Source organism: Mesorhizobium sp. WSM1293 (genome assembly GCF_000513875.1).
Lineage (GTDB): Bacteria > Pseudomonadota > Alphaproteobacteria > Rhizobiales > Rhizobiaceae > Mesorhizobium > Mesorhizobium ciceri.
This window is the reverse complement of the sequence record NZ_AZUV01000001.1, coordinates 110462-165490: the sequence shown is the minus strand read 5'-3', so window position 1 is coordinate 165490 and position 55029 is coordinate 110462. Positions and strand designations below refer to the sequence as shown.

At 63.0% G+C, this 55029-nt stretch carries 55 protein-coding genes and 3 tRNA genes (2 of these 58 only partly in view); 27 read left to right on the top strand and 31 right to left on the bottom strand.

The window, feature by feature from the left end:
• From M729_RS0100875 to M729_RS1000000136770, 10 genes are all read right to left on the bottom strand, one after another.
• On the bottom strand, positions 1-417 hold the 5' portion of the coding sequence (locus M729_RS0100875) for a lipid A biosynthesis lauroyl acyltransferase (RefSeq protein ID WP_027160475.1). The gene continues 573 nt to the left of window position 1, outside the view; only the first 417 of its 990 coding nucleotides appear in the window; the start codon lies at positions 415-417; its stop codon lies beyond the left edge, outside the window.
• 4 nt (positions 418-421) lie between these two features.
• Complete coding sequence (locus M729_RS0100870) at positions 422-1450, bottom strand: zinc-binding dehydrogenase (RefSeq protein WP_027160474.1); 1029 nt, start codon at positions 1448-1450, stop codon at positions 422-424.
• Between the two features lie 36 nt (positions 1451-1486).
• The gene (locus M729_RS0100865) at positions 1487-2764 is read right to left on the bottom strand and encodes a beta-ketoacyl-ACP synthase (RefSeq protein ID WP_027160473.1); all 1278 of its coding nucleotides are present in this window, start codon (positions 2762-2764) and stop codon (positions 1487-1489) included.
• A gap of 43 nt (positions 2765-2807) precedes the next feature.
• Positions 2808-3998, bottom strand: coding sequence for a beta-ketoacyl-ACP synthase (locus M729_RS0100860; RefSeq protein ID WP_027160472.1), 1191 nt, complete (start codon positions 3996-3998; stop codon positions 2808-2810).
• Positions 3999-4054: 56 nt separating this feature from the next.
• Positions 4055-4336, bottom strand: a complete 282-nt coding sequence (locus M729_RS0100855; RefSeq protein ID WP_010909964.1) for an acyl carrier protein — start codon at positions 4334-4336, stop codon at positions 4055-4057.
• Positions 4337-4566: 230 nt separating this feature from the next.
• Complete coding sequence (locus M729_RS0100850) at positions 4567-5709, bottom strand: slipin family protein (protein ID WP_027160471.1); 1143 nt, start codon at positions 5707-5709, stop codon at positions 4567-4569.
• 352 nt (positions 5710-6061) lie between these two features.
• Positions 6062-6131: transfer RNA gene (locus tag M729_RS0100845), tRNA-Asn, on the bottom strand.
• 2 nt (positions 6132-6133) lie between these two features.
• Positions 6134-6207: transfer RNA gene (locus tag M729_RS0100840), tRNA-Tyr, on the bottom strand.
• Between the two features lie 227 nt (positions 6208-6434).
• Positions 6435-6983, bottom strand: a complete 549-nt coding sequence (locus M729_RS0100835) for a histidine phosphatase family protein (RefSeq protein WP_013531226.1) — start codon at positions 6981-6983, stop codon at positions 6435-6437.
• A gap of 126 nt (positions 6984-7109) precedes the next feature.
• A complete protein-coding gene (locus M729_RS1000000136770; RefSeq protein WP_245267526.1) occupies positions 7110-7283 on the bottom strand; it encodes a hypothetical protein in 174 nt (57 codons plus the stop codon).
• Between the two features lie 20 nt (positions 7284-7303).
• Between M729_RS1000000136770 and M729_RS1000000138720 the strand changes: the two genes are divergently transcribed.
• From M729_RS1000000138720 to M729_RS0100810, 4 genes are all read left to right on the top strand, one after another.
• On the top strand, positions 7304-7537 hold the full coding sequence (locus M729_RS1000000138720; protein WP_032898557.1) for a hypothetical protein: 234 nt from the start codon (positions 7304-7306) through the stop codon (positions 7535-7537).
• A 70-nt stretch (positions 7538-7607) separates the two neighbouring features.
• Positions 7608-8558 carry an AEC family transporter gene (locus tag M729_RS0100820; protein ID WP_027160470.1) on the top strand — a complete coding sequence of 317 codons (951 nt, stop codon included), beginning with the start codon at positions 7608-7610 and terminating at the stop codon, positions 8556-8558.
• A 190-nt stretch (positions 8559-8748) separates the two neighbouring features.
• On the top strand, positions 8749-10206 hold the full coding sequence (locus M729_RS0100815; RefSeq protein WP_013531228.1) for an NAD-dependent succinate-semialdehyde dehydrogenase: 1458 nt from the start codon (positions 8749-8751) through the stop codon (positions 10204-10206).
• 91 nt (positions 10207-10297) lie between these two features.
• Positions 10298-11320 (top strand): aldose epimerase family protein, encoded by a 1023-nt coding sequence (locus M729_RS0100810; RefSeq protein WP_027160469.1) that lies wholly within the window; start codon positions 10298-10300, stop codon positions 11318-11320.
• An 11-nt stretch (positions 11321-11331) separates the two neighbouring features.
• Here the strand turns inward: M729_RS0100810 and M729_RS0100805 are convergent, their stop codons facing one another.
• A complete protein-coding gene (locus tag M729_RS0100805; protein WP_027160468.1) occupies positions 11332-12252 on the bottom strand; it encodes a sugar kinase in 921 nt (306 codons plus the stop codon).
• Between the two features lie 152 nt (positions 12253-12404).
• Between M729_RS0100805 and M729_RS0100800 the strand changes: the two genes are divergently transcribed.
• Positions 12405-12854: a FixH family protein gene (locus M729_RS0100800; protein WP_027160467.1), complete on the top strand. Its 450-nt coding sequence runs from the start codon at positions 12405-12407 to the stop codon at positions 12852-12854.
• Between the two features lie 7 nt (positions 12855-12861).
• Positions 12862-14061: a cytochrome c peroxidase gene (locus M729_RS0100795; RefSeq protein ID WP_027160466.1), complete on the top strand. Its 1200-nt coding sequence runs from the start codon at positions 12862-12864 to the stop codon at positions 14059-14061.
• A 1-nt stretch (position 14062) separates the two neighbouring features.
• On the opposite strand, the gene M729_RS0100790 is transcribed toward M729_RS0100795, so the two are convergent.
• Positions 14063-14515, bottom strand: coding sequence for an Lrp/AsnC ligand binding domain-containing protein (locus M729_RS0100790; RefSeq protein WP_027160465.1), 453 nt, complete (start codon positions 14513-14515; stop codon positions 14063-14065).
• Positions 14516-14678: 163 nt separating this feature from the next.
• Between M729_RS0100790 and putA the strand changes: the two genes are divergently transcribed.
• Complete coding sequence (putA, locus tag M729_RS0100785) at positions 14679-18293, top strand: bifunctional proline dehydrogenase/L-glutamate gamma-semialdehyde dehydrogenase PutA (protein ID WP_027160464.1); 3615 nt, start codon at positions 14679-14681, stop codon at positions 18291-18293.
• A 114-nt stretch (positions 18294-18407) separates the two neighbouring features.
• Here putA and M729_RS0100780 read toward each other — a convergent pair whose 3' ends face one another.
• The 4 genes from M729_RS0100780 to M729_RS0100765 form a co-directional block, all read right to left on the bottom strand.
• Positions 18408-18722 carry an antibiotic biosynthesis monooxygenase gene (locus M729_RS0100780; RefSeq protein WP_027039045.1) on the bottom strand — a complete coding sequence of 105 codons (315 nt, stop codon included), beginning with the start codon at positions 18720-18722 and terminating at the stop codon, positions 18408-18410.
• Positions 18723-18784: 62 nt separating this feature from the next.
• Positions 18785-19618, bottom strand: coding sequence for a TonB family protein (locus M729_RS0100775; RefSeq protein ID WP_245267525.1), 834 nt, complete (start codon positions 19616-19618; stop codon positions 18785-18787).
• A gap of 274 nt (positions 19619-19892) precedes the next feature.
• Positions 19893-20336 (bottom strand): hypothetical protein, encoded by a 444-nt coding sequence (locus M729_RS0100770; RefSeq protein WP_027160462.1) that lies wholly within the window; start codon positions 20334-20336, stop codon positions 19893-19895.
• Between the two features lie 5 nt (positions 20337-20341).
• A complete protein-coding gene (locus tag M729_RS0100765; RefSeq protein ID WP_027160461.1) occupies positions 20342-22540 on the bottom strand; it encodes a TonB-dependent hemoglobin/transferrin/lactoferrin family receptor in 2199 nt (732 codons plus the stop codon).
• Positions 22541-22738: 198 nt separating this feature from the next.
• Here M729_RS0100765 and hemP point away from each other — a divergent pair, with 198 nt between their 5' ends.
• Genes hemP through M729_RS0100740 form a run of 5 tightly spaced genes read left to right on the top strand, consistent with a single transcriptional unit; the run spans position 22739 to position 26857 of the window.
• Positions 22739-22945, top strand: coding sequence for a hemin uptake protein HemP (hemP, locus tag M729_RS0100760; RefSeq protein ID WP_027160460.1), 207 nt, complete (start codon positions 22739-22741; stop codon positions 22943-22945).
• A 23-nt stretch (positions 22946-22968) separates the two neighbouring features.
• Positions 22969-24030: a hemin-degrading factor gene (locus M729_RS0100755; RefSeq protein ID WP_027160459.1), complete on the top strand. Its 1062-nt coding sequence runs from the start codon at positions 22969-22971 to the stop codon at positions 24028-24030.
• 11 nt (positions 24031-24041) lie between these two features.
• Positions 24042-24950, top strand: coding sequence for a hemin ABC transporter substrate-binding protein (locus tag M729_RS0100750; protein WP_027160458.1), 909 nt, complete (start codon positions 24042-24044; stop codon positions 24948-24950).
• Between the two features lie 11 nt (positions 24951-24961).
• A complete protein-coding gene (locus M729_RS0100745) occupies positions 24962-26059 on the top strand; it encodes an iron ABC transporter permease (RefSeq protein WP_027160457.1) in 1098 nt (365 codons plus the stop codon).
• Between the two features lie 6 nt (positions 26060-26065).
• The gene (locus M729_RS0100740) at positions 26066-26857 is read left to right on the top strand and encodes a heme ABC transporter ATP-binding protein (RefSeq protein ID WP_027160456.1); all 792 of its coding nucleotides are present in this window, start codon (positions 26066-26068) and stop codon (positions 26855-26857) included.
• A 123-nt stretch (positions 26858-26980) separates the two neighbouring features.
• Here M729_RS0100740 and rirA read toward each other — a convergent pair whose 3' ends face one another.
• The gene (gene rirA, locus M729_RS0100735; RefSeq protein ID WP_013531245.1) at positions 26981-27445 is read right to left on the bottom strand and encodes an iron-responsive transcriptional regulator RirA; all 465 of its coding nucleotides are present in this window, start codon (positions 27443-27445) and stop codon (positions 26981-26983) included.
• A gap of 276 nt (positions 27446-27721) precedes the next feature.
• Between rirA and M729_RS0100730 the strand changes: the two genes are divergently transcribed.
• The 3 genes from M729_RS0100730 to M729_RS0100720 all read left to right on the top strand — a co-directional run bounded on the left by M729_RS0100730 (position 27722) and on the right by M729_RS0100720 (position 30245).
• Entirely contained in the window at positions 27722-29017 is a 1296-nt protein-coding gene (locus tag M729_RS0100730; protein WP_027160455.1) for a DUF445 domain-containing protein, read from the top strand.
• Between the two features lie 111 nt (positions 29018-29128).
• A complete protein-coding gene (locus M729_RS0100725) occupies positions 29129-29557 on the top strand; it encodes a phasin family protein (RefSeq protein WP_024503818.1) in 429 nt (142 codons plus the stop codon).
• Between the two features lie 190 nt (positions 29558-29747).
• Positions 29748-30245, top strand: a complete 498-nt coding sequence (locus tag M729_RS0100720) for a MaoC family dehydratase (RefSeq protein ID WP_013531248.1) — start codon at positions 29748-29750, stop codon at positions 30243-30245.
• A 37-nt stretch (positions 30246-30282) separates the two neighbouring features.
• On the opposite strand, the gene M729_RS0100715 is transcribed toward M729_RS0100720, so the two are convergent.
• The gene (locus M729_RS0100715) at positions 30283-31737 is read right to left on the bottom strand and encodes an MFS transporter (RefSeq protein ID WP_013531249.1); all 1455 of its coding nucleotides are present in this window, start codon (positions 31735-31737) and stop codon (positions 30283-30285) included.
• Positions 31738-31865: 128 nt separating this feature from the next.
• Between M729_RS0100715 and M729_RS0100710 the strand changes: the two genes are divergently transcribed.
• Positions 31866-32759, top strand: coding sequence for a LysR family transcriptional regulator (locus M729_RS0100710; RefSeq protein WP_013531250.1), 894 nt, complete (start codon positions 31866-31868; stop codon positions 32757-32759).
• A gap of 49 nt (positions 32760-32808) precedes the next feature.
• On the opposite strand, the gene cml is transcribed toward M729_RS0100710, so the two are convergent.
• Together cml and M729_RS0100695 are read right to left on the bottom strand one after the other, a co-directional pair.
• Complete coding sequence (gene cml, locus M729_RS0100705; protein ID WP_027160454.1) at positions 32809-34005, bottom strand: CmlA/FloR family chloramphenicol efflux MFS transporter; 1197 nt, start codon at positions 34003-34005, stop codon at positions 32809-32811.
• Positions 34006-34239: 234 nt separating this feature from the next.
• Positions 34240-35643: a PLP-dependent aminotransferase family protein gene (locus M729_RS0100695; protein WP_027160453.1), complete on the bottom strand. Its 1404-nt coding sequence runs from the start codon at positions 35641-35643 to the stop codon at positions 34240-34242.
• Positions 35644-35747: 104 nt separating this feature from the next.
• Here M729_RS0100695 and M729_RS0100690 point away from each other — a divergent pair, with 104 nt between their 5' ends.
• A complete protein-coding gene (locus M729_RS0100690) occupies positions 35748-36638 on the top strand; it encodes a DMT family transporter (protein WP_027160452.1) in 891 nt (296 codons plus the stop codon).
• Between the two features lie 18 nt (positions 36639-36656).
• Here the strand turns inward: M729_RS0100690 and M729_RS0100685 are convergent, their stop codons facing one another.
• The 4 genes from M729_RS0100685 to M729_RS0100670 all read right to left on the bottom strand — a co-directional run bounded on the left by M729_RS0100685 (position 36657) and on the right by M729_RS0100670 (position 39609).
• A complete protein-coding gene (locus tag M729_RS0100685) occupies positions 36657-37697 on the bottom strand; it encodes a zinc-dependent alcohol dehydrogenase family protein (protein ID WP_027160451.1) in 1041 nt (346 codons plus the stop codon).
• Positions 37698-37789: 92 nt separating this feature from the next.
• Positions 37790-38269 (bottom strand): DUF4262 domain-containing protein, encoded by a 480-nt coding sequence (locus M729_RS0100680; RefSeq protein WP_027160450.1) that lies wholly within the window; start codon positions 38267-38269, stop codon positions 37790-37792.
• The gene (gene maiA, locus M729_RS0100675; RefSeq protein WP_027160449.1) at positions 38259-38909 is read right to left on the bottom strand and encodes a maleylacetoacetate isomerase; all 651 of its coding nucleotides are present in this window, start codon (positions 38907-38909) and stop codon (positions 38259-38261) included. Before maiA ends, M729_RS0100680 begins: the two co-directional genes overlap by 11 nt.
• A gap of 4 nt (positions 38910-38913) precedes the next feature.
• Positions 38914-39609, bottom strand: a complete 696-nt coding sequence (locus M729_RS0100670; RefSeq protein ID WP_027160448.1) for a fumarylacetoacetate hydrolase family protein — start codon at positions 39607-39609, stop codon at positions 38914-38916.
• A gap of 174 nt (positions 39610-39783) precedes the next feature.
• On the opposite strand from M729_RS0100670, the gene M729_RS0100665 reads away from it, so the two are divergent.
• On the top strand, positions 39784-40467 hold the full coding sequence (locus tag M729_RS0100665) for a response regulator transcription factor (RefSeq protein ID WP_024503826.1): 684 nt from the start codon (positions 39784-39786) through the stop codon (positions 40465-40467).
• 35 nt (positions 40468-40502) lie between these two features.
• On the opposite strand, the gene M729_RS0100660 is transcribed toward M729_RS0100665, so the two are convergent.
• Together M729_RS0100660 and M729_RS0100655 are read right to left on the bottom strand one after the other, a co-directional pair.
• A complete protein-coding gene (locus tag M729_RS0100660; protein ID WP_013531263.1) occupies positions 40503-41843 on the bottom strand; it encodes a hybrid sensor histidine kinase/response regulator in 1341 nt (446 codons plus the stop codon).
• Positions 41844-41857: 14 nt separating this feature from the next.
• Positions 41858-43042: an FIST signal transduction protein gene (locus tag M729_RS0100655; protein WP_050580471.1), complete on the bottom strand. Its 1185-nt coding sequence runs from the start codon at positions 43040-43042 to the stop codon at positions 41858-41860.
• 262 nt (positions 43043-43304) lie between these two features.
• Between M729_RS0100655 and M729_RS0100650 the strand changes: the two genes are divergently transcribed.
• The 5 genes from M729_RS0100650 to M729_RS0100630 all read left to right on the top strand — a co-directional run bounded on the left by M729_RS0100650 (position 43305) and on the right by M729_RS0100630 (position 50231).
• Positions 43305-43802, top strand: coding sequence for a (2Fe-2S)-binding protein (locus M729_RS0100650; protein WP_013531265.1), 498 nt, complete (start codon positions 43305-43307; stop codon positions 43800-43802).
• Positions 43803-43915: 113 nt separating this feature from the next.
• The gene (locus tag M729_RS0100645; RefSeq protein WP_027160446.1) at positions 43916-46264 is read left to right on the top strand and encodes a xanthine dehydrogenase family protein molybdopterin-binding subunit; all 2349 of its coding nucleotides are present in this window, start codon (positions 43916-43918) and stop codon (positions 46262-46264) included.
• Between the two features lie 113 nt (positions 46265-46377).
• Positions 46378-47175, top strand: a complete 798-nt coding sequence (locus tag M729_RS0100640; protein ID WP_027160445.1) for a xanthine dehydrogenase family protein subunit M — start codon at positions 46378-46380, stop codon at positions 47173-47175.
• 406 nt (positions 47176-47581) lie between these two features.
• Positions 47582-48604 carry an acyltransferase gene (locus M729_RS0100635; protein WP_027160444.1) on the top strand — a complete coding sequence of 341 codons (1023 nt, stop codon included), beginning with the start codon at positions 47582-47584 and terminating at the stop codon, positions 48602-48604.
• Between the two features lie 247 nt (positions 48605-48851).
• A complete protein-coding gene (locus M729_RS0100630) occupies positions 48852-50231 on the top strand; it encodes an OFA family MFS transporter (RefSeq protein WP_013531269.1) in 1380 nt (459 codons plus the stop codon).
• A gap of 260 nt (positions 50232-50491) precedes the next feature.
• Here M729_RS0100630 and M729_RS0100620 read toward each other — a convergent pair whose 3' ends face one another.
• From M729_RS0100620 to M729_RS0100610, 3 genes are all read right to left on the bottom strand, one after another.
• Entirely contained in the window at positions 50492-50989 is a 498-nt protein-coding gene (locus tag M729_RS0100620) for a GNAT family N-acetyltransferase (RefSeq protein ID WP_027160443.1), read from the bottom strand.
• The gene (locus tag M729_RS0100615; protein WP_027160442.1) at positions 50986-51756 is read right to left on the bottom strand and encodes a copper homeostasis protein CutC; all 771 of its coding nucleotides are present in this window, start codon (positions 51754-51756) and stop codon (positions 50986-50988) included. Before M729_RS0100615 ends, M729_RS0100620 begins: the two co-directional genes overlap by 4 nt.
• Before the next feature lie 85 nt (positions 51757-51841).
• Positions 51842-52273: a cupin domain-containing protein gene (locus tag M729_RS0100610; protein ID WP_024503833.1), complete on the bottom strand. Its 432-nt coding sequence runs from the start codon at positions 52271-52273 to the stop codon at positions 51842-51844.
• Here M729_RS0100610 and M729_RS1000000138715 point away from each other — a divergent pair.
• From M729_RS1000000138715 to M729_RS0100590, 4 genes are all read left to right on the top strand, one after another.
• The gene (locus M729_RS1000000138715) at positions 52272-52469 is read left to right on the top strand and encodes a hypothetical protein (RefSeq protein WP_027160441.1); all 198 of its coding nucleotides are present in this window, start codon (positions 52272-52274) and stop codon (positions 52467-52469) included. The two genes, M729_RS0100610 and M729_RS1000000138715, sit on opposite strands and share 2 nt — an antisense overlap.
• 28 nt (positions 52470-52497) lie before the next feature.
• Positions 52498-52986: an Hsp20 family protein gene (locus tag M729_RS0100600; RefSeq protein ID WP_013531273.1), complete on the top strand. Its 489-nt coding sequence runs from the start codon at positions 52498-52500 to the stop codon at positions 52984-52986.
• A gap of 62 nt (positions 52987-53048) precedes the next feature.
• A complete protein-coding gene (locus M729_RS0100595) occupies positions 53049-53510 on the top strand; it encodes a hypothetical protein (RefSeq protein ID WP_245267524.1) in 462 nt (153 codons plus the stop codon).
• On the top strand, positions 53410-53853 hold the full coding sequence (locus M729_RS0100590) for a DUF982 domain-containing protein (RefSeq protein WP_348626638.1): 444 nt from the start codon (positions 53410-53412) through the stop codon (positions 53851-53853). Before M729_RS0100595 ends, M729_RS0100590 begins: the two co-directional genes overlap by 101 nt.
• Positions 53854-54356: 503 nt before the next feature.
• Here M729_RS0100590 and M729_RS01000000134560 read toward each other — a convergent pair.
• Together M729_RS01000000134560 and M729_RS0100580 are read right to left on the bottom strand one after the other, a co-directional pair.
• Positions 54357-54605, bottom strand: a complete 249-nt coding sequence (locus M729_RS01000000134560) for a hypothetical protein (RefSeq protein ID WP_032807945.1) — start codon at positions 54603-54605, stop codon at positions 54357-54359.
• Positions 54606-55018: 413 nt separating this feature from the next.
• Positions 55019-55029, bottom strand: a tRNA-Asn gene (locus tag M729_RS0100580) (it continues 64 nt past the right edge of the window).

The window sequence follows — 55029 nt, the reverse complement described above, 5'->3', positions numbered from 1 at the left end:
ATGCGGCTTCTCTTCGCTGGCTATTTCGACGAAGTGGTCAGCTCCCTTGACCTCGACGCGGCCGGGCTCGCTGGCCGCGGGGTCGTAGTCGAAGAGGGCGTCGAGAAAAATGTATTCCGCGGCCAAGCGGGCCATGTTGCCCCACATGTCGGAGGCGATCGCTTGGATCTCGGCTTCGCTCTTTTCCGGATAGGCCTTGCGCAGATTGTCGACGGCGACCTGATGGCGTCCCACCCGGGGGCCGACCAGGCGTGCGACGCGGTCGGCGAAATTCAGCGCACTGTCGGCCGGCAGCAGGCGCAGGACTGAGATGATCATCATCGCTGCCCGCGCCACCAGCCAGTAATTGAGCTGGCGCAGTTGCCTGCCGTAACGAAATTTGAGGTCCCGGCGGAACTTCTTGAATACAGAGGTCAAGGCTCTAGCCGACGCGCAGGATGATCTTGCCGAAAACGTCGCGGCCTTCCATGCGCTTCAGCGCGGCGTCGATACCGTCGAAGCCGACTTCGGTGTCGATGACGGGTGCGACCTGTCCCGCCGCCATTTTCTGCATGGCGTTGGCCATGTTTTCCATGCGGCAGCCAAAGGAGCCAAGCAGTTTCAATTGCTGCTGGAACAGCTGCATCAAATTGATCTGCGTCGACACGCCGGAGGTCGAACCGCAGGTCACCAGGCGGCCGCCACGCTTCAGGCACAGCATCGAGGCGGCGAATGTGTCGGCGCCGACATGTTCAAAGACGACGTCGACGCCCTTCTTCTTGGTCAGCTTGCGCACGACGCCCTCGAAACGGTCGTCGCGGTAGTTGATGACATGGTCGGCGCCGAGCGCCTTGGCCTTGTCGATCTTGTCGTTGGAGCCGACCGTAGTGATGATCGTGCAGCCCATCCGCTTGGCCAACTGGATGGCCGCCGAGCCGATGCCGGATCCGCCGGCATGGATAAGGATGGTTTCGCCGGGTTGAAGCCTGGCGTTGTCGAACAGCATGTGCTCGACGGTGGCGAAGGTGACGGGCGCCACCGCCGCCCCGATGTCGGTCACGCCGGGCGGGGCAGGGACCAGCAGGCGGGCCGGCAGATTGATCTTCTCCTGCGCGAAACCGTCGAGATGGAAACCGTGCACGCCCGAAACATGTTCGCAGAGGTTGTCGCGGCCTTCGCGGCAGGCTCGGCAGAGGCCGCAGGTGCGCGCGCCATAGATCGACACCAATTGTCCGGGCAGCAGGCTGGAAACGCCGGGGCCAACCGCCTCGACCTCGCCGGATGCCTCCGCGCCGACGACCAGCGGCAGCTTGCGCTTGGCGAAGGCCATGCCGCGCCAGCCCCAGACGTCGATATGGTTCAGCGCTACTGCCTTGATGCGCAGCGTGACTTCGCCGAGTGCCGGCGGTGGAGGAGGCGGCAGGTCCACCGTCTCAAGACGGCGGTCCTCTATAAGTTGCAATGCGCGCATGGGGCCTGTCGGTTCAGTCTGGCTGAAAAAGGTCGCTTAGACCGGTTCCCGCGCCATGACAAGGCAAGTGTTCTGGCCGCCGAAGCCGAAGGAGCTCGACAGAACGGTGCGGACCTCGGCGTTGCGCTTCTTGTTCGGCACCACGTCGAGCACGATCGCGGGGTCGGGATTGTCATAGTTGATGGTCGGCGGAATGACGCTTTCGCGCATCGTCATCAGCGAGAAAGCCGCCTCGACAGCGCCCGCCGCCGACAGCGTGTGACCGATCATCGATTTGTTCGACGAGACCGGCATAGAGCCGATCCGCTCGCCGAACACCGTCGACAGCGCCAGATGCTCCATCTTGTCGTTTTCGGGCGTCGAGGTGCCGTGGGCATTGACGTAGTCGATCTCGTCTTCACCCAGTCCGGCATCGACGAGGGCGGCGCGGACCGCGGCGATGGCCGGTGAAGCGTCCGGTTTGGAGCGGGTGCGGTGGAAGTCGTCGGCCTTCTCGCCGCAACCGCCCAGGACGCCGAGAATAGTCGCGCCGCGAGCCAATGCCGTCTCAAGCGATTCCAACACCAGCGCCCCGGATCCCTCGGCCAACACGAAGCCGTCGCGATCCCTGGAGAAGGGTTTCGACGCCTTTTCGGGGATGTCGTTGTGCGTGGAGAGCGCCGAAAGCAATGAGAAACGGATCAATGCCTCGGCGGTCGCGGAACCGTCCGCGCCGATCGACAGCGCACGGTCGCATTCGCCGCGTCGGATCGCCTCGACACCGAGCTGAATCGCGGTGGCGCCTGAAGCGCAAGCCGTCGACAGCGTGATCGGCAGACCACGCGTGCCAAGGCGATCGGCAAGGCGGCCGGCGATCGAACCGAACTGGGTGGTCTCGAAAATATCCAGCTCTTTCAAGCTACGCGCGACCCGAAGCAGTCTTTCGGCGGCGGTTTCATCCTTGTCCTTGTCAGAATTGTAGAGCGAGAAGCGCTCGGCCCAGTCGAGTTCGACTGGCGGCGATGCGAGGAAGAGCGGTCCGCCGAAATCGCTGGAATCAAGACCGGCTTCGCTCACCGCTTCTAAGCCCGCAAGCTCGGCTAGCTCATAGGTGAGTGGGCTGGCGCCTTTCGAACTCGACGGCAGGAAATCGACCATGCCGGAGATGCGGGTGTTCAATTGATCGATGGGAAAGCGGGTGATCGGGTGAATGCCCGACTTGCCGGAGGTCAGTGCCGCCCAATTGTCTGATTTGCCGACGCCAAGCGAGGTCACCACGCCGATGCCGGTGACGGCGACGATCGGCCTGCCCATGTGATCTCTGAGATTGGCCATCCGGGAGCCCTCTTATCGTTGCAGCATGGATCGTGGAGCCGCGTTACGCGGCATTGACCAGCGCCATGCCCTCGAATTGGTGATAGCCGATCGCCGTTGCAAGGACGGATTGGGGAACGCCTTCGAACGGCGTCTCGGCTGCGGCATCAAAAACAGGATAGGCGGCCTTGCGGTCGACAGCGAGTGCCGCCAGTGCCACAGCGAAAGGAAACTGTGCTTCCTTCATGTGCCCGGTCAGCGTCGAGAAGCCACGCGCGGCGATCGCCGGATTGGCATCGAGCGCTGCCTTCTCGGCTGTTGTCGCCGCATGCGCCCCCGATGCGCCCGACAGGGTCAGCAATTTGCCGTTCGGCAATGCAGCCTGCTTGAGCAGTGCGGCGATCTCGGCGTCGAGTTCTCCCCGTGGCCGCCGGGCGCGGCCGGAGACGACCGGTCCAAGTTCTGCATAGATCTTGCGGCCGCGGCTCATCGCGTGTTCGCGCTGCTCCAGCACCAGGAAGGCGCCGCCGGAGCCGGTCACGACGCCACCGCCCTCAGTGCCCTGTCTTTGCCAAACCGGCTTCCATGGGCCGCGATGCAGATAGCTGGCGAGTTCATAGCCGAGCAGCATATCGGAATGTTCGGTCTGGAAGGCACCGCCGACCAGGATATGCGTCGACTGACCCGAGCGGATGCGTGCGGCGGCCGTTTCAACCGCGGCGACACCGGCACCTTCCTCGCCCATGAAGGTTCTGGACGAACCGGTGACCTTGTGGACGATGGAGATGTTGCCGGCGAGCAGGTTGGACAATTGGGCCAGAAACAGTGTCGGGCGCAATTCGGTGGTCAATTTCTCGTTGAGCAGTACATCGCGGTCATTGCGGCTTTCCGAAGCGGCGAGAATGGCGGCATCGACCGCCTCGTCGCGCTCGCCACCGCCCGCCGCCACAACCATGTCCATGGTCGCGCAGAGTTCGTCATTGCCCTTGATGCCGGCGTCGTCCAGTGCAAGGCCGGCAGCATAGGTGCCGAGCCTCTGCCAGGTTTCCATCTGGCGCTGATCGCCACGCTTGGCGATCTGCAGGTTCCAGTCGATCTCAGGCAGCGGATGGACAGTATAGGGTGCAAAGCGCGTCGCTTCGAGCACCGGCTGCGGGCCCGGTTGCGCGAGCTTCTGCCAGTGGGCGTCAGGACCTTCCCCCAGCGAGGAGACAAGGCCGATACCTGATATGACGACGTCGCGGGGGCTGCTCATGTGCGGCTTTGTGGGTCAGGCGGCAGAGCGCGTCAAGATCGTGCGCTCAACTGACGTCAGGCGGTCTTGGCGGCGACCAGCGCGTCGATCTTGGCGCACAGGTTCTTCATGACGAAGTAATCGTCGGTCGAAGCCTTGCCGTCATTGACCTCCTGGGTCCACTTTTCCAGCGGCACCTTGATGCCGAATTCCTTGTCGATGGCAAAGACGATGTCGAGAAAATCGAGGCTGTCTATGCCGAGATCGTCAATCGTGTGGCTCTCGGGCGTGATGGTGTCGATATCGATCTCGCTGGTGTCGGCAATGATCTTGGCGACTTTGTCGAACGTGGTGGACAAGGGCTTTTCCTTCGGTTGCGGGCGGAATCTGTCCGCATCTTGTTTGGGCGCTGTCTAATCGGTTTTTTCCGGCAGGAAAAGGCCTGATACGCCGGGCGCAGATGGGTAGGTTTTCTTCGAAACGCAAGAAGGGCCGCCGGTTTACCCGGCGGCCCTTCTGTTGACGCAACGTCAGCCTTATTTCGATGCGTGTCGTTTTTCCAAAAGCGGAACACTTTTGGCGACATGCATCAGCTGTCGCGAAGCTTGACCAGATCGTTCAGCAGCCCGCCCGTTCCGTTGTGGACGGTCAGCCGCTCGACCTTGCCGGCGATGGTTTCCAGCGCCTCGAGCTCCTTCAGCCGCAGCATCACCGGGTTTTCCGCCATCACCCTGGCCGTGTTGAGGAGGGAACGGGTCGCGTTCGTCTCCTCGCGGCGACGGATGATGTTGGCCTCGGCCTGCTTTTCGGCCGACACCACCTGGTTGAGGATCTCGCGCATCTCGCCCGGCAGGATGACATCCTTGAGCGCGATATCGCTGACCTCCACGCCGATTTCGGCCATGTCGGCGCGGACCTTGGCTGCCGCTTCCTCATCGATCGTCACCTTCTTTTCGAGGATCTGATCGAGTGTCAGCGCGCCAAGCGTCTTGCGGAAGGCATATTGCAGGGCGCGGTAGAGGGCTTCGGAGAAGTCCTTCACCATGCTGACCGCCTTGACCGGATCGACGACCCGGTATTCGGCTGCGATGTTGACGCGGATCGTCACGCGATCCTTGGTCAGCACTTCCTGCCCGGCAACGTCGAGCGACTGGCGCTTGAGGTCGACGACCTTGATCTGCACCATGCGTCCGACGTTCCAGAAGCCATGCACGCCCGCCGTCAGCGTCCTGACCAGGACACCGTCGATGAACAGCAGTCCGGCCTGACCATCGACGACCGGATGGACGGACATCAATTCCGCCTTCCGGGCCTGGCCGAGCCGGCGCATGATCGCCGCATCGATGGCGAGATCGACTGACGTGTCGATCAGCGTCACCTTCCACGGGCCGGCATCCGTCCACAGCACGAGCTTGCGGTCCGGTGCCAGCACGGCGTGCAGATTGCCGTCACGCTCGATGACGGCGACATCCGTGCGCCCGGTGCGAACGACGGTGAAATGACGCGCGGCCACATCCGGAAGCTTGTCGAACAACGCCTTCTCGTATGCCGAAACGAATTCCGGGTTCTTCAGATCGTGCCGAGACACTTCGAGGCTGCCGCGCCGGTTGGCGAGCCAGTGCTCGCCCGGCAGCAGAACAGCCTTGATCTCCCCCTTGTGGAGGGCGAGGGCACGTTCGTTTTCCCTTACGAGGACGCGCTCGCGCCCAAGAACCTTGTCGAGAATGGTCATTGTCTTACTCCTGTCGGGCATGGCCCCATGCGAGGCGTCACGTCATGCGTCGATCTTCCCTTCGTTTCTCGTTTCACGTCGTCTCTTGCGTCGTAGCCCGGGCACGAATGATCCGGGGACTGGTGGCATCGAGCCGTGGCGGGCCTTCGGGAGCGGATCGCGGGGCAGCGAAGCGGGCGCAGGAGGCCTTAGCCTCCCTTGCCGGCGACACCGCGCCTTGATCGTCACCGCGGGCCTGGCCGCGAGCCGATGGCGAAAGACGCTTGGGATGATCCGCGCCCGAAGGCTTGGGTCACCCGTCCAGTCTTTCGCATTCCAGTCCCCGGACCGTTTTTCGGATGGCTTTTCAAGGCCAATGGAGAAGGAATCGAACCTTCGACAGTCAGATTAACAATCTGATGCTCTAACCAAACCGAGCTATCCGTGGTGCAGATGAAGGGACTCGAACCCACAACCTCCGGATTATGTCCGGCGCTCTCCCAGTTGAGCTACATCCGCGATCCCAATCCCCAAAGCGGCGCCGTATACAGGGCGGCAATGCCGCCTGCACGGGCGGAGACGAAAGCTCCAACCGTTGTGCTCGCTTCGGTTCTCGTGACCGGGAGCGCGCCTATAGCCCCTGCGACGGGTTGTCGCAAGCGGCATTGTCACGGCGAATTTGCGGCTTCTTTCAACGGTGGCATTTCAGCAACACCGCTTTCGGCGTCAGCGATCGCGCAGCACGCTCAGAAGGTGACGCGGCCGAGCACGCGCAGGCCATCGCCTTGCGGCTCGACGACGACGGCCTCACCTTCGCGCGGTGAGATGCCGGTCAGTGCCACGATGTCTTCCAGATGGGTGACCATGACCAGATTGTCGGAGCCGGAATAGGCGCGGATTTCCTTCAGGATCGCAGCGGTCTGCGCGGCCTTCTGCGTCTCGTCGCCTTTCAGGAGATCGAGCGGTGCAAAGAGTTCCGGGTCGGCCTCGAAGGCGATGCGGGCGGTGTCGAGGCAGCGGCAATAGCGGCTGGACAGCACGCGCTCGATCGGTGCCGCCCGAGCGGCAAACAGAGCGCCGATCTTGCTCGCCTGCTGCTTGCCGCGCGCCGACAGGTTCATCTGGGTGGCGCAGCTGTCGATGTCGAAATTGGCCGGATCGGTGGTGCCGGTGACCATGGCATGGCGCAGCAGCACGACGTGTCCGCCATCGCGCAGCAGCGCCCAGCCTGCGTCCGTGGCGTGGGCCACGCCGGGAACAACAAGCAGGAACAACGCCAAGGCAAATCGAATCATCCGCTATCCTTCTGCGGTTCCCGGCAAGGGGTTCCGGTGGCAGGACATATAGGGACGGTAAAGCCGGCCGAAAGACAAGGCGCGGTCGGCGGGAAGCGTAGACCTACTTCTTCGCCATCTGCTTCTTCACCAGATCGACCTTCTGGTCGGTGAGAGGGATGGGCATGGTGTAGCCGGCTTCGGTAAACCCTGCTTGGCGTTCTCGAAGAATCCGATCGCCTTTTGATATTCGGCCTTGCCGCCGCCATAGCTGGCCCGATTCCAGCTGACATCCCCGAGATTGTTCTGCGCGAAGGCCATTGCATCGGAAGGCTTCCCTGGTGAATACCTTCAGCGTCGCCGTGAATGCGGCCTCGATCGGTGACGCTGCGCGCGTCGCTTTTCGTCTCGGCAACTGCAAGCGCGGTCGCGGCAAGACAAAGCAGTGCGGCGACGAAAGCCGTCAGCCATGCCCGCTGCAAAAGACTGAGGTTCGAGAGTCGGACAAAGGCCATTTGTCGTTCGTGTCCGCCCTGATGATCCAAGCCCTCTATAACGCTGCCAGCCGACGATGATCAAATTCAGGCGCGATTGCGTCGCGGTCCTGGCTCGCCTATCACGGGAAACCCGCCCCTCACGGTAAAAATGTCTCCGCTCACCGAAACCGTTCTTTTCGTCTTCAGCCTTGTCGCGCTCGGCTACCTCGCCGGGCTCACCGGCTATCTGAAGCCGGCGAGCGGCGAGGGGATTTCGGAATTTGCCATCAACGTGGCGATGCCGCTGCTGCTGTTCCAGACGATGGTGAAGTCCGACTTCCACGGCGTGGCGCCTTGGCCGCTGTGGGGCGCTTACTTCACGGCGGTTGCAATGACATGGGCTGCCGGCCATCTGGTGACGACGCGGATTTTCGGGCGGGACGCACGCGCAGGCATCGTCGGTGGAGTGTCGTCGTCCTTCTCGAACGTGGTGCTGCTGGGCATTCCCTTCATTCTCGGCGTATTCGGGTCCAGGGGATTCGAAGTGCTGTCGCTGCTCGTTTCCGTGCATCTGCCGACCATGATGATGGCTTCGATCATCATGTTCGAGATATTTGGCCGCGGTGGCAGTGAGCCCGTACACCCGCTGCGCATCGTCCAGAGCTTTCTGAGAAGACTGTTCACCAATCCCCTGATCATCGGTATCCTGGCCGGGCTGGCCTGGCGCCTAACCGGCGCGCCGCTGCCGAACCTTGCCACGCGGCTGGTCGATACGCTGGCTGACACTGCCGGGCCAGTGGCGCTGTTCGCCATGGGGCTCAGCCTGCGCCGTTTCGGCATATCGGGCAATGTCCGGCCGGCGTTGGCGCTTTCGGTGCTGAAGCTGTTCCTGATGCCGGCGCTGGTGCTGGTCTTCGTCTGGTTGCTCGGCATGCCGCCCTTGACGGCCAAGGTGGCGGTGATGGTGGCCGCGATGCCATCCGGCGTCAATTCCTATCTGATCGCGGTGCAGTTCAACACCGGCCAGGCGTTGGCGTCGAACCAGATGACCCTCGCCACGGCCTGCGCCGCCGTCACCACCGCGTTCTGGCTGACTGTTGTCTTGTACGTTTTCGGGTAAGGCATCGGTGTAAGCACGTCAGCCTGCTCTCGTCTCGCTCTGGCCCAAGCCCTATATGCCATCTTGCGATTGCTTGCGTGCCTTGCCCTCGGTAAAGAGCAGTGGCTCCGGCGTGCCGGCCTCAGTCCATGGCGCACGCGCACCGAAGATTTCACAGACCCGCCCGTCAGGGCGCCGAACGGAGGATAGCATGCTTCAGAAAACCAGCCATTTCATGCGGCAGGCCAATCTCATCAATGGCGAATGGGTGCAGGCCGACAGCGGCCAGACGGTCGACGTCAACAACCCTGCCACCGGTCTCAAGATCGGCACCGTGCCGAAGTCGGGCAAGGCCGAGACCCGCCGCGCCATCGAAGCCGCCGCGGAAGCTTTCAAGACCTGGCGCAAGACGACCGCGCTCGAGCGCTCGAAGCTGCTGCGCAAGCTGCACGACGCGATGATGGACAATCAGGACGTGCTGGCCGAACTGCTGACCATCGAGCAGGGCAAGTCGCTGTTCGAATCGAAGGGGGAGATCGGCTCGGCCGCGTCCTACATATTGTGGTTCGCCGAGGAAGGTCGCCGCACCTATGGCGACGTCGTGCCGTCGCCATGGGCGGACCGCCGCATCCTGGTGACCAAGGAGCCGGTTGGCGTCATCGCCGCCATCACGCCGTGGAATTTTCCGTCCTCGATGCTGGCCCGCAAGCTCGGCCCGGCGCTCGCCGCCGGCTGCACCGCCGTGGTCAAGCCTGCGTCGCAGACGCCGTATTCGGGTCTCGCCTGGGGCGCGCTCGCAGAGGAAGTCGGGTTCCCCAAGGGCGTCGTCAACATCCTGACCGGTTCGGCCAGCGAGATCGGCGACGAGATCTGCGCCAATCCGCTGGTGTCGAAGATCACTTTCACCGGCTCGACCGAGGTCGGCAAGCTTCTCATCCAGAAGTCGTCGGTCACCGTCAAGAAGGTGTCGATGGAACTCGGCGGCAACGCGCCGTTCATCGTTTTCGACGACGCCGACCTCGAGCGTGCCGTCGCCGGCGCCATCACCGCCAAGTACCGCAATTCCGGCCAGACCTGCGTTTGCACCAACCGCTTCCTTGTCCAGGCAGGTGTCTATGACAAGTTCGTCGAGAAGCTCGCTGCCGCCAGCAACGCGCTGAAGGTCGGCTCCGGCCTCGAGGACGGCGTGCAGCAGGGGCCGCTGATCGACGAGAAGGCGGTCGAGAAGGTCGAGGAACTGATCGCCGACGCCACATCAAAGGGCGGCAAGATCGTTGCCGGCGGCAAGCGCCATGCGCTCGGCGGTTCGTTCTTCCAGCCGACGGTCATCGCCAACGCGACACCCAAGATGCGCTTCATGAAGGAAGAGATCTTTGGCCCGGTCGCACCGGTGTTCAAGTTCGAGACCGAAGAGGAAGCCGTCGCCCTCGCCAACGACACCGAATTCGGCCTTGCCTGCTACTTCTACACCGGTGACCTCGGCCGCGCCTTCCGAGTGATGGAAGGGCTGAAATACGGCATGGTCGGGGTCAATGAAGGCCTCATCACCACGCCGGAAGCGCCGTTCGGCGGCGTCAAGGAATCCGGCCTCGGCAAGGAAGGCGGGCATCAGGGCATCGAGGATTATCTCGACACCAAATATGTCTGCATCGGCGGCCTCGGCCTCTGATAGGCTATCCCTGGGATGGGAGGCCGATGGCCTGCCCATCTCTCATGGAAAAACCAGCCGAAGTCTTCTGGATCAACTGGCATTTACGGGCATGGCGATGAAGGACGGCGAGGTTTTCGGCACGACGCAGGCTGGCGAGCAGGTGCGTCGCTTCACGATCAGGGGCGGCGGCATCACAGCCAACATCATCGGTCTGGGCGCGATCATCCAGGATTTGCGCCTGACCGGGCACGATGCTCCGCTGGTGCTCGGCTATGACAGTCTGGAAGGCTACGAGACGGATACGGCCTTCTTCGGTGCGGTCGTCGGCCGCTATGCCAACCGCATCCGCGACGGCCGCTTCACCATTGGCGGCAGCCGCTACCAGACCGAGCAAAACTTCCTCGACAAGCATACGCTGCATGGCGGCTCGCAAGGTTACTCCCACCGGGCGTGGACGGTTTCCTTGCATGGCAGGGATTTCGTCACGCTGACGCTGCACGATCCCGACGGCACGATGGGTTTTCCCGGCGCGCTCGACGTCACCTGCACCTACCGGCTGAAGATCCCCGGCACGCTCAGCGTCGAGCTGACCGCCACCTGCGAGGAGCCGACGCTGTGCAATCTCACCCAGCATTCCTATTTCAACCTGGATGATGGCGGCGCAGGCGACATTCTCGACCACAGGATGATGCTGAATGCCGGCGCCTACCTGCCGGTCGATGGCGACATGATCCCCACAGGCGTGGTCAAGCCGGTTGACGGCACGCCATTCGATTTCCGCCAGGCGCGGCCGCTGCGCATGGAAACCGAGGGTGATCAACTGCCCTACGACCAGAATTTCTGCCTTGCTTCGGCACGCGGGCCGCTCAAGCAGGCGGCATGGACGCAAGGCGCCAGTTCCGGTGTCGAGATGGAGGTCTGGACCACCGAGCCCGGCGTCCAGCTCTATACCGGCCAGTATGTGACGCCGCGCACCGGGCTGGAAGGGCGGAACTACAAGGCCTTTTGCGGCTTCTGCCTGGAGCCGCAGATTTGGCCGGACGCGCCGAACCGGCCTTATTTCCCGCAAGCAACGCTGTGGCCGGGCGCGATCTACCACCACGTCACGGAATACAGGTTCCGCCTGCCCTAGTTTTTCCGACCTTAGCCTTCGAAAGCCGCCCGCAGCATCTCGAACGGCGCCAGCGCGCCGCGCACTTGCACCACGGCGGCGGCGACACGATGCGCACGGCGCGCGGCTTCCTGCGGGTCGTGGCCGGCAAGACGAGCCGCAAGATAGCCGCCGTTGAACGAATCGCCGGCGCCGGTCGTATCGGCGGGGGCGGCGACATGGATCGCCGGGACTTCGCGTAGTGTTTCTCCTTGGGCAATCAGGGCGGGCTGCTCGCCGTTCTTGACGACGACCTCGCTAACCAGTTGCCTGAGTCGCTCTGCGGTCGCTTGCGGTGTTGCATCGCCAAACAGCATCTGCTCGTCGGGGAAAGTCGGCAATGCGATGTCGGTGGCGGCAAGGGCTTCGACGATCGCTGCCTGTGCATTCTCGCGATTGGGCCAAAGCCGCGGCCGGTAGTTGGGATCGAAGGCGACAAGTGAACCGGCCGAGCGCGCCTTGGCGACGGCCGCCAGCAATACGGCGCGCGCGGCCTCATCCAGAATTGCCAAAGTGATTCCGGAAAAATAGACAAGCGCCTGATTTACCAGGTTTTCCGACAATGCAGCTGGGTCTGAGGCGAGCTGCCGCGCGGCGGCGTCGCCGCGCCAGTAGGTGAAGGAACGCTCGGCCCCGGTCAGCGTAATGGCATAGAGGCCAGGCCGTGCGCCCGCTATGATCGGGCTGGAGCCGATGCCGATGCCGTTCTGGCCTAAGAAATCGATCTGGGCTTGCGAGAACGGATCGTCGCCGAAGGCCGAGACATAGGTTGCCGGCCGCTCAGTGCTCAGCGCGTACAGCGCCCACAGCGTGTTGAACGTGTCGCCGGCAAAGCCCATGCGCCAGTTCGGTCCGGTCTGGCCCGACAGTTCGAGCATGCATTCGCCGATCGAGGCGACGCCGGTTCCCGCCATCTACAATCCTCCAGTGCTTCCCGGTGCTGTAGCTTTTTGCCATCGGCAGCGCCATGCTTGGCAAGCAGGGTTTTTTCCGCCACAGCGTTTTCCCACAGGCTGGCGGGATGCGATCCGTTCGGCAGAGCGTTATCTGCAGAAGAGGAACCGGTTTGGCATCGATATGGCGTTATCTTCTGGCGGGTCTTGGTCTGGCTGCCTTGCTGGTCGGCATTCTCGCGGTCGTCTTCCTGACGGCGCCGCGTTCGTCGCTGCCAGCCGGCCCGGATGTCGCGCTGACGAAGAAAACCGACAACGGGCTGTACGTGGCGAGTTTCGTGCCGGAACGGGGCGTGGTGCGGCAGGGCGAACTGGAATCCTGGCTGCTGACCCTGAAAACAAAGACAGGGGCTTCGGTGGAGCGCGCCGCGATCGCCATCTCCGGCGGCATGCCGCAACACAATCACGGCCTGCCGACCAGCCCGCAGGTCACCGATTACCTGGGCGAAGGCCGTTACCGCATCGAGGGGCTGAAATTCACCATGAGCGGCTGGTGGCAACTTCGTTTCGCCATCTCATCCGGCGCCGGCTCCGATACAGTACTGTTCAACGTGGTGCTGTGAGCGATCGATGAAGCGCCTTTTCCGCTTTCTGGCGCTGATGGTCGCCGTCGTCCTCATGGGCTGCGGCAAGCCTGATTTTTCCGACGCAGAAAAGAAGACTATCGCTTCGCTGGCGCTGTCGTCGCTGCCGGCGCTCAAGCCCGACACCACCAATCGTTTTGCCGACGTGCCGGCGGCCGCCGCACTCGGCTCGACGCTGTTCTTCGATCAGGGCATGAGCGGTGACGGGTCGGTATCCTGTTCGACCTGCCACAAAATCGACCGCCAGTTCCAGGACGACCTGCCGCAGGCGGTCGGCGTCGGCCACGCCAACCGGCGCACCATGCCGCTGGCCGGCGTGGCGCGCGATCCCTGGTTCTTCTGGGATGGCCGTCGCGACAGCCTGTGGGCGCAAGCGTTGACGCCGCTCGAAAATCCGCTGGAGCAGGCGGGAAACCGCGCTGCCTACGCGCATTACATCAAGGCGCGCTTCGGCGAGCGCTATGAGCGCATTTTTGGGCCGCTGCCCGATTTTTCCGGCATGCCGTTGAATGCCAGCCCACTTGGAAACGATGCCGAGAAAGCAGCCTGGAATGCCATGAGCAGCGCGCAGCGCGACGCCATCAACGGTGTCTTCGTCAATATCGGCAAGGCGATTGCCGCCTTCGAACGCTCGATAGCGCCAGCGCCAGCGCGCTTCGACCGCTTTGCGCTGGACCTCGCCACCGGTGCCGAGCCGAAGGGCGACGCAGTCTTTTCCAAACAAGAAGTCCTTGGGCTTAAACTGTTCATCGGCAAGGCCAATTGCGTGACCTGTCACAACGGCCCGCGCTTCACCGACAACAGCTTTCACAACACCGGCGTGCCGCCTGTTGCGGGCCTGCCGCCGGATCGCGGCCGCATCGATGCCGTGCACCAAGTCGAGGCCGACCCGTTCAACTGCCTTGGCGCCTATCGGGACGGCGACGTTGCCGCCTGCGGCGAACTGCGCTTCATGGTCAAGAATGCGCCACAACTCATCCGCGCCTACAAGACGCCGTCTCTGCGCGGTGCGGCAACGCGACCGCCCTATATGCATGCCGGGCAGTTTTCGTCGCTCGACGAGGTCGTGGCGCATTATGCGAAGGCCGCGCCCAGCGTCGAAGGGGTATCAGAGGTTCACCCGTTGGAGCTTTCAGACCGAGAACGCGCTGCTCTGGTGGCGTTCTTGAAGACGCTTTCGGAGTGATCTACCGATCCTTCACGGTCTCCATCGCCACAAAGGTCGAGGTCTGGGCGACATGGGGCAGGGCCGAGATGCGCTCGCCGAGGACGCGGCGGTAGGTGGCGATGTCCCTGGTGCGGACTTTCAGCAGATAATCGAAGCTCGACGCCATCATGTGGCACTGTTCGATCTCCGGCACAGCCTGTACGGACCGGTTGAAGGCGTCGAGCGCGGCGGATCTGGTGTCGGACAATTTCACCTGGACGAATGCGACATGGCCTTCGCCCATGCGCTCGCGGTCGACGATCGCCTGGTAGCCTCTGATATAGCCGTCCTTCTCAAGCCGCTTCACCCGCGCCTGCACCGGCGTCTTCGACAGGCCGACCTTTGCGGCCAGTTCTGACATGGAAAGCCGGCCATCGCTTGCAAGTGCGGCTAGGATATTCCGATCTATGCGGTCCAATTGGTCTTCTGTCATCGAAACGGCAGTCCAAATGTCAATTATATGCCGCTCTGATAGATCGAATGACCTGCAATGTCGATTTCTTTGGACCGACCGAAATTTTGCACTTGTGCTAGCTTGCGCCATTCGGTCCGGTGACCGCCGGCCCGATCCCCTTTGCTCGATCCACGGGACCGCCATGCCAGCGCTCGATGCCATCCGCCAGCAGATCCGCGCCAACTACCTGCCCGACGAAGACGAGGCCGTGAAGCGGCTTGCCGAGGCGACGGGGCTCTCCGGGAAAGACCGCAAGGCGATCTCGGCTCGCGCCGCCGATCTGGTGCGCGCGGTGCGCGGTTCGTCGGATCCAAGGCTGATGGAAGTCTTCCTCTCCGCTTACGGTCTCTCCACCAAGGAAGGCGTGGCGCTGATGTGCCTGGCCGAGGCACTGCTGCGCGTGCCCGATACCGAGACGATGGACGACCTCATCGCCGACAAGATCGCGCCGCACGACTGGTCGGCGCATTCGGGCGGTTCGAGCTCCATCTTCGTCAACGCCTCGACCTGGGCGCTGATGCTGACCGGCCGCGTCCTCGACGAAGGCGAGGGCGGCATCGAGGGCACGCTGCGTTCTATGGTGCGGCGGCTGGGCGAGCCGGTCATCCGCAAGGCGGTGGCCGCCGCCATGCGCGAGATGGGCGAGCAGTTCGTGCTCGGCCGCACCATCACTGAAGCCGTCAAGCGCGGCCGGCCGATGACCCAGAAGGGTTATCTCTATTCCTTCGACATGCTGGGCGAGGCGGCCCGCACCGAGGCCGACGCCTTGCGCTATCACAAGGCCTATGCCGACGCGATTTCGTCGCTCGATTCCGGCTCCAACGGTCCTGATATCAGGCAGAACCACGGCATCTCGGTCAAGCTTTCGGCACTGCATCCGCGCTACGAGGTGGCGCAGAAGGAAGAGATGCTGCCTGTGATGGCCGAGCGGCTTTTGTCGCTGGCGCTGGCCGCGCGCCACTCGCGCATGGGTCTCAACATCGATGCCGAGGAGGCCGACCGCCTCGATCTATCGCTCGACGTCATCGAGCGGGTGCTGGCCGAGCCGGAACTTGCCGGCTGGAACGGGTTTGGCGTGGTGGTGCAGGCGTATGGGCCACGCGCGGCCTTCGCCATCGACTGGCTCTATGCGCTGGCCAAAAAATACGACCGCAACATCATGGTTCGGCTGGTCAAGGGCGCCTATTGGGACACCGAGATCAAGCGGGGGCAGACGTTGGGACTCACCGGTTATCCCGTCTTCACCCGCAAGGCCAACACCGACGTCTCCTACATGGCTTGCGCGAAGAAGCTGCTTGGCATGACCGACCGCATCTATCCGCAGTTCGCCACCCACAACGCCCATACCGTCGCCGCCATTCTGTCGATGGCTGATAATAACCGCGATGCCTTCGAGTTCCAGCGCCTGCACGGCATGGGTGAGGCGCTGCACGAGACGGTGCGACGGTCCGAAGGCACGCGCTGCCGTATCTATGCGCCGGTCGGAGCGCATTCCGATCTGCTGGCCTATCTGGTCCGCCGGCTGCTGGAGAACGGCGCCAACTCCTCCTTCGTGCACCAGCTGACCGATGAGGATGTCGAGCCGGAGGACATTGCGCGCGATCCGCTCGAAACGGTCGAAAGCCAGGGTCCGGCAGCCAATCCGGCGATTGCCCGGCCTTCCCAGATTTTTGGAGCCGGGCGTCGCAATTCGAAAGGATTCGACATCACCGACACGGTGACGCTGGCGGCGATCGACAAGGCCAGGGCGGCCTTCGCCGGGCCGGATCGCTGGCATGCCAAGCCGATTACGCGGGCCGCCGGCTATGGCAAGCAGCGTCCGATCGTCAACCCGGCAAAGCCTTCCGAAGTGGTCGGCACGGTCAGCGAAGCAGCTGCCAAGCAAGTCGCGACCGCCGTGCGCTTTGCGGTGGAAGCGCAACCGGCCTGGGCGAAGCGTCCCGTCGCCGAGCGCGCCGCCATCCTCAACCGTGCCGCCGATCTCTATGAGGCGAATGCCGTCGAGTTCTTTGCACTCGCCACCCGCGAGGCCGGCAAATCGCTGGCCGACGGCGTCGCCGAGGTGCGTGAAGCCGTCGACTTCCTGCGCTACTACGCCACCGAGGCGGGCAATGCGGAGACGGGCACGCAAGCGCGCGGCGCCATCGTCTGCATTTCGCCGTGGAATTTCCCGCTCGCCATCTTCACCGGCCAGATCGCGGCAGCGCTCGTTACCGGCAATTCGGTGATCGCCAAGCCGGCCGAGCAGACGCCGCTGATCGCCTTCCGCGCCGTCGAACTGCTGCGCGAGGCCGGCGTGCCGGAAGACGTCATCCAGTTGCTCCCTGGCGACGGCCCATCGGTCGGCGGGCCGCTCACCGCCGATCCACGCATCGCTGGCGTCTGCTTCACAGGTTCGACCGAGGTTGCCAAGCTGATCGAGAAGCAGCTGGCCGAGACGGCCGCGCCCGACGCCATGCTGATCGCCGAGACTGGCGGCCTCAACGCCATGATCGTCGATTCCACCGCGCTGCCCGAACAGGCGGTGCGCGATATCCTCGCCTCCGCCTTCCAGAGTGCCGGCCAGCGCTGCTCGGCGCTGCGCGTACTCTACGTGCAGAAGGACGTCGAGAAGAAGATGCTGGAGATGCTGAAGGGCGCCATGGAGGCGCTCAACGTCGGCGATCCCTGGCGGATTTCGACCGATGTCGGCCCGGTTATCGACGACGAGGCGCAAAGCTCGATCCGCGAGTATTGCACGAAGATGGGCCTGCAGGGCAGGCTGATCGCCAAGCTCGAGGCGCCCAGGGAAGGTCGCTTCGTCGCGCCGCATGTCTTCCGGGTCAAGGGTATCGAGGACATGGAGCGCGAGGTGTTCGGGCCGGTGCTGCATGTCGCCAGTTTCGACGCCGACCAGATCGACGCCGTCATCGCCGCCATCAACCGCAAGGGTTATGGCCTGACCTTCGGCCTGCACACCCGCATCGAGGGCCGCGTGCAGCATTTCGTCGATGGCATCCATGCCGGCAACATCTATGTCAACCGCAACCAGATCGGCGCCGTCGTCGGTTCGCAGCCGTTTGGCGGCGAGGGGCTTTCCGGCACCGGGCCGAAGGCCGGCGGTCCGCACTATCTCCGCCGCTTCCGCAAGGGGCCGGAGGCCGGCACCCATGTGCAGGATGGCCACAAGGTCACGGCGACCGAGCTTGCCGACAATCTGCCTGATCCCACACTTGGCGGCTGGTCGACGCGTCCGGACCGGATCGCCATTCTGAGGAAGCATCTGCGCGGCAAGGGTGCTGCGGCCATTGGTGCGGCCGCCGGCATCGATTTCGGCCAGGTCGACCTGCCCGGGCCGACCGGCGAAGCCAACACGCTCTCGCTGTCGCCACGTGGACGGGTGCTGTGCCTCGGTCCCGATGGTGATACGCTGCTGGCGCAGACGATCCAGGCGCTCGCCGCCGGCAACGCCGTGCTGGCCGTTGCGCCGGGTGCACCGGCAGCCCTTTCCGCTCTGACCGGCAAGGGCCTCCCGCTGGCCGCCATCGACGGGCGGCCTGATCCGGTCGAGGCACGCTCGCTGCGCGTCGATATCGTTGCTTTTTCCGGCACACCAGAGGCCGCGCGCATCGTGCGCAGGGTTATCGCTGATCGCTCAGGCCCGATCGTGCCACTGGTCAGCGAAGTGTTGAACCCGGCGGCTTATGCACATGAGCGGGCCGTCTGCGTCGACACCACCGCCGCGGGCGGCAATGCAAGCTTGCTGGCCGGAGCCTGACTCCGGCCGGTCGTTAGAGCCATTCACCGTTTCGTGGAAACGGTGAATGGCTCTATCTCTTTCGGTTTATGCATGTCGTTGTCCCAAAACGGGACCACTTTTGGGCGACATGCATTACGCGCCTTCGACGACCGAAAAACCCTCGAACTGGGGGTGGCCGAGATAGTGGACCTTCGTCGTGCCGACATTCCTGTGGGCAGCGCGGAAATTCTCGGACTTGGTCCAGGCGATGAAATCATCGTGGCTCGCCCACACCGTGTGCGATGCAAACAGCGTGTAGCCTTCGGTCTCGTTGACCGGGCCTCGCAGCAGGTGGAATTCGCGGAACCCCTTCATCTCCGCAAGGCTGGAATCGCGGTTCTTCCACACGGCCTCGAAATCGTTCTCCGAGCCGGTCTGCACCTTGAAGCGGTTCATGGCGATGTACATGGTGGTTTCCTCTCACAGGGATGTTGATGATTTGCGGCCGCAGCGTTTTGTTCTGCGCACATTCAAAATGGGCCGATTTCGGTTTCGAACTCCAAACTTGCGCTTGCTGCCTGTGGTGGAATCGAAGGGAAGGGGGCCGCTTTGCGGATAATGCCAAGCGCCGCCTGATCGAAAGCCGCCGACCCTGAGGTCTCCAGGATGCGCAACTTATTTATGTTGCCCTTCCTGCCTATGACGAATTTAACAACCGCATTGTTGCGTGCCGCCAGTTGTAGGGACGGCGGCAGAGTGCGATTGACGCTGCCGAGCTTTCTAAAGACATCGCCGCGGTAGTTATCTTCCGCGGCAGTGCCTGCCTCGTTTTGCCTTTTGCCCTTGCTGGCCGCTTGCGCCGACAGGTCCTGGCCATCCGCCGTGCCGCGCTTTTCATCCGCCGTCTTTGAAGGGGCAGCTGCCGGACTGGGCCTCGCGCTGGGGATCGGCGGCTGTTCTGGAACGGCGACAGGCGTCTCGGTGCTCCTGGGCTGAACGGTCGGCTGTGCCGGCGCTTCGGTCTTGGGAGCCACGCTCTGATCATCGGGGCGAGGGGCGCCGGCCACCAGTATGTCCGGGGTGACCGCCTGCGGTTTGACAGCTTCCGGCAAAGACTTGAGCGGCGGCTTTGCCGCTTCCGCGGCAGGTTGGGAGGCCTCCGTTGGCTGCGACGGCTTGGGCGGTGTTGCCGGCTGTGGTTTGGCCGGTTGCGGGCTGGGCACCAGTGCAACGTTTATTGCCGTCGGGTCCTTGTCCAGCGCGCTGCCGACCACGTTGGTGCCCGACTGATCACTGCCTTCCGGCTGCTCGGCATTCTGGGAACTCGAAATCCCCGAAGGCGAGATCAGAAAAGCCGCCGCCACGGCGGCATGGAGCGCGCAGGAGACGACGATCGCCGCCGTCCATTTGCGGTTCCAGGTCGACGGCCGCGGCAGCGCGAGCGGCTCGGTTGGCTCTATCGCCAGCTCGGCGCCGGCTTCGGGGAGGGGGCTGATATCCTGCATGTCTCGCCGCGAGACCTGCAGCGACAAGAGCAGAATTGTCAAATCAAGATCGTTCGCTCGCAGCGGCAGTCGGCAGTGGCCGGCAGCTGGCCACGCCGCTTTGTTTTGCAGGAATGCGGGATGCAGTCCCACCTCAGACGCCGAAGGCGATACCGGTCTTGGTGTCTGTCTTCAGCTTTCGCATGCAGGCGTTCGGTTCGACGCCGGTACCGGTGCATTCGGTCGCGCTGTTGATCAGCACGCGGCTGACTTTCGAGCACTCGGTGCCGGCCAGATCGAAACGCGTCACCTTGGTTTTGCCCGCCGGCAGTTCCTTGAAGTCGAGCACGGTCAGCCGGTCGACAACGCCGGCCTCGTTGAACAAGGCGATCTCGAACGCAGCCTTGGACAGGTCGGCGCCGAGATTGTTGTTGACCACGAACGTCAGGCGGCAACCCTTGTCGGAAGGTTGCGCACCATTGAGTTCCAGGGTGAGCGCGGGGGCCGGCGCGGACTCTTGTGCCCACGCCGGAACCATCGCAAGCGACATCGCCAGCATCGAGGTCAGCAGACGAAGGGGTGTCGTCAAGCTCGTCATGGCAATCAGCCTCCAAACCGCATCGTTGCCGCCAGCTTCAGCGTTATGCCGGGCTCGTAGGCCGCGAAAACCGGCTGCGGCGGCTGGCCGGCCGTGGTCAGGTTAAGCGGGTTGGCGTATTTGACATCGAACAGATTGTCGGCGCGGAAATCAATCTTCAAATTGTCCGTCGCCTGGTAGCTGGCAAAGGCATTGACCAGCGTGTAGTCCTCGGCGATCGGATTGCCCTTGGGCTTGCCATTATATTGCACTTCGCCGCCGACGGTCAGCTTGTCCTCGAGGAAGCGCAAGCCGAGCTGCGCAGTGACCTGGGATGATGGGATCGTGGCGAGATCCGCTTCCACACCCTTGTAGGAAATGGTGTGACCATTGGTGATTGAAGCCGAGAGCCCGGCATAGCCCCATCCGGCATCATAGACGCCCTCCAGTTCGAAGCCGTCGATCTTGGCCTTGGCAAAATTCTGGTACTGGAAGCATATCGGGATACCGGGTCCGCTCGGGCAACCGGCTGTCGGGTCAAACCGCGACAGGGTAACGCCATCGATGTAATCTTCGACATCATTGTTGAAATACGCTGCCTTGATGCGCAGCGCATCGCCGGCTTCGAAGATGTCGTTCTGCTTGTAGTTGACGCCGAATTCGACGGTCTTTCCAGTCTCCGGCCGCAGATTGGGATTGGGCAGGAACGGAAAGCTGACGCCTGCCGGATGATTGCCGCTGATCAGCGTCTCGGTGATCGATGGCGAGCGATAGCCCTCGGCATAGGTGCCATAAAACTGAAGGCCGGCAAGGCCTGCGGATTCGAACGGGGAGACGCCGACGGTGATGCGCGGCGATACCCTGTCGCCGGAAATGTCGTGGGTGTCATCTTTGAGACTGTAGTTGTCGTAACGCAGCCCGGCGATGACTTCGAGCCACTCCCAGGTGAGCTTGTCCTGGACATAGGCGCCCGAAACGTTGCGCTTGCCCGAAGGCGTGTAGAAACTGTCGCCACCAGCCGCGCCGCCGGTCTCGACGTTATCGCCGACCCAGTCGCCGCCATAGGTCAGCTCGTGCGCGATCCCACTCGTCTCGAACCGGGACGTGTTCCAGATGTCGATGCCGGTGGTGCCGACGTCGAATGTCGACTGCGATCCCGCCGGCAAGACAACGGGAAGGCCGGTGACCGGATCAAAGCGGTTTTGCGGGACAAGGCTGGTCAGATCGAGGTTGGTCTTGTTGTAGGAGGTGTTGATGTGGAGATCGAGCCAGCTCTTGTCCTCATCCGTGATGTTGTAGCGCGCCGTGAAGGTGTTCGACTTCAGGTCGACGTCATTGACCGGCGCACCGCCGCTGATCTCGTTCCAGCCATCGCTTGAGCCGACCCAGCCGAGCTTCAGTTCGCTGTTGTCGGTCGGGCGTATGCTGGTCTTGAGCAGTCCGCTGAGCACGTCGAAGCCGGTGCCCTTGACGGTGTCGCCGCCGCCATCCTTATAGTCGTCATAGTCGCGGTAGACGATGTTGCCCAGCACGTCCCAATTCTCGTTAATGCGGTAGGCGCCGGATGCACTTGTGGTCCAGCCCTTGCCGTTGCTCTCATAGCGTCCCGTGACGGAACCGGCCCATGTCTCGTCAGGCTTGAGGAAATCCTCGGCATCCTTGGTGTCGAAGAAGACGACGCCGCCGATGGCGCCCGAGCCGTAGGTGTTGGCTACAGGACCACGGATAACATCCACGGATTTGACGAGTTCGGGGTCGATGTAGAAGGTCGACTGCGTGCCGTGGTCGGAGCGCTGGAAATTCTGTCGTGCGCCGTCGACGATGACTGCGACGCGACCGAAATCCTGCAGGCCGCGGATGTTGATGCTGGTGCTGACGCGCCTGGCGTCGGCCTGCGCCGCGACACCGGGCACGCCGAGCAGCATCTCATTGGGCGTCGTCGCCATGCGGCGGTCGAGCTGTTCCTGGCCGACATGGCTGGCCGATGCCAGCGATTCGATCGCCGTCTCGCCGGTGCGGCTGATGACGAGGATCTTGTCGAGCAGCGTTGCTCCCGCTGGTGCTGCCTTTTCCTCTTCAGCCTTCTTCGTTTGATCTGTCGGCTGCGCCGCCTGCTGGGCGTTGGCCAGTTGCGCCGATAAGGCAATCGCCGCCACACTTGCCAGCAATGCCGCCGCGCCGTTCGCCGCCGACCGGCCGCGCCATTCCCAAGTCACAAACCCCATGCCCCAACTCCAAAGTCCAGGTTTCATGCTGGCTGGCCCGGGGCTGGCTGGCATTTTTGATCGTCGCCGACGTCTTAAATGTTGACTCATTTAATCCGGTATTGCACTGACTAGTAAACATGATTATCCAAGTCAAGAAATGAATCGGATTACGCAACGCCTAGCCAGACGCCCGGCACAGGAAAGGGATCCATCCAGATGAACACCCACAATCCCAACGATTTTCCCTATCGCGTCCGCCGTCCCGACGATGCCTCCCCCCATTTCGACCGGGTTCCGCTGGCGGTACGAACCCTTTCCAGCAACACCCTGTTCCAGGGCGAGCACGAGATAGGCATCGAGCATCACGGTGCACTCTACCGGCTGAAGATCACCCGACAGGGCAAGCTCATTCTCAACAAGTAAGACAAGGCAACAGGGACCGAGACATGGATCAGCGCGTAAAACCCGCCCCGCATGAAATCCGGCGGGCACGGACAGACAATCCGAAGACGCGCGAGCGTGATCTGGCTGCCCATCTGGGCATTTCGGAAGCCGAACTGGTCGCGGCGCATTGCGGCGACGGCGTCGTCCGCATCGAGCCGCGCGTCAACGATCTTCTGACCGGCCTCGAGGCCGTCGGCGAGGTCATGGCGCTGACCCGCAATGAAAGCGCGGTGCACGAGAAGATCGGCGTCTATGACAAGGTCGTCACCGGCACCCACAATGCCATGGTGCTTGGCGAAAACATCGACTTGCGCATCTTCCCGAAGGTCTGGGCACACGGCTTTGCCGTCGAGAAGCGCGACGGCGACGAAATCCGCCGCAGCCTCCAGTTCTTCGATGCGGCAGGCGAGGCCGTGCACAAGGTGCATCTACGGCCGGCCTCCAGCCTCTATGCCTATCAGAAGCTGGTCGCCGCGCTCGAATCGTCCAACCAGGAACCGACGGTCGACATCTCGGGGCCACTCCCCGATGACGAGATCCGTGGCGACGAAGCGGCCGCCAATCTCGACGATCTGCGTGACCGCTGGAGCCGGCTGACCGACGTGCACCAGTTCTTTGGTATGCTGAAGACGCTGAAACTAAGCCGCCGGCAGGCGGTGCGCCTGGTTGGGCAGGACTATGCCTGGCAGCTCGACAATGAGGCGGTCCGGGCCATGTTTCATCATGCCGCGGAGGGCGAGATGCCGATCATGTGCTTTGTGGGAAACCGCGGCTGCATCCAGATCCATTCCGGTCCGATCAAGTCGATCAAGCCGATGGGACCATGGATCAACGTGCTGGACGAAACCTTCCACCTGCATCTGCGCACCGACCACATCCACGAGGTCTGGGCCGTGCGGAAGCCGACCAAGGACGGTCATGTCACCTCGCTCGAGGTCTATGACGCCGACGGCAAGATGATCATCCAGTTCTTCGGCAAGCGTCATGAAGGCGAAAGCGAGCGAGACGACTGGCGCTTCCTGGCGGAAAACCTGCCGCGCATCCCAAGCCCGACCGCAGCCTGAGAAAAAATGCTATGAGTGTTTTCCCAAAATTGTCGGCTGTGCGCGGATCTATTTTGGGGCCGGTGATCGGTCTCTCCATGGCTGTTATCGCACTGCAACCCGCCAGCGCCGCGGAAGGCACGGCGGTGTTTGCCGATCCTTCAAAGATCGTGGCCATTGGCGGCTCGATCACCGAGATCGTCTATGCTCTCGGCCAGGAAAAGCATCTGGTGGCACGCGATTCCACCAGCCGGTTCCCAAAGGCGGCGCTTGAGCTGCCCGATGTCGGCTATATGCGCGCGCTGTCGCCGGAGGGTGTGCTGTCGGTCGACCCGACCGGCATCCTGGCGCTGCATGGCAGCGGCCCCAAGGAAGCGGTCGATGTCTTGAAGAAGACGAGCGTGCCGTTCATCGAGGTGCCCGAGCACTACAGCCACGAAGGCATTCTCGAGAAGGTCCGCATCGTCGGCAAGGCGCTCGGCGTCGACGCCAAGGCCGAGGTGCTGGCCAAGGAGCTCGATGCCAAGCTCACGGCCGCCGAGAAGCAGACGGCTTCGATCAAGGAGCGCAAGCGCATCCTGTTCGTGCTGTCGATACAGGGTGGCAAGATTCTGGCGGCCGGCAGCGAGACCGCCGCCGACGGCATGGTCAAGCTGGCCGGCGGCGTCAACGCGGTCGAGGGCTTTTCCGGCTACAAGCAGATGTCCGACGAGGCGATCATAACCGCCAGGCCGGACGTGATCCTGATGATGAGCAATGCCGGGCCTCCGGTTTCGGACGACGAACTGTTCGGCAATCCGTCGATCGCCTCCACGCCGGCCGGAACGGCGCACAAGCTGATCCGCATCGACGGCGCCTATCTGCTCGGCTTCGGGCCGCGCACGGCTGATGCCATCCACGACCTCGCTGTCTCGCTTTATGGCGGGCAGGTCACGGACTGAGCAGGCAGATCATGGTCGATCAATCGATCGCCGGCCCGGTGATGGCAAGCGTATCCGAAGGCGACCGGTCGGGCCGCGCCCGCATCGTCATCCTTCTGCTGTGCCTGGGGCTCGCGGCTGCCGTTTTTCTGTCGCTGACATCGGGGGCTTCGGACGCATCGGTCGCCAACGTCATCGGGGGCCAGCTGTTCGGCGCAGTGCCTGACGACGCCGCGTTGAGCGCCCGCGACAGCCTGATCGTCTATGACATCCGCCTGCCGCGCGTCATCCTCGGCATGCTGGTCGGCGCGGCGCTCGCCGTCTCCGGCGCGGTCATGCAGGGGCTGTTCCGCAATCCGCTGGCGGACCCCGGCCTGATCGGCGTCTCGGCCGGCTCCAGCCTCGGCGCGGTTGCCGTCATCGTGCTCGGCGCGACGATATTGGCTCCGGTGACAGTCTTGCTCGGCACGCTTGCCCTGCCGCTGGCGGCCTTCTGTGGCGGGCTCGCCACCACGCTGATGCTCTATCAGGTCGCGACGCGGCGGGGGCAAACCTCGGTTGCCACAATGCTGCTCGCCGGCATCGCGCTGGCGGCGCTCGCCATGGCGCTGACCGGCATCCTTATCTTCATGGCCGACGATCGCCAGTTGCGCGACCTGACCTTCTGGCAACTCGGATCGCTCGGTGGTGCGACCTGGGCGAAGATCGCGTCGGTAGGGCCGATCATCGTCCTGGCGCTGGCGGCGATGCCGTTCCTGGCACGCGGCCTCAACGCGCTGGCGCTTGGCGAGGCGACCGCCGGTCATCTCGGCATTCCGGTGCAGCGGCTGAAATACACGGCCATCGTCGGCGTCTCCGCCGCGGTCGGCGCATCCGTCGCCGTCAGCGGCGGCATCGGCTTCGTCGGCATCGTGGTGCCGCATCTGCTGCGCCTGCTGATTGGTCCGGACAATCGCTATCTGCTGCCGGCGTCGGCGCTGCTCGGCGCCTCGCTGCTGCTTCTGGCCGATGCGGTCGCACGCACCATCGTTGCGCCGGCCGAACTGCCGATAGGCATCGTCACCGCGGTAGCGGGCGCGCCGTTCTTCCTTTGGATCCTGCTGCGCAAGCGCGGCGTGGTTGATTTGTGAGGCTTGATGATCGAGGCAAAGGATGTTTCGGTTGATATCGCCGGCAAGCCTATCGTCAGTGGTGTCGATTTCTACGCGCGGCCCGGCGAGATCGCCGCCATCGTCGGCCCCAATGGTTCGGGCAAGACGACCTTCCTCAAAGCGCTCTCCGGCGAGCTCGCCTATACCGGCCGCGTTGCCCTCAACGGCCGAGATCTCTCGACGATGAAGCCGGCCGAGGCAGCCGTCCATCGCGCGGTGCTGCCGCAGGCGACGACGCTGTCGTTCCCGTTCACCGTGCGGGAAGTGGTCAAGCTTGGTCTTGTCGGCGGCCGTTCGGGCGCCTTGCCGGGCGAGGATGCGCGGCTGCCGGAACGGGCGCTGGCGCGTGTCGATCTCGACGGCTTTGCCGGCCGTTTCTACCAGGAGCTTTCCGGCGGGGAGCAACAGCGCGTTCAGTTGGCGCGCGTGCTGTGCCAGGTCTGGGCGCCGGTGCTCGACGGCAAGCCGCGCTTTCTGTTCCTCGACGAGCCAGTGTCCAGCCTCGACATCAAGCACCAGCTGATCATCATGAACATTGCCCGCGACTTCGCCAGAAGGGGCGGTGGCGTGGTCGCCATCCTGCATGACCTCAATCTGACGGCCATGTATGCGGAGCGGATCTTCGTCATGCATCGCGGCCGGCTGGCCGCCGCCGGATCGCCGCGGGACGTGCTGAGCGATGATCTGATCGAGAAAGTGTTCGACTGCCGGCTCAGGGTCGGCGTGCTGCCGGCGGGCAATATGCCGTTCGTGCTGCCCCAGTCGGCGGTCTATTGATATTCAGGTGAGGCCGGGCCTGCGACTGGCGGTTTCCTGCGCTTCCCCCGCCAATTGTCGAAGTCGGCGCCGCCCCTCATTGCCCTGCCGGGCATTTCTCTTCGTAGAACGGGGAGAAATACGCTAGGCAGCCGGGGCGCGGCGCTCCATCAGCATGTCGATGCCGAGCAGGTTGCGCACATTCGGCCGCGCCGCTACCAGATCGGCGATCGTATAGCGGGCGAGCACTGCGAAAAACGCATTCAGGGCCTCGCGCAGCGCCGAGTTCAGCGCGCAGCTGTCGACGAGCGGGCATTCGGCGGCATCGTTCTCGAAGCATTCGGCCATGGCGAAGCTCTCTTCCGTCACGCGCACGACATCGAACAGGCTGATGGCTTCGGCCGCCCGGCCAAGCTTGACGCCGCCATTCCTGCCACGCACGGTCTGGACGAGGCCGTGCTCGACCAGCGGCTGCAGGATCTTGAACAGGAAAAGCTCCGATACAGAATAGGCGGCCGCGATCTCGGGAATACGGCTCAATCGGTCGTCATTTGCCGCGCAATACATCAAGATGCGCATGGCATAGTTGGTCTGGCGCGTAAGCCGCATATTGTCCTCACAAGGCACTGGGGCGGTGCAACCCACGCCAGATCTGGAAATTTTGCTGATGCGGCTTTGACCCGAAATTCCGGATTCGCCACATTGGCCCAGGCGGAATATGGCCTATACCTTGGAATAATTCCAGACTAGCTTGGCGCGATAGATGAATTTTCTCCTCAACTTTGTGTGCGCAGCCGGGCAAGATGCCGGGCGAAACCGGCTGTCGCGGGTATTTCGGCCGTCGGAACACTAGATAGGCTGAGATCGACGAGGAGCGGCTCACCCATGTCACAATCGGCTTCGCCCTTGACGCCGGTCCGTTTCGATGCCGAAGCGGATGCCAAGCTTTCCGCGTTGCGGCGGACGAAATTCCTCGCGGCGGCCGCGCTGGCGCTTTGCGTACTGGTGTTTGCGCTCGCCAAATCGTTCGAGCACATCCATGCGTGGCTCGGCTTCGTCGCTGCCTTTGCCGAGGCGGCGACCATCGGCGGCCTCGCCGACTGGTACGCGGTGGTGGCGCTGTTTCGAAGGCCGCTGGGGCTGCCGATCCCGCACACCGCCATTATCCCCGAGAACCAGAACCGCATCGCCGACAATCTCGGCCGCTTCATCGAGGTCAACTTTCTGGCGCCCGAACCGGTGCGTGAAAAGCTTGCCGAGGTCGATTTCTCGGCACTCGTCGCCGATTGGCTGGCCGATACGGAGCGCGCCGCCGGCCTGTCGCGCTTCATCGTGCGGCTGGTGCCGCAGACGCTTGCGGCGATAGAGCAATCCGGCCTGCGCGGCTTCGTCACCAGCCGCATGCTCGAACAGATCGAAAAGGTGCCGCTGGCGCCGCTGGCCACCGAACTGCTCTCGGCGCTTACCGATGATCGCCGCCATCAGAAATTGTTCGACGAATTCACCAAGGTGATCGGGCGGTTCCTCAATGACGAAAAAGCGCTGGCAACGATGCGCGAAAAAATCCGCGAGGAACTGCCGTCGCTGTTCAACCTGTTCCGCGCCGACGCCTATCTTCTGAAGAAGATCGTCGCCTCGGCGGGCTCGCTGCTCGACGAAGTGAGGGCCGATCCCGACCACCCGCTGCGCGCCGAATTCGACGGCTTCGCCCAAGGCTTCATCGATAAGCTGAGGACATCGAAACAATACGCCAAACGGGCCGAAAAGCTGAAGCGCGACTTCCTGGGCCGGCCGGAGGTCAAGGGATTGGCCGGCGACATGTGGGCAAGCCTCAGCCAGTTCATCGAGCAGGATGCCAAGGCGCCGAATTCGGTCATCCGTGCGCACCTCGCCAATATGTTCGTCGAGGTCGGCCGGCATCTTGCCGGCGATGCGCAGATCCGGGCCGACATGAACCAGGGGTTCGTGGTGGCGCTGGCGTCGTTCGTGGAGAGCCAGAAGGCCGGCGTGTCGACATTCATCGCCGACCAGGTCAAACGCTGGGATCTCGCGCAACTGACGCGGCTGATCGAGATGAACATCGGCCGGGACCTGCAGTACATCCGCTTCAACGGCATGATCATCGGCGGCCTCGCCGGTGTCGGGCTCTATGTGGCCGAGCGGCTGTTCCTCGTGAATTGATGCGCGGCCAGACTGGCGCTCATTCCTCCGCGTCCGAATGGACTCACGGCACGCGAGTGTTATTCTCCATCCGAGGGTGCCCGCATCCGCGGCAAAGGGGAGCAAACAAGCATGGCAAAACAACCGGAATCCGATTCCTTCATGGACATGTTCGGCAGGTTCGGCCGCGACCTGAAGGTGCCGAATGTCGATGTCGAGGCGATCCTTGCCCATCATCGCAAGAACCTCGAAGCGCTGGAGAAATCGGCACGAGCCGGTGCCGCCGGCGCCACCTCGCTGTTGTCCCGGCAGCGCGAGATGCTGCAGGATACGCTGCGCGAGGTCACCGATATGGCGCAAAGCTACAGGGCGCCGGGCAATCCGCAGGAACTGATGGCCAAACAGACGGAGTTTGCCAGAAAGTCCTTCGAGGCCGCGTTGAAAAATGCCGGCGAAGTGGCTGAACTGGTCAAGAAATCCGGTGCCGAATCGGTCGACATCCTGCGCACCCGCATCAAGGAGGCGATGGAGGAAATCCGCGCCGGCTACGAGAAGAAGTAGCGGATGTGGCCGGGACCGGTTCATGGCTGCCGGCCGCCCTGAAGCCCGGAAAGCCCGAGTTGGCCTGCGACTGCGCCGGCGGCGTGGCACGATTGCGGCCGAGATCGACGGAACGGATTCGCGTAGAGCGAATTGACAGAGGCCGTCAGTTCGTGGTCCGGAGGCTCTGGAACCGATCGGGAAACCAGGAATGAACGAAATACGGCCTAAAACGCCGCCTACCTACGAGCAGTTGAGGACGATGGCCGGGCTGGAACTCGGCGTGTCGGAGTGGACGACGGTCGACCAGAACCGCATCGATCAGTTCGCTGAATGCACCGGCGACCATCAATGGATTCATGTCGACCCTGAAAGGGCGCGGCGGCAAAGCCCGTTCCGCACGACGATCGCGCATGGCTATCTGACGCTGTCGATCATCGGCGCGCTGGCGCTCGGCATGGGCATCGTGCCCGAGAATACGCAGGCCGCCTTCAATTATGGCTTCGACAAAGTACGCTTCCTGGCGCCGGTCAGGGTCGGCGCCCGCATCAGACTGCGCATCACGCTGCTGTCCATGGAGGACAGGGGCCCGGGCCAGTATCTGATGAAGGCGGCCAACACGGTCGAGATCGAAGGCGAGGAAAAGCCTGCCTTGACGGCGGAAACGCTGGTCATGCTCTATGAACGCCGCAAGCGGGCAGGTGCCTGAGCCTGTTTGGAATTCTACTCTCTGAGCGGTGTGCGCGTCACGAAGCCCTGGATTCTGCGCGGCCTGTGGCGCGGGCCGAGAGCAGTGCGAGGAACAGCGCAGCCAGCGCCAGCACCGTCGCCGTCTGAAAGGTGACCTGCATTCCCCGGGCGGCGGCCTCGGAACTCAGAAGACCAATGCCTTCGTGCCCTTCGGCCGATGCGACGGCGAATATGGCGCCCATCAACGAGGCGCCGGTGATGAGCCCGAGATTGCGCGAAAGGTTGAGCAGACCGGAGACGACGCCGCGCTGACCCGCGTCAACGCCGGTCATGACGGCTGCATTGTTCGACGTCTGGAACAGCGCGTAGCCGATGCAGGTGACGGTGATCGCAACGACATAGCCGGCAATGCCGAATCTGGTCACGGCGAGCGACAGCAGGAACGTGCCTGTCGTGAGGCTGAGCAGGCCTGCGACCATCATCCTATGAGCGCCGAAGCGGTCGGTCAGGCGTCCGGCCACCAACGCCGACAAGGTCGAGACGAGCGGGCCGGTCGACAGCACCGCACCCACCATTGCAGCATCCAGCCCGAGCCCGCGCGACAGGTAGAACGGAGCCACCACCAGCGTCGCCATCATCACCGTGGCGACGACGAGGCTCATGGCGAGACTGGCACTCAGCTGAAGATCGCGGAAGCTGGCAAGCCGGATCAAGGGGTTTTTCACTCTCGCCTGCGCGGCGGCGAAAAGAAAAACGCCGGTGCCGGCGGCGATCAGCAGGCCGATGTTGAGCGTGCCGAAATTGCCTCTGCCCAGCGTCATCGCCAGCGCATAGGCGGCCAACGTCAGGGCCAGCAGGGCGGTGCCCACGACATCGAACGTGCCTCGGTCGAGCCGCGCGGTTTTATTGCGTGCCGGCAGGGCACGCCAGGCAAGAACGAAGGTGAGCACTCCCAGCGGGACATTGACGAGGAAGATTGCCCGCCAGCCGAAGCCGGTGATCAAAAGGCCGCCGAGCGAGGGGCCAAGTGTCGTGCCGATCGCGGACAAGGCGCCGAGCAGGCCCATGGCGCCGCCGATTCTGTCTTTGGTCACGGTTTCGGCGACGAAGGCCAGCGTCAGCGCCATCATCAGCGCTGCGCCAAGTCCCTGCACGGCGCGTGCGGCAATCAGCAGCCAGAGTGTCGGCGCCAGGCCGCAGAGCACCGATGCGGACGTGAACAGCGCGATGCCCCCAAGCAGCAACGGTCGGCGCCCGAACATGTCGGCCAGCCGGCCGGCGCTGACGATCAGTGTGGTGATGGCGAGGAGATAGGCCAGAACAACCCATTGCACGGCCTGGAACGTCGCGCCGAAATTCTGCATCAGCGACGGCAGCCCGACGCTGGCAATGCTGGTTCCCAGCGACGACAGCAGTGTGGCGAGCGACAGGCTTGCCAACGCCCAGCCGGCGGATTGCATCCGTGGTGGCGCCGATGTCAGCGCGTCCGGATTTTGCTCAGCGATTGCCACGGCGATCTCCTTCCATCAGTCCCACAACCGGAACTGCTGGAGATCTAGTTCCTTGGCGAATGTGGCGGAAGGCGCAGCATTTGCATCTTATTCGTGCGTTTGGCGCCATATCATGTCATGATCTGCCGATGACATCACCCGATCTCAACTTACTGTTCGCTCTCGACGTCCTGCTGACCGAAGGCAGCGTGGCGCGCGCCGCCAGCCGCCTACGCCTCAGCCCTTCGGCGATGAGCCGCACGCTGGCGCGACTGCGCCAGGCGACGGGCGATCCGCTGCTGGTTCGCGCCGGTCGAGGCCTTGTGGCGACGCCGCGTGCGGAAGAACTGCGACAGCAGGTAGGCCGTGTCGTCCAGGATGCGGAGGCGATCCTGCGCCCTGCCACCTTGCTCGATCTCCCGAACCTGGACAGGGTCTTCACGCTGCGCACCAATGAGAGCTTCGTCGAAGAGTTCGCACCTCGTCTCGTTGCCCGTATCCAGGCCGATGCGCCCGGCGTGCGGCTGCGCTTTGCACCGAAGTCCGACCGGGACGTCATGTCGCTGCGCGACGCGGCGATCGACCTGGACATAGGCGTCGCTGGCGAGACCGGCCCGGAGGTGCGCATCCAGGCGTTGCTTCGCGACCGCTTCATCGGCGCCGTGCGAACGGGCCATCCCTTGACCGAGGGCGCAGTGACGCCTGAGCGCTATGCCGCAGGCCGACACATCAGCGTTTCACGGCGTGGCCGCGAGAAAGGCCCGATCGACGAGGCTTTGAACCGGCTCGGGCTGCGGCGGACCGTCGTGTGCATGGTTTCCGGTTTCTCGGCAGCCCTTGCCATGGCCCGCACATCAGACCTGATCGCCAGCGTTCCGGAGCGGCATACCGAGGGCGCACGCGCCGGCATGCGCAGTTTTCCCCTGCCGGTTGCCACCGCGGAAGTCACTATCTCCATGCTCTGGCATCCGCGCCTCGATGCCGATCCGGCGCAACGCTGGTTGCGCGACTGTGTGCGGGAGGTGTGTGCGGCGTCGCGCTGACAACGATGAGAAGCCTGCGCCAACCGCCCAGGCTTCTCATCTGTCCAGTCTATTCGGTTTGGCGTTTCTGCAAATGCCTCAGTGCGCTTAGTGTGAGCGTCGCCATGACCGAACAGTAGGCGACCAGCGGCCACGCCGTGTCTCCGCCGAGCAGGACGACGAACAACGTGCCGAAGATGCCGACGACAAGGCTCTGGATGCAGAAGTAGAGTGCGACTGCGGTTCCCGCGACATCGCCAAACGCCTCGAGTGCACCGTTTGCGGTGACTGAGACAATGAAGACGATACCCACGGCAACGACCCACATCGGCAAGATAAATGTCGCGAAGGACGGCTGTGCGAACAGTTGCCCCACTGCCAATAGCGCCGCGCCGAACAGCAGCATCGCCATGCCTCTGATGGCACCGCCGGCGATGCCCCAGCTTGCAATGAACCTTCTGGCGAAGCGGGTGGTGACGATCATCACCAGCGCCGCGGTGGCGAAGGCTAGACTGAAGCCGAACTGTGAAAAGCCGGCGCGATCCATGAGCACCCGTGGCGCAGTCGAAAAGAACACGAAGAAGGCGCCCATGGCGGCACTGAATGCAAGCGTGTAGGTCCAGAAGGCAAGACTGGAGAGAATGGGTCGAAGCGCCATTCGCCTGGTATCGCCATTCGAGGGGCGGGTTTCGTGCCATTTCGGCCATGCGTTGAGGGTAGCTGCCGTGGCCAGGACTCCGAGCGTCAGGAAGATCGCCCGCCAGCCGAAATTGTCGGCAATCAACGCACCGGCAACCGGCCCCAACGCCGGCACGAAAGCCAACATCGAGCTGAACAGGCCGTAAATGACGGCACTTTCGGGTCTTTGCGCATAGACGTCGCGAACCGTTGCGAAGGTTGCAACGAGAATGGCGGACGCACCAATGGCCTGCACGACGCGCAGGACGACGAAGACAGCGGCCTGCGAGGTGCTGGCGAGCAGAAAGGAAGCGCCTGAAAACAAAAGCGCGCCACCGATCAGCACCGGGCGCCTGCCGATCCTGTCGGAAATCGGGCCGAAGACGACTTGGCCGAGCCCAAGACAGATCATGTAGAGGCTCAGCGTCAGCTGGATGACATCAGGCGATGTCTCGAGGATTCCCGGCATCGCCGGGACAATCGGGAGGTAGATGTCCATGGCCAGCGAGGCCAGGATGTCGAAGGGCGCCATCAGCACCATGGCTGCTGGCAGGGAAGTGGTCCATGTCGGGTTTTTTGGAAGAGGCATGATTGAACATCCGCTCAAATGGCTACATTTGGCGGCGATCTGCCGTTCTCACTGAAGATGGGAAATGACGGGCCGCCGCAACAACGAAGTGCTGTTGCGGCCTACTTGTCTGCTGACTTGCTGGTTCCCATAAACGCTATCCCGGAAAATGACGGCGCAGACATTCTCTCGAGTGCGCTCGCGTTTCCCTAGCAGCCGAAGGTTGCCCAGGCAACAGGATCAGCTTGATGCGCGTCAACGCGCCATCGCCGCCTCGAGCACCCTGAAAATCCGCTCGTCCGCGCATTGGGCAACGTTGAAGCGCAGGAAACGGCCAGCCGTTCCGGACAGGCTGAATGCGTTGCCGGGCGCCAGCACGATGTTGTCGGCCAGAGAGCGGCGGGCGACTTCGGCCGCATCGACGCCGTCCGGCAGGCTGCACCACAGGAAGAGGCCAGCCGGCTGGTCGATCCACGGCGTGATGGCGATCGCTTTCAGGTGGGCGGCCGTCTCGCCCATGGCGCGCGCAAGCTTCGCGCGCAGCAAATCCATGTGCTTGCGGTAGCTGCCGTCCTTCAGCAACGTCAGCACCAGTTCGGCCGCGAGCCGGCCACCGCCGAAGGTCGTGGCGATCTTGAGGTCGGTCAGGGGCTCGATCCAGTCGCGCGGTGCGGCGATGAAGCCGCAGCGAACCGATGCCGACAGCGTCTTGGAGAAGCTGCCGATATGGACAACGCGGTTGAGACCATCGAACGCCGCCAGCCTGGGGGCGGGCGCATGTTCGAAATCGGCGAAGATGTCGTCCTCGACAATGGTCAATTGCGATTGATCGGCGAGTTTCAGCAGCCGGTGCGCGGTGACTGGCGACAGCACCGCGCCGGTCGGATTGTGGATGCCGGAATTGGTGATGTAGAGGCGTGGCCGATGCTCGGCCAACGCCTGCGCGAACAGATCGATATCCGGCCCCGACGGCGTGTAGGGAACGCTGACGACCTTAGCCCGGTGAGCGCGCAACAGGGCGTGGAAGTTGAAGTAGCAGGGGTCGTCGACCAGCACGGTGTCGCCGGGCTCGATCAGGAACCGGCACAGGAGGTCGATGGCCTGCGTGCCTGATTCCGTCAGCATGATCTGCTCGGGCGAGGCCTCGATGCCATGCCCGGCCATGCGCCGCGCCAGCAATTGCCGCAGCGGTGGCAGGCCGAGCGGCGTGCCGTAATCGGCCAGTGCGACATCGTCGGCACGCGCCACCGTGCGCAGTGCCCGGCGCAGCCCTGCCTGTGGCATCCATGAAGCGGGCAGCCAGCCGCAGCCGGGCTTCAGCATGTCATCGCCGGCCTCCAGGGACTGGCGCGAGATCCAGAGCGGATCGACGGCGCGGTCGAGGCGGGGGCCGATTTCGGCCAGCGACAGCGGCGCCAGCGATCCGGCGGCATAGAAGCCGGATCCCGGCCGCGAGCGGATCGCGCCTTCGGCGGCGAGCCGCTCATAGGCTTCGACCACGGTGGATTTGGACACTCGCATGGATTTGGCAAAGGCGCGGATCGACGGCAATTGCCCTCCCGGCGTCAGGCTGCGCGCCGCGATCCGCTGGCGGATCGTCGCCATGACGCCTTCGACCAGCGTACCGCCGCTCTCGGTTCCTGTAGTCTGCTTGTCCATCCGTACTGCTCTGCTGACCATGACAGTTTTGCATAATTGTACCGCATTGTCTCTGGCGATACTACCGGCTCCGCGCGATACGGAGCCGACAAACGGAGCATACGATGGACAAGACCGCGAGTGGCTGGATGAATGGATTCATCGGCGTGTTGATCTTCAGCGGCTCGCTGCCGGCAACGCGCGTGGCGGTCAGGGAATTCGATCCGACATTCCTGACCTCGGCCCGGGCGGCGATTGCCGGACTGCTTGGCCTTGCGCTGCTGCTCCTGTTTCGGCAGAAACGCCCGGAGCGCGGCGATCTGCTGTCGCTGGTGATCGTGGCACTTGGCGTGGTTGTCGGCTTTCCCTTGCTGACCGCGCTGGCGCTGAAGCACGTCACCACGGCCCATTCCATTATCTTCGTCGGCCTGCTGCCGCTGGCCACTGCGATATTCGGCGTGCTGCGCGGCGGCGATCGGCCGCGCCCGGCGTTCTGGTTGTTTTCATGCATAGGCAGTGCGCTGGTCGCGGGCTTTGCGCTGACGCAGGGCGTGACTGCCTCGCCGGTCGGCGACGGTCTGATGCTGGCTGCCATCATCGCTTGCGGCCTCGGCTATGCCGAGGGCGCCGCGCTGTCGCGCAGGCTCGGCGGCTGGCAAGTGATCTGCTGGGCGCTGGTGCTGTCGCTCCCGGTCATGCTGGTGCTGACGCTGATGACCATGCCGCCGTCGTTCGACGGCGTCGGCGTCAGTGCGTGGATGGGGCTTGCCTATGTCTCGTTGTTCAGCATGCTGATCGGCTTCGTGTTCTGGTATCGCGGGCTGGCGCAAGGCGGCATCGCCGCGGTTGGACAGTTGCAGCTGCTGCAGCCATTTTTCGGGCTGGCACTGGCAGCGACGCTGCTGCACGAGCAGGTCAGCCCGCTGATGGTGGTCGTTACGCTTGGCGTCGTGCTTTGCGTCGTAGGCGCCAAGCGATTCGCGAAGCAGGAATTGCCACGACGCGCGATTGCCTGACGACGGTGCCGTCCTCGCCTAAAACTTCGTCACCACCCCAATACCAATGCCCTCGAAGCCGCCCATCGCCATCAGGGCCGCAGGCGCCTCGTCGAGGCTGATCCTCTTGCCGACCAGCAGTTCGGGCTTCAGCTTGCCGTTGCGGATCATGTCCATCATCGCCTGGTAGCGGTAGGCCTGCATGCCGTGGCTGCCGAGGATTTCGAGCTCGAAGGCGATCACCTTGTCCATCGGCACCTGCGGCCGGGCATGCTCGCCCAGCATCAGGCCGACCTGCACATGGCGGCCGCGCCGGCGCAGATTGGATATCGAATTGAACGAGGTGGTGGGGTGGCCGAGCGCGTCCATCGACATATGCGCGCCGCCATTGGTGATCTGCTTGACCGCCTTGACCACGTTCGGCGTCGTAGATGCATTGATGGTGGCGACGGCGCCGATCTTTTTGGCGAAATCCAGTTTCTCGTCGGTGAGATCGATGGCGATGACATTGGCGCCCATGGCGCTGGCAATCATAATCGCCGACAGGCCGACGCCGCCGCAGCCATGCACCGCGACCCATTCGCCCGGCTTCACCCGGCCCTGGTCGACAATGGCTCGAAACGAAGTGACGAAGCGGCAGCCGAGGCTGGCGGCGGTGGCGAATTCCATCTCGTCGGGCAGGCGCACAAGATTGGTGTCGGCATGTTCGATGGCGACATATTCGGCAAACGAGCCCCAGCCGGTGAAGCCAGGCTGTGTCTGGTGCTCGCAGACCTGGTGATTGCCCGAATTACACTCGAAGCAGCGGCCGCAGCCGACGGCGAACGGCACTGTGACGCGCTCGCCGGCCTTCCAGCGCGTGACCTGCTTGCCCGCGGCGACGACGATGCCGGCAAGTTCGTGGCCCGGCACGTGCGGCAGCGTGATGCCATCGTCATGACCCATCCAGCCATGCCAGTCGCTGCGGCACAGACCGGTCGCCTCGACCTTGATGACGACGCCATCGGCTGCCGGCTTCGGATCAGGAACGGTCTGGATCCTCGGCGCTTCGCCGAATTTCTCGAAGACGACGGCTTTCATCGATAACTCCAAATAATTTCACGGACCACGCGCATCGAAGCGCGAAGATAGCCGATTCCTGGGCGCGGCGAGTCCGAAATTGATGCCGTCGATCAGGCCTGGGACGCGGGAGCCGTGTCGAGCAGCGGCTGCCAGGCTCGGAACCAGTCGTCGGCCTCGGCGTCCCATGGCCAGATGCCTTCAGTCGTCGGAAAAATCAGCTGCACGACACGGAAATCCGGGCCGTCGTAGAACCAGAGATCCCAGCCGAAATGCTCGGGGTAGTGCTCGATATGAACAGCGTCGAACTGGCAGTCGAAGTCTTTGACGAAGCCGGACGTTCGCTGTCCTGGTTCGAAAACCTCGCCTGAGTGGACCCGTCTGCAATACTCGTTGATGATGGACTGCGAGATTTCAGGCCTCAGACCTATCACGACCAATTCTGGAGCCCCGAAATTGTGCTCGATACCGACTGAATAGGCGAAGGGCGCCAGGTCGCCTTCCTCCAGCACGTACAGGATATGGCAGCCATAGGCCTCGATGTCGGCAAGCGCCTTTACTTCCTCTGGATCGGTGGCTTCTCTATTCGGCATCGATCTGGTTCTGGGGCGCCGCTTTCTGGAAGGCCGGCAGCGCCATGCAGGCGGCGTTGATGCGCGCGATCGTCGGGTAGGGCGTCAGATCGACGCCAAAGCGGGCATTGCTGGCAATCTGTGCGGCGAGGCAGATGTCAGCCAGACCCGGCGCGTCGCCATGGCAGAATGTTCCGGTCTCCGCCGACAAGGCCAGGATCTTTTCAAGCGGCTGAAAGCCCTCGTTCACCCAGTGGCGGAACCAGTTGACGACGTCCTCGTCGCCGGCGCCGAACAGCGTGCGCAGCGAGGTCAGCACGCGCAGATTGTTCACCGGGTGGATGTCGCAGGCGATCATCTGCGCCAGCATTCTGACCCGTGCCCGACCGGCCGCATCCCCTGGCAACAGCGGTGGTTCCGGGCTGGTCTCGTCGAGGAATTCGATGATCGCCAGCGATTGCGTCAGCAGCGTGCCGTCGCCGAGCACCAGCGCCGGCACCAGCCCTTGCGGATTGACCGCGAGATAGGCTGGTTCGAGGTGCTCGCCATGGCGCAAATGATGCGGGACGTAGTCGTAGCTCAGCCCCTTCATCTCCAGCGCGATCCGCACCCGATACGAGGTGGAGGAGCGGTAGTAGTTGTGCAGGACGAGTTCGCTCATGGCCTCACTTCGGCTGGCCGATGGTCACTTCGATGGTCCCGATGCCGTCGACGCCGCCGGTCATCGTGTCGCCGGGGCCAACCGCGCCGACGCCTGCCGGCGTACCGGTGAAGATCAGGTCGCCGGGCTCGAGCTCCATCGCCTCGCTGCAGATCGACACGATATCCGGTATCGGCCAGATCAGTTCGGCGAGGTCGGCATCCTGCCTGACCTTGCCGTTGACGGCGAGCCAGATGCGGCCCTTCTGTGGGTGGCCGGATTCGTGCGCTTGCACCAACGGGCTGCAAGGGGCGGAGCGGTCGAAGGCCTTCGACCAGTCCCAGGGCCGGGCGGCCTTCTTGGCCTCGTCCTGCAGGTCGCGGCGGGTGAGGTCGATGCCGACACCATAGCCCCAGACATGGTCCAGCGCCTTGTCGCGGGCAATGCGGAAGCCGGCTTTGCCGATCGCGGCCACCAGTTCGATCTCGTGGTGCAGATTGGCCGTCAGCGGCGGGTAGGGGATAGCGGTGCCGGAATCGACCACCGCGTCGGCCGGCTTGGTGAAGAAGAAGGGCGGATCACGCTCGTCATTGCCGAATTCGCGGGCATGCGCCGCGTAGTTGCGGCCGACGCAGTAGATACGGCGCACCGCAAAACGATCGGACGAGCCGGCAACGGCCACCGATGCGGTTGCGGGCAGGGGAAGGACGAATTCTGTCATCAAGGGTCTCTGCTTGGTTGCCGGAGCATTCGATCGATTTAGGGCCTGGACAAGGCGATCTGGTCGAGAAAGTGCCGGCGGCACTTTCCGTCGGAGATGGCGATATACTATTTGGCAATAATCTGGCCATGGTGGAGAGGTTATTCTAATTGCTCACGAACTGAAATGAACCCCATGACCGCAACCCACGATCGCGCCCGGTTCCTGATCATCGACGACCATCCGCTGTTTCGTGAGGCGCTGCACAGCGCCGTGCAGATGGCCTATCCGGAAGTCGACACGGTGGAGGCGCGCTCGATCACCGAGGCGCTCGATCTTCTGGCCGATGCCAAGCCGTTCGACCTCGCGCTTCTCGACCTCTCGATGCCCGACGTGCACGGTTTTGACGGCCTGCTGCAACTCCGGACCCGCTATCCGCGCCTGCCCGTGGTGATCGTCTCTGGTTACGAGGAGCCGAAGATCATTTCCGAAGCGCTGTCCTATGGCGCTGCCGGCTTCATCCCGAAATCGGCGCGCAAGAGCGACCTCGCCGCAGCCATCCGCTCGGTGATGGAAGGCGCGATCTATGTGCCGGAGACCTATGAAGGCCGGCCGCCGGACGCCGACAGCGCCGACCGCGCCGACATGGTGCAGCGCCTGTCGACGCTGACGCCGCAGCAACTGCGCGTGCTGCAGATGCTGCGCCAGGGCCTGCTCAACAAGCAGATCGCCTACGAGCTGCAGGTGGGAGAGACCACGGTGAAAGCGCATGTGTCGGAAATCCTGCGCAAGCTCAATGTGTACAGCCGCACGCAAGCGGTGATCGAGGTGTCGAAGCTGGACAATGCGGAGTTGTTTCGCGATCAGGCTGGGTTTTGAGCTTTTACCCTGCCGTTCAAGGGGAGGGTATGAAGCTAAGCCAGCAAATGCGCCAGCAGCGCCCTTAGTTGGGCCGGCTTCAGTGGCTTGCGCATCAGTTCGATGCCGCCGGAGCGGGCGGCTTTGGCGACCGCTTCCGAACTGTCGGCGGTGACGATCAGCGCCGGCACGGCGCGGCCGAGATAGTCGCGGACTTCGGCGATGGTCGTGGTGCCGAGATCGCCGCCGTCGAGATGCTGGTCGGCAATGACGATGTCGGGCACCCAGTCGGTGTCGCCAAGCATGTCGAGCGCATCGTCGGTCGAGGTCGCGGCCCGCACCAGGCATTGCCAGCGTTCGAGGAGGAAGGTCATGGCCTGCAGCACTTCGATATCGTTCTCGACCAGCAGCACCTTGGTGCCGAACAGGCCATAGCCGCGCGGCCGTTCCATGTCGGCAACGCTGGCGATGGCATCGGCTGGCGCACCGATGCCGACGGGTACATCGATGTGGAAGATCGTGCCGCGTCCGACCTTCGACGAGAATGTCACGGGATGACCGAGCGCGCTGGCCATGCGGCGCACGATGGCGAGCCCGAGCCCGAGACCGCCACCGTCCAGTTCGGCATTGGCCGGCGAGGTGCCGCGGTGGAACTCCTCGAACACCGCCTCGCGCTGGTCGTCGGGAATGCCGCAGCCCGTGTCGGCGACGTCGATGCGGATGGTGTCGCCGCGATGCCTGGTGCCGACAAGCACGCCGCCCGAGCGTGTATAGCCCAGCGCGTTGGAGAGAATGTTCTGCAGGATACGGCGCAGCAGCGTGCGGTCGGAGCGGACCACGGCATGGACCGGCCGGAATTTCAGCGACAGGCCTTTCATCTCCGCCACTGGCAGGAAATCCGAGCGGAGCGACGAGAACAGCGCCTCCAGGCTGACGTCGCTTATGTCGGGCTGCACCACGCCGGCATCGAGCTTGGAGATGTCGAGCAGGGTTCGCAGCAGGTCCTCCATCGTCTCCAGCGAGCGCTCGACCTGCCGCACCAGTTTCTTGCCCTCGTCGCTGGTCTGAACTTCGGCGAGCGCCGAAACCGAAAGGTGGGCGGCATTCAGCGGCTGCAGCACGTCGTGACTGGCAGCGGCGAGGAAACGGGTTTTTGACAGGTTCGCCAGTTCGGCGTTTTCCTTGGCGGCACTGAGGTCAATGTTCGACTGCTCCAGCCGCCGCAAGGTCGAGTGAAGTTCCTCGGTACGTGTACGCACCCGGTTTTCCAGCGAGATCGTGGTCTGGAACAGCGAAAAGGCGTTGCCTTGCTGGTCCATCGAGCGCTCGACGCGGCTGACCAGTGCCGCGTTGATCTTCTTCAGCTTTTCAAGATCGTTTATGTCCCTCAGCGGCATCTTGTTGCGCCGTCCTATTCCGCCGCCTGGCGCTCGCCGAAGGCGATGCCGGTGAAAGTCTGGTTCAGATGCATCGACCGGTACTGTTCGCCATAGGTGCCGAAACCGATGACATTGTTGACCCGGTAGAGTTCCGAGATTTCGCGAAACACCTGCCGATTGCGTGCGTCCAGCCGGCGCAGCACGCAGTCGAAGCCGAGGATCATGTCGATACCGCCAAGCCTCTCCTCGACGTCGCGCAGGGCGGCGCGCGTCGATTCGACCATGTCCTTGGGCTGAGCGATCGACAGCACGACGCCATCGTCTATGGCGCAGAAGAACGACAGCGAGCCGTCGGCATGCATCTTCTGGATCGACCGGCAATAATATTGTCCGCCCACCTTCACCACCACGGGATGCGAGGCGAAGCTCAGTGGCGTCAGCATCTGCGCGACGATACCGACGGACGCGGCATATTCCTGCGCCGCATTGGTGGCGTTGAACTCGCGCACGATGCGGTGATCTGGATCGGAAGCCGTCACCACCAGTTTCTCATCGGTGGGAACGAAATTGTCGGTCTTGAAGACATGGAAGGGAATTTCGGTCGATATCAGCACGATGATGGCGCTGTCGGAGGTGACCTTGCCGTTCGAGATCAGGCGCGTCGTCTCGAATTTCAGATCGTCGCCGGCGGAGCCGCCAAGCAGCGGAATGTCATCGAGACCCCAGTGGATGGCTGAACTCACCGCTTCTTCGGCATAGGAGAGCCCGTCGATGAAGCAGAGCGCGAAAGTGCCTTTGGTCCGATCGCAACCGAGGCGCGCGCGCAGCGATCGCCGCAGGGTCTCGACCTCGCCGGTGATCCTGTCCATACCCGACGAGGACAGATTTTCGACCATCACGCTGACGGCGGTAAACGCGGGGGACGGAAGCAGCATGGCCAGCACATGACCATCCTCGAGACCTTGCGGCGTGATCTCGCCGGCAGTCGAGCAGCCGGCGTGGTGGAGCGCCGGCGCGTGGGTCATGAGCGCCTGGGAAAGGGCGCTGGCTTCGACCAGGCTCTGGGAAAAGAACAGCAGGGCAAAGCCCGCGTCGATGGCGGCTGCTTCCAGTGCGATCGCCTTGGCGAACGCCTCCATGTCGGGCTCGTCCGTGGTGAGCGCCGACAGGCCGCATGCATAGCGCGTCTGTGAATTGGCCAGCGATGTTCTCCGCATTTCCTCCGACGCTTTTTTGTGCGCGGCTGTTTTAAATGCTTCTGGCGCGCGGGCGTCGACCGACATTGTTGCCTTCAATCGGCGGTTTGGCAATGGGGCCACCGGCACCGCATGTTTGGGGCGGCCATGACCGAAAGTACAATGTGCCGCGTTTGCGACGTGCTGTTTTTTGTCCGATGTGCGGTGTACCAATAACGCATGGCCGATGCGCCAACGCCGCGTTGGCAACGTGATGACCAAGGTTGATACCCAGGGAGGGACCATGTCGGACGTTTCGTTGATGGTGAACGGAAAGCGGGTCAGCGGTGCTGCCGAGGACCGAACACTTCTGGTTCACTTCCTGCGGGAAAATCTCGGCCTTACCGGCACGCATGTCGGTTGCGACACCTCGCAATGCGGTGCCTGCGTCGTCCACGTCGACGGCAAGGCGGTCAAATCCTGTACGATGCTCGCGGTGCAGGCCTCCGGCTCGACCGTGTTGACGATCGAGGGCCTGGCAAATGGCGCCGACCTGCATCCGGTGCAGGCCGCCTTCAAGGAACATCACGGGCTGCAGTGCGGCTTCTGCACGCCGGGCATGATCATGACGGCGACCGACATGATCGGCCGCCACCCCGAAGGGCTCGACGAGGCGACGGTGCGTGCCGAGCTCGACGGCAACATCTGCCGCTGCACCGGCTACCACAACATCGTCAAGGCGATCCTCGCCGCATCGACGACGATGAAGGGGTCGAAGGGTAAGGCGAAACAAGCGGCTTGAACGAGGCAGTAGGGCAATAAGGCAGTAGGGCAGTAGGGAATCGGAGCCAATTTTTCCCTACTGCCGTACTGCCCTACTCACCTACTCCCCTACAATCTCGGGAGGAATTTCTGATGGGCATTGAAGGTGTTGGCGCTCGGGTCGCGCGCAAGGAAGACAAACGATTCATCACGGGCGCCGGCCGCTATGTCGACGACATGGTGGTTCCCGGCATGAAGCACGCCGCCTTCGTGCGCAGTCCGCACGCGCATGCGCAGATCAAGAAGATCGATGTGAAGAAGGCCCAAGGCATGCCCGGCGTCATCGGCGTGCTGACCGGCAAGGAACTCAAGGCCGATGGCATCGGCAATCTCATCTGCGGCTGGATGATCCACTCCAAGGACGGCTCGCCGATGAAGATGGGGGCATGGTCGCCACTCGCCTTCGACCGGGTCCGTTATGTCGGTGACGCCGTCGTCATTGTCGTCGCCGAGACCAAGGGGCAAGCGCGTGACGCCGCCGAGGCGGTCGAGATCACCTACAAGGAGTTGAAGGCCGTCGTTGACGCCTCCAAGGCGATGGACAAGGGTGCGCCGCAGATCCACCCCGAAGCGGACAACAATCTGATCTTCGACTGGGACATCGGCAATGCCGACGACACGGATGCGGCCTTCGGGAAGGCAGCCCATGTCGTCAAGATGGACATCATCAACAATCGGCTGGTGCCTAACGCCATGGAGCCGCGCGCCGCACTTGGCCATTACGACAAGGCCGAGGATCACTACACCTGCTGGACGACCTCGCAGAACCCGCATGTGGCGCGGCTGGTGATGAGCGCCTTCTACAATGTCGCGCCGGAAAACAAGCTGCGCGTGATCGCGCCCGATGTCGGCGGCGGTTTCGGCTCGAAGATCTACATCTATCCCGAAGAGATCGTCTGCCTGTGGGCGTCGAAGAAGACCGGGGTGCCGGTCAAATGGGTGGCTGACCGGACCGAGAGTTTTCTGACCGACGCGCATGGCCGCGACCATCACACCCATGCTGAAATGGCCTTCGACAAGGACCACAGGATCCTCGGCCTGAAGGTCGAAACCCAGGCCAATCTTGGCGCCTATATGTCGCTGTTTTCGTCGGCGACGCCTACCTACCTCTATGCGACGCTGCTGTCGGGCCAGTACAATATCCCGGCCATCCACGCCAATGTGAAGGCGATCTATACCAACACCGCGCCCGTCGATGCGTATCGCGGGGCAGGGCGGCCGGAAGCGACCTTCGTCATGGAGCGCATGATGGAGACGGCGGCCCGCCAGTTCGGCGTCTCGCCGGCCGAGCTGCGGCGCAAGAACTTCGTCACAGCGTTTCCGCATCAGACGCCGGTCATCATGTGCTATGACGCCGGCGACTATGCCGCTTCGCTCGATGCGGCAATGAAGGCGTCGGATTATGCCGGCTTTGCCAAGCGCAAGGCCGCCGCCGCCAAGAAGGGGCTGCTGCGCGGCATTGGCATGAGCTGCTACATCGAAGCCTGCGGCATCGCCCCGTCTGCTGCCGTCGGCTCGCTCGGCGCCGGTGTCGGCCTTTGGGAATCGGCGGAAGTGCGCGTCAACGCGGTCGGCACGATCGAGGTGCTGACTGGCTCGCACAGCCACGGCCAGGGCCATGAGACGACCTTCGCGCAACTGGTCAACGAGCGCTTCGGCGTGCCGCTCGATTCGGTCTCGATCGTGCATGGCGACACCGACAAGGTGCAGATGGGCATGGGCACCTATGGCTCGCGCTCGGGTGCAGTCGGCATGTCGGCCATCGTCAAGGCCCTCGACAAGGTCGAGGCCAAGGCCAAGAAGATCGCGGCACACCTGCTCGAAGCCGACGAAGGCGATATCGTCATCGAGAATGGCGCGCTGAAGGTCGCCGGCACCGACAAGAACGTGCCGTGGTTCCAGATGGCGCTGGCCGCCTACACTGCCCACAACCTGCCGGGCGGCATGGAGCCCGGGCTGAAGGAGACGGCGTTCTACGATCCGTCGAATTTCACCTTCCCGGCGGGCTGCTATATCTGCGAGGTCGAGGTCGACCCGGAAACCGGCGTCACCGAGATCGTCCAGTTCGTCGCTGCCGACGATTTCGGCAACATCATCAACCCGATGATCGTCGAAGGCCAGGTGCATGGCGGGCTGGCGCAAGGCATCGGCCAGGCGCTGCTCGAAGGCGCCCATTATGACAATAGCGGCCAGCTTTTGACCGCGAGCTACATGGACTACACCATGCCGCGCGCCGGCGATCTGCCGTCGTTCAAGGTCTCGACCTCGAACACGCCATGCCCGGGCAATCCGTTGGGGATCAAGGGCTGCGGCGAGGCCGGCGCCATCGGCTCGCCGCCGGCGGTGATCAACGCCCTCACCGACGCCATCGGCAGCAACGATCTTGCCATGCCGGCTTCGCCGTCCACCGTCTGGGCCGCGATCCGCGCGACGAAACACTGAAAGCGAATAGCGAATAGGGAGTAGCGAATAGGGAAGAGAAGGCGGTGCGACTGGATAGATCCTATTCGCTATTCGCTACTCCCTATTCGCCCATTCACCCAAGGGAGAATTCCATGTACGCAGTCAACTATCACCGCGCCGCCTCGGTCGCCGATGCTGCCAAGCTGGTCAAGACAGGCGACGCCAAGCTGCTTTCGGGCGGTATGACGCTGATCCCGGCGATGAAGACGCGGCTTGCCGCGCCGTCAGACCTTGTCGACCTGTCGCGGATCGCGGAGCTGCAGGGCGTCAAGGTGTCGGGCAAGACCGTCACCATCGGCGCCGCGACCACGCATCACGCCGTTGCCAATGACGAGAAGCTGAAGAAGGCCTGTCCGGCGATTGCCCATCTGGCGTCACTGATCGGCGATCCGGCGGTGCGCCACAAGGGGACGATCGGCGGCTCGATCGCCAACAACGACCCGGCGGCCGATTATCCGGCGGCGCTGCTGGCGCTGGGCGCCACCATTATCACCAACAAGCGCGAGATCGCTGCCGACAAATTCTTCAAGGGTCTGTTCGAGACCTCGTTGAAGGAAGGCGAGATCGTCACCGCGGTCACCTTCACCGCGCCGGCCAAGGCGGCCTATGAAAAGTTCCGCAATCCGGCATCGCGCTACGCCATCGTCGGCGTGTTCGTTGCCAAGGGCAAGGATGGCGTCAGCGTCGCCGTCACTGGAGCCGGCGATGACGGCGTCTTCCGCTCGAAGGAGATCGAGGCAGCATTGGCCAAGAATTTCGCGGCCTCGGCACTGGAAGGTGTGAAAGTGCCGGCGAAGAATCTGATGACCGACATCCATGCCTCGGCCGATTATCGCGCCAATCTGATCGCGGTGATGGCCAAGCGCGCGGTTGCGGCAGCCAACGCCTGAGAAACTGTTTGGAAACTCTACTCCGGCGGCCATCTGATGGCGTTTTCTGTGCTTCCGGTGCTCACGTACCAAAAGTACGCTCCGCTCCGGTTCTCGAAACCACCACCATATGACTCGCCAGGGCGAGTTTCGAAACAGTTTCTAATACGATCAGTCGCAGACAAGGAAAGGGGCCTCCGTGGCCCCTTTTTTGTCGTGCGGCGGCCTGCATCCGTTCAGTTGCTGCTGGCATGGCCGCCGCACTGCTTGAAGCAATTCCGGCCGATACATCGCCCGGACCTGATCCGGCAGCAATCTCGCACTTGCACAAATTCATATTGCACTGCAATATGGACTGGGCGGGAATGCGAGCTGGGTTCGATTTGTACCGTCGTACCCTTCGCATACCTATTGCGAGAGGATCGGCATGACCGACATTTCCGCGACGCATGTCGTTCCGTCCCGATCCGCCGCCGACAGATCAACCAGAACAAGACTGGCCTATCTCGACGGCTGGCGCGGGCTTTCGATCGCGCTGGTTCTGATCGGCCATTTCTTTCCGGTTCCGGGAATCAATCTTGGCGTGCTGGGCGTCGAATTCTTCTTCGTGCTCAGCGGCCGGCTGATGGGCGAGATCCTGTTCATCGAACGCTACCCGCTGAAAAAATTCTTCAAACGCCGTTTCTCCCGCATCTATCCGGCTCTTCTGGTCTTCGTAGTCGTCGCGATGATCGCGCTCTCCGGCACGTTCCTCGCCTTCAAATGGAAGGCCGCGCTGACGGCGCTGACATTCACCTACAATTATGCCGGCATTCTCGTGGCTCGGGCAGGGGCGCTCGACCATATCTGGTCGCTCTGCATCGAGGAGCACGCCTACATCATCCTGGCGCTGATCAGCGTCATCGTCTCAAGTCGCTCTCGCGTGGTCGTGCTGCTCCTGGCGCTGGCCTTGCTGGCCATGGCCAATGGCGCGGTTTCGTACTGGGTCTTGGGGATGGACTACGAAACCACTTATTGGCGCACGGATGTGCACATCGCGTCGATCCTGCTGTCGGCTTCGATCTGCCTGCTCAAGGCCGACGGCAGGCTGCCGGCGTTTTTGAGAGGCAAGCATGTGGCCCTGGTGGCGACGGTCTGTGCCGTTGTCCTGTTCCTGGATCGGGTGCCGACGCCGATGCACTATCTCTTCGCGGTGCCGCTGCTGGCTCTGGCCGTCAACGCACTCGATTTCAGCCCACGGTATTTTTCCGGATTGCTGTCGTTCTGGCCGATGGCGACGCTGGGGCTGTGGTCGTACTCGCTCTATTTATGGCAGCAGCCGTTCTACAAATTCGTCTATGAGCAAGGCAGCGCGCCGATACCGATGCTGGCCGCGGTCTTCGCTTGCGCGGCCTGCAGCTACTACCTCATAGAGCGCCCGGCGCGCGAATGGCTCAACCGCAACTGGTGAATGCCGTCGTGCCCGGCCAGATGATCGTGAGTGCAGGTGGAAGGATCGTGCTTCGTAAGCAGACGATCAATTAATTGTTTCTAATCTAACTTTCGGGAAAGCAATGACCTGCTTTCCGATATGGGCCAGTCTCATTAGACATTGGTCGTATGGTAGGCATTCCTTATTGCCTCGCCGGCTTACCCGCCTAGTTTGTTCGCAGGACACATCTGAGAAGATGGTTCGAAGACACATCTGGGAGGATGGAATGGATACGACCGGGGAAAGGGCGGGCGGCTGGCTCGACCGCTCACGCACCGTCGCCGAGCCTGGCTTCAGCAGGTGGATGGTGCCGCCGGCGGCGCTCTGCATCCACCTTTGCATCGGCCAGGCCTATGCGTTCAGCGTTTTCAACTTGCCGATGTCTAAGCTGATCGGCATCACCGACTCGGCGCCCGACGACTGGAAATTGACCGGCCTCGGCTGGATTTTCTCGATCGCGATCCTGTTCCTGGGCATTGCGGCGGCGTTCGGCGGTGGCTGGCTGGATCGCGTTGGTCCGCGCAAAGCCATGGTCGCTTCTGCCTGCTGTTTCGGCGGCGGCTTCATAGTCTCGGCGCTCGGCGTCTATCTGCACCAGTTGTGGATCATCTATCTCGGCTACGGCGTGCTGGGCGGCATCGGTCTCGGCCTCGGCTATATCTCGCCGGTCAAGACGCTGATCACCTGGTTTCCGGACCGGCCGGGCATGGCAACCGGCATGGCGATCATGGGCTTCGGCGGCGGCGCCTTCATCGCCTCGCCGCTGTCGGTTTATCTGATGAAGCTGTTTTCGACGCCTGAGCACATCGGCGTCGCCGAAACCTTCCTGGTGCTGGGCATCGTCTATTTCGTCTTCATGCTGATCGGCGCCGTTATCGTCAGGGTGCCGCCGGAGGGCTGGAGGCCTGCCGGATGGACGCCGCCGGCGGCACAGAATGCGATGGTGACGACGTCCAATGTCCATCTCGACGATGCGTTGAAGACGCCGCAGTTCTGGCTGCTGTGGGGCGTGCTGTGCCTTAATGTGACGGCAGGGATCGGCGTGCTCGGCCAGGCCTCGGCGATGAGCCAGGAGATGTTTCCGGGACGCATCACGCCTGCCGCTGCCGCCGGCTTCGTCGGCCTGCTGTCGATCTTCAACATGCTCGGCCGCTTCTTCTGGGCCTCGACCAGCGATTATATCGGCCGCAAGACAACTTATGCCATCTTCTTCGCGCTGGGTGTCGTCCTCTATGCGGCGGTGCCGTGGACCGGCCAGACCGGCAGCGTTTTCCTGTTCGTGCTGTTCTACGGGATCATCCTCAGCATGTATGGCGGCGGCTTCGCCACCATTCCCGCTTACCTGCGCGACGTCTTCGGCGTGCGTTACGTCGGCGCCATCCACGGCCGATTGCTGACCGCGTGGTCGGTGGCGGGCGTGCTTGGCCCGGTGCTGGTGAATTATATCCGGCAGTACCAGATCGACAGCGGCGTTGCGAAGGCCGACGCCTACACGGTCACCATGTACATCATGGCCGGCCTGCTGGTTGTCGGCCTCCTGCTCAACCTGATGATGCGGCCCGTCAATGCGCGCTTCCACATGAAGACCGAACCAGCGGTGGCTTAGAGTCAGTTCCATCCCGATAGAATCGGGATGGGCTCTATCTTGTTGTTTGAGCATGATCTTTTCCGAAAACCGGAGTTCACTTTTCGGGATCAGCTCTGAGGAGACCGACCATGGCGCAAGACAACGAGAATTCGATCAAACTCACGCTGGCCTGGCTGCTGGTCGGCATCCCGTTGGTCTGGGGGTTCTGGATGACGCTGGTGAGTGCGACAGCCCTGTTCCAGTAGTCCTCATCTTCGTGCGCAGATCTGCCTGTTCTGTCAGGCGCTGATCTGCCTGGCGTAATAGCGCACCGCTTTCTTGCCGCCATGGATGACGGCGTCGCCGGCCTCGACGAAGCCGAGCGCGGCGTGAAAGGCATCCGAGGCGGGGTTCGGCGGGGCGGTGTTGACTTCGCAGGTGACCAGCGTGTGGCCGGCGCGCTCAACATGGCCGAACAGGTCCTGATAGAGCCGGCGGGCGTGGCCGCGGCCGCGTGCGTGCGCCGCCACGACGACCCGGTCGACATAGACGAAGCGCTCATAGCGTTCGCGGAACCACAGGAAATTCGGGCTGTCGTAGCGGGCGTCCTGGTCGAAGGTCATGATGAAGGCTTCGAGATCGCCGATGCGCCTGGTGTAAAATGCTTCGCCAAGCAGGAAGGACAGCCGCTCAGCCTCCAGCCACGACAGTTCGGCGGCATGCTCGTTGTTGAGCGCCAGGATCGCCGCTTCGTCTTGGGCCGATACACGGGCTATCGGGGCAGGGCTCGAGGTCATGCCTTGGCTGCCGCGATCGTTGCCGCCACCAGCGCTGTGTCGGTCAGCGTGTTGCGGTACTCGCGATCGAGATCGGAACCACCCATGCCGACATGGGGATTGCGGTAGTCCATGGCACTCGGCACATCCTTGAGGGCGGCAAAATGCATTTCGGACAGGCCGGTTCTGCTGCGCACTTCGGCAATGTTGTGCAAATCCAGTCCGCCGCAGCCGAGGATGACGATGCGGTCGCCGGCCTGCCGCACCAGATCCGCCAACAGCGGCAAGCCTTCGATGGCAGTGTCACGCTGGCCGCTGGTCAGCACGCGGCCGACCTTGCTGCGGATCAGCGATTCGAGCGCCTCGGCCGGCTCGCGCGTCATGTCGAAGGCGCGATGGCAGGTGACGTTCAAGGGGCCGGCGGCCTGCGTCAGTTCGCTCATGCGCGCCTCGTCCATGGTGCCATCGGCGTTCAGGCAGCCAAACACCACGCCGGGCACGCCGAGTTCGCGCAGTGCCGAGACATCTGCCAGCATCGAGGCATATTCGGTCTCACTGTAGAGAAAATCGCCGCCGCGCGGCCGCACCATGACGTGAAACGGCACGTTTGCCTGCTCGATGGCGGCGCGGATCGTGCCGAGGCTTGGCGTAATGCCGCCTTCGACGAGGCTGGCGCACAGTTCGACCCGGTCGGCGCCGGCGGCTTGCGCCGCGAGAAGGCCGTCAATGCCTTCGACACAGATTTCGATCAGCGGCAGGCGGGGAGCTTTGGTCAAGGGGCGATCCATTCCATGATTTCCCGGCCAGCCCTACCACCGCGCCGGTTGCTGCGAAAGCGCGAACAGACTTTCGCGCCGGGCACGGACTTCGCGGTTATTGGCGCAATTCCGTGTTCTTGGCGCCTTGCTCGACCTGATCGATCACCAGAAGCTTCACCTCGATATCACCGATATTGGTGGCCTGATGCCACTGGCCGATCATTTCGATGATGAAATCGCCGGCCTTGTAGGTGTTGCTGTCGCCGGTCTCGACATTGGTGACCTTCAGCGTGCCGGCCTGGACATAGGCATAGCGCGGGAAAGGGTGCCTGTGGACCGGCAAGGTCGCGCCCGGCGCGATGTCGTAGGTCGAGACCAGCACCTGCACGTTCTTCTGCGGCAGCGTGATCGGTTGGCCGGACGCGGTCGTCGTGCGCGACGCAAGAGGGGTCACGACGACAGGCGTGCCGCTACTGTCCAGCGCGTGGGCCGGGTTCGCGGAAAAGGCTGCCGCGAGCAGCAGTCCGGACATCAAAATTTTTCGCATGATTCGCATCCACCCCTGGCGTCAACATCGCGCAGTGGCCACCAGCACGCAAGGCAGCGCCTTGGGCACCTGCCTGCCGGCCAAAAATATTTTTGTCGCCCCTCTTGAAGGAAAAAAACACGATTACCAGATCGTTTTCCGTCGAGGCTTCGGCTCGACATACTGGCGTCGCAGCGACGCTGCGACAGCCTCGTAATCCATGTTGCTTCACGGAGGATATGGCTATGAGAAGCTCTGATTATACCCCTCTTTACCGCACAACGGTCGGCTTCGACCGTCTCTTCGATATGCTCGAAAAAAGCGTACGCTCCGACTGGCCTCCCTACAATATCGAGAAGACCGGCGAGAACGACTATCGCATTACGATGGCTATCGCCGGCTTCGCTCTCGATGAGGTCGAACTCATGCAGAACGGCCCCGAATTGTCTGTCGTCGGCCAAAGGAAACCCGACCAGGAAAATCGGGAGGTCCTTCATCGCGGCTTGGCGACGGGCAACTTCAAGCAGGTGTTCAAACTTGCCGACCACGTAAAGGTCAAGGCGGCCAACCTCGAGAATGGCTTGCTGTCAGTGGACCTAGTCCGCGAAGTGCCCGAGGAACTCAAGCCTCGGCGCATTGAGATAGGGTCCGAAGCCAAAGCGGTTTCGCTCGAGCAACCCGGCAAGAAGCAGTTGATCGACTCGGATGCGGAGCCTCAACGCGAGGTCGCCTGATTCCCTGGACCTAAATCTACGGTCCGCCTCCCGGTTCGGCCGGGAGGCACAGATCGCGGAGAATGGAGATGAGAACCGGAACTTACAGTTTTCACCAACCTGAACCGAAAAATCTTGCCGCGGAATCCGCCGGATTGCGGACGCCGGATGATGTGCTGAACGAGGAGACGATGACGATCGGTGCAAAGCGGGCTTTGCTCGCTTTCTGGGCTTCCGACGTTCATGCGGTTCCTGACAATCCCGCGTTGCGGCAATTGGACAACGGCGCCGTCGTGGAAGTCAGCGACATACTTCGCGCACTCCGCCTTCTGGACGAAACCGGGCGGGAACCGCGTGTTTCAAAGGAGTCGGGAACCGTCAGCCTGTCTTTCGACCGACGCCGCAAGAAGAGCCGGCTCGGTTGGATGCGGCGCCCCTGGCGAGATGACGATGATGATCCGCCGTCAATCCCGGCCTTTGCAACGGTGCCGCCCGGGCGTGGAGGCGGCGGCATGTTGGCCGAGCCGGAGCATGCAATCGCATGATGACCCGAACCAACAACAACCCACGTGCGGAATGGAGGATCACATGAGTTACAGGACGTTCGACCGACCGGTCCTGGTCAAGAATGGCGAGTTCGTTCAAGAAATAGGGTGCCTCGACGATGCGTTCGACTTCTTTGACGAGTGGCCAAGGGAGCGGCGGGGTCCGATTTTCGAAACGGCCTTTCGAGCTTGCCAGCGTGCTCACGACGGCCAGGTTCCGCTGACGGTGGCGCGCGATGCCGTCGCCGGCTTCGCAAGATCCGTCAAAATCTTGCAGGACCCGCTTGCCCAATTCCCTTGGATGGACGGCACAAGGTCAGGTCGTGGTGGAGTAGCCGCTTAGCCTTGATAAGGGGCGGCGCCATCAGGATGGTCCGGCTGCATGGTCGTCGTTTCCGCATCGCTACTAGGTGAGCTGCCCTGCCAGCTCACCTTTGGCGGGCGGTTGTTGTTCGAGCCGTTAGTACGGTTTTTTGGCGGGCGCGTCCGCGTCGCCATCAGCGGCATGCGACACTCTCGCAGATTATGCGACGGCCCTCAGCGGAGGCTCCGCCATTGTCCCCAGGCCGTCGCATTCCGTGCAGGCACCCGTCTTTCCGGGGCAGCCACCCCGATGGGTTCCCTGCGGGCAGCAGTGCCCGTTTGACGCATACCATTTGGAGCAGTCGAAAACCCTGCCGCTGCCATGACAGCGCGGGCATTCCATATTCGATGAAATCATACCAATTCTTGCCCAACCCAAACGCACTCGCCCCATGCCGCAAGTAACAGGAATCATTGCGCTTTCAAGCACATTGCCCTGACTTAAATTGGGGGGATCGACGGATGGCCGGCATCGATGGCGAACTATCGTTGCGCCGTAATTGCGTTGCTCGTGAAAATCTTGCTCGTCACAAGCCGGGTTGGGCATTGGTCGGCACCAGCAGGCTGCGCCGCCTTGTCCGGTTCCTTGTCGGCAGTGACAGCGACTGCGTCGCCGGGCTGCGCGTTGGCGGCCTGTGTGGCCGTGGACGCGAAGAGGACCGTCTGAGTGATGAGAGCCGAAACCGCGGCAACCTGGACCAGCACGGCGGCAAGGGCGATCTTCTTGAGCATGCGAGAAAACGCTTTTTGGCGCTCCCGGTTCCCCCATTCAGGTTTTCGGCTTGCTGCGGGAACAAGGGACCGGCAGTGCGGTTAACTCGATTATGCCGAGCAAGATCAAAGAACCACCATCGAAGCCCGAACCAGAGAAGCTACCTGTCCGACGTCGGGACAAAGAAGCCCCGCCAGAGCTTGAACATGTCGACCCGCCACCACGAGATGTGCGAGAGGCACCGGCACCCAACCCGAACGGTGACAAGAGATGAAATCCTGATGAGATCGCGGTGATGAGATCGCCGTGATCGAAGCGCGCTGCATAGCGGCGCTGGGTCAAATTGAGAATCAACCTGCTGACTGCGGTTTTCCAGACATGCCATAGATCAGCCCCTATGGGCGACCTGACCGTCTCAACGCTTTGAAGAATTTGGCTCCCCGG

What these genes read in the sequence shown, in the direction of transcription:
- M729_RS0100870 (WP_027160474.1), bottom strand. Translation starts at nt 1,450, where the DNA reads ATGCGCGCATTGCAACTTATAGAGGACCGCCGTCTTGAGACGGTGGAC.
- M729_RS0100865 (WP_027160473.1), bottom strand. Translation starts at nt 2,764, where the DNA reads ATGGCCAATCTCAGAGATCACATGGGCAGGCCGATCGTCGCCGTCACC.
- M729_RS0100860 (WP_027160472.1), bottom strand. Translation starts at nt 3,998, where the DNA reads ATGAGCAGCCCCCGCGACGTCGTCATATCAGGTATCGGCCTTGTCTCC.
- M729_RS0100850 (WP_027160471.1), bottom strand. Translation starts at nt 5,709, where the DNA reads ATGACCATTCTCGACAAGGTTCTTGGGCGCGAGCGCGTCCTCGTAAGG.
- M729_RS0100835 (WP_013531226.1), bottom strand. Translation starts at nt 6,983, where the DNA reads ATGATTCGATTTGCCTTGGCGTTGTTCCTGCTTGTTGTTCCCGGCGTG.
- M729_RS1000000136770 (WP_245267526.1), bottom strand. Translation starts at nt 7,283, where the DNA reads ATGGCCTTCGCGCAGAACAATCTCGGGGATGTCAGCTGGAATCGGGCC.
- M729_RS0100820 (WP_027160470.1), top strand. Translation starts at nt 7,608, where the DNA reads ATGTCTCCGCTCACCGAAACCGTTCTTTTCGTCTTCAGCCTTGTCGCG.
- M729_RS0100815 (WP_013531228.1), top strand. Translation starts at nt 8,749, where the DNA reads ATGCTTCAGAAAACCAGCCATTTCATGCGGCAGGCCAATCTCATCAAT.
- M729_RS0100810 (WP_027160469.1), top strand. Translation starts at nt 10,298, where the DNA reads ATGGCGATGAAGGACGGCGAGGTTTTCGGCACGACGCAGGCTGGCGAG.
- M729_RS0100805 (WP_027160468.1), bottom strand. Translation starts at nt 12,252, where the DNA reads ATGGCGGGAACCGGCGTCGCCTCGATCGGCGAATGCATGCTCGAACTG.
- M729_RS0100795 (WP_027160466.1), top strand. Translation starts at nt 12,862, where the DNA reads ATGAAGCGCCTTTTCCGCTTTCTGGCGCTGATGGTCGCCGTCGTCCTC.
- M729_RS0100790 (WP_027160465.1), bottom strand. Translation starts at nt 14,515, where the DNA reads ATGACAGAAGACCAATTGGACCGCATAGATCGGAATATCCTAGCCGCA.
- putA (WP_027160464.1), top strand. Translation starts at nt 14,679, where the DNA reads ATGCCAGCGCTCGATGCCATCCGCCAGCAGATCCGCGCCAACTACCTG.
- M729_RS0100780 (WP_027039045.1), bottom strand. Translation starts at nt 18,722, where the DNA reads ATGTACATCGCCATGAACCGCTTCAAGGTGCAGACCGGCTCGGAGAAC.
- M729_RS0100770 (WP_027160462.1), bottom strand. Translation starts at nt 20,336, where the DNA reads ATGACGAGCTTGACGACACCCCTTCGTCTGCTGACCTCGATGCTGGCG.
- M729_RS0100765 (WP_027160461.1), bottom strand. Translation starts at nt 22,540, where the DNA reads ATGGGGTTTGTGACTTGGGAATGGCGCGGCCGGTCGGCGGCGAACGGC.
- hemP (WP_027160460.1), top strand. Translation starts at nt 22,739, where the DNA reads ATGAACACCCACAATCCCAACGATTTTCCCTATCGCGTCCGCCGTCCC.
- M729_RS0100755 (WP_027160459.1), top strand. Translation starts at nt 22,969, where the DNA reads ATGGATCAGCGCGTAAAACCCGCCCCGCATGAAATCCGGCGGGCACGG.
- M729_RS0100750 (WP_027160458.1), top strand. Translation starts at nt 24,042, where the DNA reads ATGAGTGTTTTCCCAAAATTGTCGGCTGTGCGCGGATCTATTTTGGGG.
- M729_RS0100745 (WP_027160457.1), top strand. Translation starts at nt 24,962, where the DNA reads ATGGTCGATCAATCGATCGCCGGCCCGGTGATGGCAAGCGTATCCGAA.
- M729_RS0100740 (WP_027160456.1), top strand. Translation starts at nt 26,066, where the DNA reads ATGATCGAGGCAAAGGATGTTTCGGTTGATATCGCCGGCAAGCCTATC.
- rirA (WP_013531245.1), bottom strand. Translation starts at nt 27,445, where the DNA reads ATGCGGCTTACGCGCCAGACCAACTATGCCATGCGCATCTTGATGTAT.
- M729_RS0100730 (WP_027160455.1), top strand. Translation starts at nt 27,722, where the DNA reads ATGTCACAATCGGCTTCGCCCTTGACGCCGGTCCGTTTCGATGCCGAA.
- M729_RS0100725 (WP_024503818.1), top strand. Translation starts at nt 29,129, where the DNA reads ATGGCAAAACAACCGGAATCCGATTCCTTCATGGACATGTTCGGCAGG.
- M729_RS0100720 (WP_013531248.1), top strand. Translation starts at nt 29,748, where the DNA reads ATGAACGAAATACGGCCTAAAACGCCGCCTACCTACGAGCAGTTGAGG.
- M729_RS0100710 (WP_013531250.1), top strand. Translation starts at nt 31,866, where the DNA reads ATGACATCACCCGATCTCAACTTACTGTTCGCTCTCGACGTCCTGCTG.
- cml (WP_027160454.1), bottom strand. Translation starts at nt 34,005, where the DNA reads ATGCCTCTTCCAAAAAACCCGACATGGACCACTTCCCTGCCAGCAGCC.
- M729_RS0100695 (WP_027160453.1), bottom strand. Translation starts at nt 35,643, where the DNA reads ATGGACAAGCAGACTACAGGAACCGAGAGCGGCGGTACGCTGGTCGAA.
- M729_RS0100690 (WP_027160452.1), top strand. Translation starts at nt 35,748, where the DNA reads ATGGACAAGACCGCGAGTGGCTGGATGAATGGATTCATCGGCGTGTTG.
- M729_RS0100685 (WP_027160451.1), bottom strand. Translation starts at nt 37,697, where the DNA reads ATGAAAGCCGTCGTCTTCGAGAAATTCGGCGAAGCGCCGAGGATCCAG.
- M729_RS0100680 (WP_027160450.1), bottom strand. Translation starts at nt 38,269, where the DNA reads ATGCCGAATAGAGAAGCCACCGATCCAGAGGAAGTAAAGGCGCTTGCC.
- maiA (WP_027160449.1), bottom strand. Translation starts at nt 38,909, where the DNA reads ATGAGCGAACTCGTCCTGCACAACTACTACCGCTCCTCCACCTCGTAT.
- M729_RS0100670 (WP_027160448.1), bottom strand. Translation starts at nt 39,609, where the DNA reads ATGACAGAATTCGTCCTTCCCCTGCCCGCAACCGCATCGGTGGCCGTT.
- M729_RS0100665 (WP_024503826.1), top strand. Translation starts at nt 39,784, where the DNA reads ATGACCGCAACCCACGATCGCGCCCGGTTCCTGATCATCGACGACCAT.
- M729_RS0100660 (WP_013531263.1), bottom strand. Translation starts at nt 41,843, where the DNA reads ATGCCGCTGAGGGACATAAACGATCTTGAAAAGCTGAAGAAGATCAAC.
- M729_RS0100655 (WP_050580471.1), bottom strand. Translation starts at nt 43,042, where the DNA reads ATGCGGAGAACATCGCTGGCCAATTCACAGACGCGCTATGCATGCGGC.
- M729_RS0100650 (WP_013531265.1), top strand. Translation starts at nt 43,305, where the DNA reads ATGTCGGACGTTTCGTTGATGGTGAACGGAAAGCGGGTCAGCGGTGCT.
- M729_RS0100645 (WP_027160446.1), top strand. Translation starts at nt 43,916, where the DNA reads ATGGGCATTGAAGGTGTTGGCGCTCGGGTCGCGCGCAAGGAAGACAAA.
- M729_RS0100640 (WP_027160445.1), top strand. Translation starts at nt 46,378, where the DNA reads ATGTACGCAGTCAACTATCACCGCGCCGCCTCGGTCGCCGATGCTGCC.
- M729_RS0100635 (WP_027160444.1), top strand. Translation starts at nt 47,582, where the DNA reads ATGACCGACATTTCCGCGACGCATGTCGTTCCGTCCCGATCCGCCGCC.
- M729_RS0100630 (WP_013531269.1), top strand. Translation starts at nt 48,852, where the DNA reads ATGGATACGACCGGGGAAAGGGCGGGCGGCTGGCTCGACCGCTCACGC.
- M729_RS0100620 (WP_027160443.1), bottom strand. Translation starts at nt 50,989, where the DNA reads ATGACCTCGAGCCCTGCCCCGATAGCCCGTGTATCGGCCCAAGACGAA.
- M729_RS0100615 (WP_027160442.1), bottom strand. Translation starts at nt 51,756, where the DNA reads ATGGATCGCCCCTTGACCAAAGCTCCCCGCCTGCCGCTGATCGAAATC.
- M729_RS1000000138715 (WP_027160441.1), top strand. Translation starts at nt 52,272, where the DNA reads ATGATTCGCATCCACCCCTGGCGTCAACATCGCGCAGTGGCCACCAGC.
- M729_RS0100610 (WP_024503833.1), bottom strand. Translation starts at nt 52,273, where the DNA reads ATGCGAAAAATTTTGATGTCCGGACTGCTGCTCGCGGCAGCCTTTTCC.
- M729_RS0100600 (WP_013531273.1), top strand. Translation starts at nt 52,498, where the DNA reads ATGAGAAGCTCTGATTATACCCCTCTTTACCGCACAACGGTCGGCTTC.
- M729_RS0100595 (WP_245267524.1), top strand. Translation starts at nt 53,049, where the DNA reads ATGGAGATGAGAACCGGAACTTACAGTTTTCACCAACCTGAACCGAAA.
- M729_RS0100590 (WP_348626638.1), top strand. Translation starts at nt 53,410, where the DNA reads ATGACGATGATGATCCGCCGTCAATCCCGGCCTTTGCAACGGTGCCGC.
- M729_RS01000000134560 (WP_032807945.1), bottom strand. Translation starts at nt 54,605, where the DNA reads ATGCTCAAGAAGATCGCCCTTGCCGCCGTGCTGGTCCAGGTTGCCGCG.